Source organism: Massilia phyllosphaerae (assembly GCF_034659755.1).
Taxonomy (GTDB): domain Bacteria; phylum Pseudomonadota; class Gammaproteobacteria; order Burkholderiales; family Burkholderiaceae_D; genus Telluria; species Telluria phyllosphaerae.
Genome location: NZ_JAXSQX010000006.1, coordinates 338466 through 394564, shown reverse-complemented (window position 1 = coordinate 394564; position 56099 = coordinate 338466). Strand labels below are relative to the sequence as shown.

52 protein-coding genes and 1 pseudogene (2 of these 53 cut by a window edge) are annotated in these 56099 nt (G+C 63.3%); 19 read left to right on the top strand and 34 right to left on the bottom strand.

Annotation, left to right across the window (positions count from 1 at the left end; all coding sequences use genetic code 11):
• Nucleotides 1–176 carry the 5' portion of a DUF1653 domain-containing protein gene (locus U1H99_RS23010; protein ID WP_323144031.1) on the bottom strand. The gene continues 28 nt to the left of window position 1, outside the view, so 176 of the gene's 204 nt are visible here — the first part of the coding sequence; its start codon is at nt 174–176; its stop codon lies beyond the left edge, outside the window.
• Nucleotides 177–181: 5 nt separating this feature from the next.
• A complete protein-coding gene (locus U1H99_RS23005) occupies nt 182–529 on the bottom strand; it encodes a phiTE_015 family protein (protein ID WP_141828679.1) in 348 nt (115 codons plus the stop codon).
• A 629-nt stretch (nt 530–1158) separates the two neighbouring features.
• On the opposite strand from U1H99_RS23005, the gene U1H99_RS23000 reads away from it, so the two are divergent.
• The 5 genes from U1H99_RS23000 (at nt 1159) to U1H99_RS22980 (ending at nt 5270) form a co-directional block, all read left to right on the top strand.
• The gene (locus U1H99_RS23000) at nt 1159–2382 is read left to right on the top strand and encodes a tyrosine-type recombinase/integrase (RefSeq protein WP_323144030.1); all 1224 of its coding nucleotides are present in this window, start codon (nt 1159–1161) and stop codon (nt 2380–2382) included.
• Between the two features lie 607 nt (nt 2383–2989).
• Entirely contained in the window at nt 2990–3424 is a 435-nt protein-coding gene (locus U1H99_RS22995) for a thiamine pyrophosphate-dependent enzyme (protein WP_323144029.1), read from the top strand.
• Between the two features lie 178 nt (nt 3425–3602).
• The gene (locus U1H99_RS22990) at nt 3603–3815 is read left to right on the top strand and encodes a hypothetical protein (protein ID WP_323144028.1); all 213 of its coding nucleotides are present in this window, start codon (nt 3603–3605) and stop codon (nt 3813–3815) included.
• A gap of 247 nt (nt 3816–4062) precedes the next feature.
• Nucleotides 4063–5019, top strand: coding sequence for a hypothetical protein (locus U1H99_RS22985; protein WP_323144027.1), 957 nt, complete (start codon nt 4063–4065; stop codon nt 5017–5019).
• Complete coding sequence (locus U1H99_RS22980) at nt 5016–5270, top strand: hypothetical protein (RefSeq protein ID WP_323144026.1); 255 nt, start codon at nt 5016–5018, stop codon at nt 5268–5270. The genes U1H99_RS22985 and U1H99_RS22980 overlap by 4 nt, the downstream gene beginning before the upstream one ends.
• A gap of 12 nt (nt 5271–5282) precedes the next feature.
• On the opposite strand, the gene U1H99_RS22975 is transcribed toward U1H99_RS22980, so the two are convergent.
• Complete coding sequence (locus U1H99_RS22975; RefSeq protein WP_323144025.1) at nt 5283–5537, bottom strand: hypothetical protein; 255 nt, start codon at nt 5535–5537, stop codon at nt 5283–5285.
• Nucleotides 5538–5765: 228 nt separating this feature from the next.
• Here U1H99_RS22975 and U1H99_RS22970 point away from each other — a divergent pair, with 228 nt between their 5' ends.
• Nucleotides 5766–6359, top strand: a complete 594-nt coding sequence (locus U1H99_RS22970; RefSeq protein ID WP_323144024.1) for a recombinase family protein — start codon at nt 5766–5768, stop codon at nt 6357–6359.
• 42 nt (nt 6360–6401) lie between these two features.
• On the opposite strand, the gene U1H99_RS22965 is transcribed toward U1H99_RS22970, so the two are convergent.
• Nucleotides 6402–6572 (bottom strand): hypothetical protein, encoded by a 171-nt coding sequence (locus tag U1H99_RS22965; protein WP_323144023.1) that lies wholly within the window; start codon nt 6570–6572, stop codon nt 6402–6404.
• Nucleotides 6573–7411: 839 nt separating this feature from the next.
• On the opposite strand from U1H99_RS22965, the gene U1H99_RS30170 reads away from it, so the two are divergent.
• Nucleotides 7412–7618: a helix-turn-helix domain-containing protein gene (locus tag U1H99_RS30170; RefSeq protein ID WP_375341639.1), complete on the top strand. Its 207-nt coding sequence runs from the start codon at nt 7412–7414 to the stop codon at nt 7616–7618.
• 53 nt (nt 7619–7671) lie between these two features.
• Complete coding sequence (gene xth / locus U1H99_RS22960; protein ID WP_323144022.1) at nt 7672–8436, top strand: exodeoxyribonuclease III; 765 nt, start codon at nt 7672–7674, stop codon at nt 8434–8436.
• Here the strand turns inward: xth and U1H99_RS22955 are convergent.
• From U1H99_RS22955 to prpB, 5 genes are all read right to left on the bottom strand, one after another.
• Nucleotides 8423–11296, bottom strand: coding sequence for an EAL domain-containing protein (locus U1H99_RS22955; RefSeq protein ID WP_323144021.1), 2874 nt, complete (start codon nt 11294–11296; stop codon nt 8423–8425). The genes xth and U1H99_RS22955 overlap by 14 nt on opposite strands.
• 143 nt (nt 11297–11439) lie before the next feature.
• The gene (prpF, locus tag U1H99_RS22950; RefSeq protein ID WP_323144020.1) at nt 11440–12642 is read right to left on the bottom strand and encodes a 2-methylaconitate cis-trans isomerase PrpF; all 1203 of its coding nucleotides are present in this window, start codon (nt 12640–12642) and stop codon (nt 11440–11442) included.
• Nucleotides 12643–12781: 139 nt separating this feature from the next.
• Nucleotides 12782–15382, bottom strand: a complete 2601-nt coding sequence (gene acnD / locus U1H99_RS22945; RefSeq protein ID WP_323144019.1) for a Fe/S-dependent 2-methylisocitrate dehydratase AcnD — start codon at nt 15380–15382, stop codon at nt 12782–12784.
• A 176-nt stretch (nt 15383–15558) separates the two neighbouring features.
• Nucleotides 15559–16722 (bottom strand): bifunctional 2-methylcitrate synthase/citrate synthase, encoded by a 1164-nt coding sequence (prpC, locus tag U1H99_RS22940; protein ID WP_323144018.1) that lies wholly within the window; start codon nt 16720–16722, stop codon nt 15559–15561.
• A gap of 15 nt (nt 16723–16737) precedes the next feature.
• Nucleotides 16738–17628 carry a methylisocitrate lyase gene (prpB, locus tag U1H99_RS22935; protein WP_323144017.1) on the bottom strand — a complete coding sequence of 297 codons (891 nt, stop codon included), beginning with the start codon at nt 17626–17628 and terminating at the stop codon, nt 16738–16740.
• A 274-nt stretch (nt 17629–17902) separates the two neighbouring features.
• On the opposite strand from prpB, the gene U1H99_RS22930 reads away from it, so the two are divergent.
• On the top strand, nt 17903–19516 hold the full coding sequence (locus tag U1H99_RS22930) for a M20/M25/M40 family metallo-hydrolase (RefSeq protein WP_323144016.1): 1614 nt from the start codon (nt 17903–17905) through the stop codon (nt 19514–19516).
• A gap of 41 nt (nt 19517–19557) precedes the next feature.
• Here the strand turns inward: U1H99_RS22930 and U1H99_RS22925 are convergent, their stop codons facing one another.
• From U1H99_RS22925 to U1H99_RS22915, 3 genes are read right to left on the bottom strand one after another with little or no spacing between them, the layout of a single operon-like run.
• Nucleotides 19558–20427: a phytanoyl-CoA dioxygenase family protein gene (locus U1H99_RS22925; protein ID WP_323144015.1), complete on the bottom strand. Its 870-nt coding sequence runs from the start codon at nt 20425–20427 to the stop codon at nt 19558–19560.
• Nucleotides 20428–20454: 27 nt separating this feature from the next.
• On the bottom strand, nt 20455–21648 hold the full coding sequence (locus U1H99_RS22920; RefSeq protein WP_323144014.1) for a TIGR03088 family PEP-CTERM/XrtA system glycosyltransferase: 1194 nt from the start codon (nt 21646–21648) through the stop codon (nt 20455–20457).
• A gap of 26 nt (nt 21649–21674) precedes the next feature.
• On the bottom strand, nt 21675–22874 hold the full coding sequence (locus U1H99_RS22915) for a glycosyltransferase family 4 protein (RefSeq protein ID WP_323144013.1): 1200 nt from the start codon (nt 22872–22874) through the stop codon (nt 21675–21677).
• Between the two features lie 127 nt (nt 22875–23001).
• On the opposite strand from U1H99_RS22915, the gene U1H99_RS22910 reads away from it, so the two are divergent.
• Nucleotides 23002–24393 carry a glycosyltransferase family 4 protein gene (locus U1H99_RS22910; RefSeq protein ID WP_323144012.1) on the top strand — a complete coding sequence of 464 codons (1392 nt, stop codon included), beginning with the start codon at nt 23002–23004 and terminating at the stop codon, nt 24391–24393.
• A gap of 54 nt (nt 24394–24447) precedes the next feature.
• On the opposite strand, the gene U1H99_RS22905 is transcribed toward U1H99_RS22910, so the two are convergent.
• From U1H99_RS22905 to U1H99_RS22895, 3 genes and pseudogenes are all read right to left on the bottom strand, one after another.
• Nucleotides 24448–25461, bottom strand: a complete 1014-nt coding sequence (locus tag U1H99_RS22905) for a diguanylate cyclase (RefSeq protein WP_323144011.1) — start codon at nt 25459–25461, stop codon at nt 24448–24450.
• 400 nt (nt 25462–25861) lie between these two features.
• Entirely contained in the window at nt 25862–27535 is a 1674-nt protein-coding gene (locus U1H99_RS22900; protein WP_323144010.1) for a cation acetate symporter, read from the bottom strand.
• 62 nt (nt 27536–27597) lie between these two features.
• Nucleotides 27598–27900: pseudogene (locus tag U1H99_RS22895) on the bottom strand (DUF485 domain-containing protein); the annotation flags it as partial.
• Between the two features lie 153 nt (nt 27901–28053).
• On the opposite strand from U1H99_RS22895, the gene prpR reads away from it, so the two are divergent.
• The 3 genes from prpR to U1H99_RS22880 all read left to right on the top strand — a co-directional run bounded on the left by prpR (nt 28054) and on the right by U1H99_RS22880 (nt 32419).
• Nucleotides 28054–29679, top strand: a complete 1626-nt coding sequence (prpR, locus tag U1H99_RS22890) for a propionate catabolism operon regulatory protein PrpR (protein WP_323144008.1) — start codon at nt 28054–28056, stop codon at nt 29677–29679.
• A gap of 168 nt (nt 29680–29847) precedes the next feature.
• Nucleotides 29848–31236 carry a pyridoxal-phosphate dependent enzyme gene (locus U1H99_RS22885; protein ID WP_323144007.1) on the top strand — a complete coding sequence of 463 codons (1389 nt, stop codon included), beginning with the start codon at nt 29848–29850 and terminating at the stop codon, nt 31234–31236.
• Nucleotide 31237: 1 nt separating this feature from the next.
• Complete coding sequence (locus U1H99_RS22880; RefSeq protein WP_323144006.1) at nt 31238–32419, top strand: trans-sulfuration enzyme family protein; 1182 nt, start codon at nt 31238–31240, stop codon at nt 32417–32419.
• A 151-nt stretch (nt 32420–32570) separates the two neighbouring features.
• Here the strand turns inward: U1H99_RS22880 and ilvD are convergent, their stop codons facing one another.
• From ilvD to clpS, 4 genes are all read right to left on the bottom strand, one after another.
• Complete coding sequence (gene ilvD, locus U1H99_RS22875; RefSeq protein ID WP_323144005.1) at nt 32571–34433, bottom strand: dihydroxy-acid dehydratase; 1863 nt, start codon at nt 34431–34433, stop codon at nt 32571–32573.
• Nucleotides 34434–34470: 37 nt separating this feature from the next.
• Entirely contained in the window at nt 34471–36081 is a 1611-nt protein-coding gene (locus U1H99_RS22870; RefSeq protein WP_323144004.1) for a methyl-accepting chemotaxis protein, read from the bottom strand.
• Between the two features lie 139 nt (nt 36082–36220).
• On the bottom strand, nt 36221–38521 hold the full coding sequence (gene clpA, locus U1H99_RS22865) for an ATP-dependent Clp protease ATP-binding subunit ClpA (protein ID WP_323144003.1): 2301 nt from the start codon (nt 38519–38521) through the stop codon (nt 36221–36223).
• A complete protein-coding gene (gene clpS / locus U1H99_RS22860) occupies nt 38518–38820 on the bottom strand; it encodes an ATP-dependent Clp protease adapter ClpS (protein WP_027864722.1) in 303 nt (100 codons plus the stop codon). Before clpS ends, clpA begins: the two co-directional genes overlap by 4 nt.
• A 322-nt stretch (nt 38821–39142) precedes the next feature.
• On the opposite strand from clpS, the gene cspE reads away from it, so the two are divergent.
• Entirely contained in the window at nt 39143–39346 is a 204-nt protein-coding gene (gene cspE, locus U1H99_RS22855) for a transcription antiterminator/RNA stability regulator CspE (protein WP_020653506.1), read from the top strand.
• 96 nt (nt 39347–39442) lie between these two features.
• On the opposite strand, the gene icd is transcribed toward cspE, so the two are convergent.
• Nucleotides 39443–40726, bottom strand: coding sequence for an NADP-dependent isocitrate dehydrogenase (gene icd, locus U1H99_RS22850; RefSeq protein WP_323144002.1), 1284 nt, complete (start codon nt 40724–40726; stop codon nt 39443–39445).
• Between the two features lie 86 nt (nt 40727–40812).
• Between icd and U1H99_RS22845 the strand changes: the two genes are divergently transcribed.
• Both U1H99_RS22845 and U1H99_RS22840 read left to right on the top strand, forming a co-directional pair.
• Entirely contained in the window at nt 40813–41394 is a 582-nt protein-coding gene (locus tag U1H99_RS22845; RefSeq protein ID WP_323144001.1) for a pseudouridine synthase, read from the top strand.
• Nucleotides 41395–41497: 103 nt separating this feature from the next.
• Nucleotides 41498–41719, top strand: a complete 222-nt coding sequence (locus U1H99_RS22840) for a hypothetical protein (protein WP_323144000.1) — start codon at nt 41498–41500, stop codon at nt 41717–41719.
• A 178-nt stretch (nt 41720–41897) separates the two neighbouring features.
• Here U1H99_RS22840 and rpsT read toward each other — a convergent pair whose 3' ends face one another.
• Entirely contained in the window at nt 41898–42164 is a 267-nt protein-coding gene (gene rpsT, locus U1H99_RS22835; RefSeq protein WP_141828659.1) for a 30S ribosomal protein S20, read from the bottom strand.
• 224 nt (nt 42165–42388) lie between these two features.
• Here rpsT and murJ point away from each other — a divergent pair, with 224 nt between their 5' ends.
• Complete coding sequence (murJ, locus tag U1H99_RS22830; protein ID WP_323143999.1) at nt 42389–43933, top strand: murein biosynthesis integral membrane protein MurJ; 1545 nt, start codon at nt 42389–42391, stop codon at nt 43931–43933.
• Between the two features lie 26 nt (nt 43934–43959).
• Here the strand turns inward: murJ and U1H99_RS22825 are convergent, their stop codons facing one another.
• The 11 genes from U1H99_RS22825 to gspG all read right to left on the bottom strand — a co-directional run bounded on the left by U1H99_RS22825 (nt 43960) and on the right by gspG (nt 53689).
• Nucleotides 43960–44763 carry a type II secretion system protein gene (locus tag U1H99_RS22825; RefSeq protein WP_323143998.1) on the bottom strand — a complete coding sequence of 268 codons (804 nt, stop codon included), beginning with the start codon at nt 44761–44763 and terminating at the stop codon, nt 43960–43962.
• Nucleotides 44764–45144: a type II secretion system protein gene (locus U1H99_RS22820; RefSeq protein WP_323143997.1), complete on the bottom strand. Its 381-nt coding sequence runs from the start codon at nt 45142–45144 to the stop codon at nt 44764–44766.
• A gap of 2 nt (nt 45145–45146) precedes the next feature.
• Nucleotides 45147–45623, bottom strand: a complete 477-nt coding sequence (locus U1H99_RS22815; protein WP_323144131.1) for a type II secretion system protein — start codon at nt 45621–45623, stop codon at nt 45147–45149.
• Complete coding sequence (locus tag U1H99_RS22810; RefSeq protein WP_323143996.1) at nt 45623–47737, bottom strand: secretin GspD/PilQ domain-containing protein; 2115 nt, start codon at nt 47735–47737, stop codon at nt 45623–45625. Before U1H99_RS22810 ends, U1H99_RS22815 begins: the two co-directional genes overlap by 1 nt.
• Complete coding sequence (locus tag U1H99_RS22805; RefSeq protein WP_323143995.1) at nt 47734–48342, bottom strand: hypothetical protein; 609 nt, start codon at nt 48340–48342, stop codon at nt 47734–47736. The genes U1H99_RS22810 and U1H99_RS22805 overlap by 4 nt, the downstream gene beginning before the upstream one ends.
• Nucleotides 48339–48938, bottom strand: coding sequence for a hypothetical protein (locus U1H99_RS22800; RefSeq protein ID WP_323143994.1), 600 nt, complete (start codon nt 48936–48938; stop codon nt 48339–48341). Before U1H99_RS22800 ends, U1H99_RS22805 begins: the two co-directional genes overlap by 4 nt.
• Nucleotides 48935–49486 (bottom strand): PilN domain-containing protein, encoded by a 552-nt coding sequence (locus U1H99_RS22795; protein ID WP_323143993.1) that lies wholly within the window; start codon nt 49484–49486, stop codon nt 48935–48937. Before U1H99_RS22795 ends, U1H99_RS22800 begins: the two co-directional genes overlap by 4 nt.
• Entirely contained in the window at nt 49483–50304 is an 822-nt protein-coding gene (locus U1H99_RS22790; RefSeq protein ID WP_323143992.1) for a hypothetical protein, read from the bottom strand. Before U1H99_RS22790 ends, U1H99_RS22795 begins: the two co-directional genes overlap by 4 nt.
• Nucleotides 50297–51991: a GspE/PulE family protein gene (locus U1H99_RS22785; protein ID WP_323143991.1), complete on the bottom strand. Its 1695-nt coding sequence runs from the start codon at nt 51989–51991 to the stop codon at nt 50297–50299. Before U1H99_RS22785 ends, U1H99_RS22790 begins: the two co-directional genes overlap by 8 nt.
• The gene (locus U1H99_RS22780; protein ID WP_323143990.1) at nt 51988–53175 is read right to left on the bottom strand and encodes a type II secretion system F family protein; all 1188 of its coding nucleotides are present in this window, start codon (nt 53173–53175) and stop codon (nt 51988–51990) included. Before U1H99_RS22780 ends, U1H99_RS22785 begins: the two co-directional genes overlap by 4 nt.
• Nucleotides 53176–53245: 70 nt before the next feature.
• Nucleotides 53246–53689: a type II secretion system major pseudopilin GspG gene (gspG, locus tag U1H99_RS22775; protein ID WP_323143989.1), complete on the bottom strand. Its 444-nt coding sequence runs from the start codon at nt 53687–53689 to the stop codon at nt 53246–53248.
• 215 nt (nt 53690–53904) lie between these two features.
• On the opposite strand from gspG, the gene U1H99_RS22770 reads away from it, so the two are divergent.
• Nucleotides 53905–54282: a fibronectin type III-like domain-contianing protein gene (locus U1H99_RS22770; protein WP_323143988.1), complete on the top strand. Its 378-nt coding sequence runs from the start codon at nt 53905–53907 to the stop codon at nt 54280–54282.
• Here the strand turns inward: U1H99_RS22770 and U1H99_RS22765 are convergent.
• Complete coding sequence (locus tag U1H99_RS22765) at nt 54221–54610, bottom strand: hypothetical protein (RefSeq protein WP_323143987.1); 390 nt, start codon at nt 54608–54610, stop codon at nt 54221–54223. The genes U1H99_RS22770 and U1H99_RS22765 overlap by 62 nt on opposite strands.
• Before the next feature lie 135 nt (nt 54611–54745).
• Here U1H99_RS22765 and U1H99_RS22760 point away from each other — a divergent pair, with 135 nt between their 5' ends.
• A complete protein-coding gene (locus U1H99_RS22760; protein ID WP_323143986.1) occupies nt 54746–55360 on the top strand; it encodes a hypothetical protein in 615 nt (204 codons plus the stop codon).
• 18 nt (nt 55361–55378) lie between these two features.
• On the opposite strand, the gene U1H99_RS22755 is transcribed toward U1H99_RS22760, so the two are convergent.
• Nucleotides 55379–56099, bottom strand: the 3' portion of a protein-coding gene (locus U1H99_RS22755; RefSeq protein ID WP_323143985.1) for a bifunctional protein-serine/threonine kinase/phosphatase. The gene runs 1004 nt beyond the window's last position; 721 of the gene's 1725 nt are visible here — the last part of the coding sequence; its start codon lies off the right edge, out of view; it ends in the stop codon at nt 55379–55381.

Below are 56099 nucleotides of genomic sequence, written 5' to 3'. Positions count from 1 at the left end.
ATGCGCACACCGTCCACCTCGACCTGTTCGAAGAAGGCAGCACTTGGACGTACCCAGGTCCTGCCGTCTTCACCGCGGTAGACGATGACGGGTGTGAGGTCCGCCTCGAGCGTGGCCTCGCTGACCAGCTCGTACACGCCACCCTTGTAGTGGCGATAGCGGTTTGGCCCCGTCATCCGCCTCAGACCTTTTCTTCGGCCTGGGCGCGCGCTTTTTTCTTGAGGTTCTGGATAACCTTGACGATGCCTTCGACACCGGCGTTGTCGTCGAGCTCGCTGAAGGCGTCGAGCACCTCGTTGAGCACGCGATTGCGCACGGCGGCTTCGTCGGCCAGCATCTTCTGCGGCTGGGCTTCGGCCTGTGCAGGCTTCTGCGCAGCCTCGGCGGCCTTCTGGCCATGGGCCAGGGCGGCCTGCCAGATCAACCAGCGGCGCTGGGTTTCATACACCAGATACTCTTCCGGCTTATCCTCACGGCGCCGGACGATGTGGCCATCGCGTTGGGCCCATGCTTCAAATGCTTGGCGCATTACTGTCCTTTATTAAAGCTCTGTGCAAATCCATGCCTGCTGGATCCGCGATCGTTACACACTTGCCTCGGCCGGTCGGCACCCGGTCATGGCAGCAATTTCAAAGCAATAAATTGCTTGTTAATACTTGGCTACGAAGAAATATAACAATACCATACTGTTAGTTGATGTACTGCAATTTTTTCTTCCAAGGAGGAGACAGTACGTAAGCACCTCTTCTCTTGCCGCGATTGTTACATCTTGACACATTTCGGCCCAGCCTGCTAGATGGTCTATAATCTTTATTTACCGAACAATGATTTTACGATATTTGTGTTGCACTCAGCGCAAATAAACCCAATTGTGCTGCAACATGTTGAAAGCTAGCAACCATTGCAGGTTTCGATTCAAACATTGATACTGCGCAAACTTACGCTGGACAGTCTGGTGTGAAATAACAGGTTTATCAATATGAAGATCGCAACTTGCTATATCGATTCGTGTGTTTTCGATATTCGGTGACAGTCATCAATGGCTTGGTTTCATAGATAAAAGCCCTGGAAGGTGTGTCATCGTTGTTCATGAATAGTGGCCGAAGCGCAAGAGTTTCGGGTAGCCAAACGGGTAGCTAGCCAATAGAATGGCTACCCATGACCAGACAACTCCATACACTTACGGACCTCCAGCTACGGCGGTGGATTAAGGAAGCCGAGCCAGTAGCGAAGTCTGACGGCAACGGACTGACCTTCACACTTTCAAAAGCTGGTACGGCATCCTGGACGCTGCGCTACTACGTTGGAACCAAACGGCGGGAGCTTACCCTTGGCAACTACCCGGACATATCGCTGTCTGACGCACGCAAACTAGCCGCTCAACATCGGGCAGATGTAGACCAAGGCAAAGACCCAGCCAAAGAAAAGGCTGTACGGAAGAAGGAAGCCGCCACGCCAAAATGGACGGTTGCGATGCTGGCAGAGGATTATCGTGCTAAGCGCCTAGTGCCGGAGGCTTTCGCCCCCGTCACTCTGTACGCCCGCAATCTCGATCTGAAGAACGTGATCATTCGTCGGCTTGGCCGTCATCTTGTCGGTGAAGTTACCGGCAAGGATATTGTGCAGATGCTCAGGGACGCTGGCGAAACCTGGACGATGTCCAAACGGGTGCTTACGACCGCATCCAACATGTTCAAGCACGGCATCGGCCTGCACATTATCGACATCAACCCATGTGCCGGTGTTGATCTGGTATCGCTGTTCGGCCCCCGCCCTTCTATTAAGAAGCGGGTTATGTTATCCGCCGACGATCTGCGTACGCTCTTCAAAGAGATTGGCACGCTTGGTGAACTGAACAGCTTGGCGTTACGAATCCAGTTGGCTACCTGTGTCCGAACGAACGAACTGACGCAAGCACGATGGAAAGATGTAGACCTCACGGCAGGAACGTGGTTTGTCCATGATGAACAGACAAAAACCCGTGCTGGCTTCCATGTTCCTCTTGCTGCCGCTGTTATAGAGTGGTTCAAGGAACTGAAGACACTGGCGGGAGACTCTGAGTATATATTACCGGCAAGGATAGCCAACAAGAAGTCCCGGCCGACCATTGACCCTCGGACGCTTTGGGCTGCACTTGATCGAGCATACGAAACCAAGCGACTGACAGTGACCAAGTTCACGCCCCATGACACTCGATCCACGGCAAAGGGGCACATGCTCAACCTGGGTATTGCCGAGCACGTCACAGAACTAGCTCTGAATCACGCCCAGCGGGGATTGAGCGGTATTTACGATGTAAGAAAGGAAATCCCAGAAAAGCGGGATGCCTTGAACCGATGGGCGAACTTCCTAGTTAGCCTCATGCCTGAATCGACCACTTAAGGACAGTCGTATACAAGCGGCGTCATCTGCGGCCCTCCAGTTCAACGCCCTTCAGGCTGGCCCAGCTTGGTAAGCAAACCTACGCGTTCCTTCTTCATTTTCGTGCTGGAATTCGACATCGAACCACCATGAAAATCCGATTGCTTTCGCCGTAATAGCAATTTCGCCACTTCTACATCGATTAACACCAATTATCCGCTACGTCAAGCGTAAAATGCGCAAAATTTGACAGAAAGCAACACGTCGTGTACAATTACGGACATGAGTGATAGTTACACCCAATCACTCCCTCGCCTTGCCTCTGGTCCAGCTCGGACCATTTCCGACCACGAAAAATTAACCTGAAGAAAGGAACGGCACACCTATGTCCGCTCGATCCGCAATCCCTCGCTTCGGTGCTCCGTACTGCACCCAAGCGTATTACGACGCTGTAGATGGCATTCTCGCTGTCCTGCGTCCGTACAGCACGCTACGCACTATCGCAGCTTACCTGACAGCACAGAACCTAAAAACCCCGGCTGGGTTGGACTGGAATAGACGCCGCGTGGCAAGTTACATCCGTAACCGCAAACTCGACACCAACACTACTAACTAAAGGAATCACATCATGGCAACAAAGCAGACAACACCAGCAGTAGAAACACCAGCAGCGCCAGTAGAAGCACCAGCAATTCCATTCTCGATCCGAGTAGGTGCAACAGTTAATGCTGCTTTTCAGGAGGCTGTAATTCATGCACGTAACGGCTATACGTTTTCGGATGGCCCTATTGAAGTTACACCTACTGGATGGGCATGGTTCACGATGATTCGTGGCGAACCGAAAGAATATTACGTTCAAGCTGCCAAGGAATCGGTGAAACGTAGTGCGGATGAAGAAGCAGCCCGTTACAAACGCGATATCGAAGCAGCCGCTAAGCGCATGCTAGAAGAGCAGCAACGGGCGAAGCTGGAACAGGAAGTAGCCGACGCTACCAAAGCGCTTGAAAAGCAAATCGCAGCATTGAAACAAGCCGCAGCCGCAGAGCTGGCAAAGCTGAACTGAAGTAAATCCCCAGCCTCCCCTGGTGGAGCGCTTCCCGCCAATTAATCACTATCCAGTGATTTATTCTGGCACCGTAACAAACAATCCGCATAACGCAGTTCGATCAATTTTCGCCCGCTAATTGGGGTGCGGGATTAGTTCGTCCTGCGCTTTGCATAAATGAATAAAGGAAAAGAAAATGTTCGTAGAATTGAAACCCCTCCCTGGCACATCCCGTCAACGCGTAATTACTGACGACGGGGAGGAATTGCAACGCCAGTTCATCTATCTTGATGGTGCGAAGTGGGACATGCTCCGAGTGCTGGCCAGCCTGAAGGGCGTCAGTGGATCGAAAATCATCGATAAATTGATTGATCGAGAATTTAAATCGCTTCGCACAAAGCGTCAATAACGGAATGACGTATTAGAACAGTTTTTATCATCGCTTGAATATTGCATAAGTCATTGATTTAAAAGGGTTTAATTAATTCAAAAGAATTGCATTCTCCGGGCTGTCAGGTAAGACTTATAGTAACGCTAACAAATCAATAGTAATACTCCAGAAGAGTCAATGAACAATTCTGGATGTAATGAATAACTCCCCTCCCTCCCTTCCCCCTCTCCGGGAAGGGAAAGGAATAACAATTGAAAGACATTGTATGCCACGTAATAAAATGAACAGTGCCATCCTTGATGCAAATGGAGGATTGGACAGTGCAAGAGCACAAAGCACAGCAAGAAACATAATGCTCAACCACGATTTGAAACAGCCGGTACTTTATCATTTGGTATTCACTGGCTCCCAGTCGATTGCAGACTACCAAGCCGTTATCAAGAGCTTGGTAAGGCGAATCAGAAACCACGGATGCAGGCTGGAATACTTCGGTGCGTACGAAAACGACGAAGAAAAAGGAATGCATGCTCACTGCTTCCTGTTGATCGAAACGAGCAAGAAAACACCATTCAAGCTTCTGAATGTCAACGATGGTGAATACCTGCACAAGCTGGCAGGCAGGCATAGTCTGAACCGAATCCACATTAGCAAGCCGAAGAATCGGATTCATGAAGGGCAATTCTTCGCAAGACCAACAAAAGGCGAGAAGCTGGAGGATTGTCTACAGTGGATCGACTACGTTTATAAAGTGAGGTCCAAGGATGGCATTTGTTCGCGTGAGAAGTATTTCTATTCGGAATTCAATGCAAATACGGTCAAACGAGCCACAAAGAAGGCGATAGCCCCTGATACCCCTGTCGCTGCTCTCCCAGCAGCGCAAGAAGAAGCAATTTCAACAAACGAAGGAGACGAAATGTCCGACCAATTGAAAGCAGCAGCGTTCAAGTACATGAGCGGCCTATACAAGCATTGTGTAGGCGCCGGAATGAACGTAAAGGAGATTCAAACGCACCTAGCTAGCAAGGGCGTCAACCGTTCGTTGTTTCAGGTGAAGCAGGAATTAACCCACGAATTCGGCTTCCCTGGATACATAGAAGCCCATCCAGCGCCACCAAGAATCAATCTGGCTGAAATCGATAAAGAAATTAGCAGGCAGTATGCCCTGCATTTATGCCCATCTCTGGCCCGTCGCAAACAAACCGAAAGGACACACGCAACATGAAAGATTCATTGAAACGCACGCTGAAGCAGAAAGCAGCGCAGCCAGTAGCACCAAAGCAGACCACTCCAGCAGCCCAGCCAGCCACGAAGGTTCAGGATAGCTGGGAGTGGGCGAAGCCGGATGTAAAAGCGTCTGTGACGCCTGTATCGACTCCCAAGCCAGCCGCAGCAATGAAGCCACAGCCTACGGCATCAACGAAGGCCAACCCGGCTACAGTCCTTGCCGAGCTATCCCGCCTCGGCAAGAAGTGATCCTGTCGCGGCTCAGTCCTGGCTGTTGTCAGCTACACGCGGCTTCTTCAGGCTGGAGATTTTGTACTTCTTGAATACGTCATCAATCGTCGTATGTCGGTCTGGCGGGAATAGCTCCCCATCCTCCTTATACTTTTTCGGGTTCGCATGCTCTGCAACACGCCGCACCAGATCGAAGCTTTCTATCTCATCCGATGGATGATCGAAATGCACGGTGCGTAAAGCTGCATCACCCTCGACAGTGTACGAGACTTGAAATTTCGGCATAACAGACTCCGCTAGTTAGCAGGGGTGCTCATCATACCAAGAATTCAATTCCGATTGTAAATACTGGCTAGCGCTGCGGCTTTGCATGGCCCCCCAGTATAACTCAGTAGGGTATACCACAGAGAACCAAGCGAACTGAACCATTTAATTAGCTCAATAGGGTTGACTGTAATTGAGCCACCCATTATTATTGAGCCATCTACCCAAGTGAGGCAGAAAGGAACAAAAATGAAAACGGTCTACTACGGACGTATCTCCACCACTGAAGGCCAGACCAGCGCCAGCCAGATCGAAGACGCAGCGAAACAAGGCGTCGATGCCAAGCACGTACACATTGACGAAGGCGTAAGCGGCTACCACATCGCCCCGATGGATCGCACCGAATGGAAGCGGGTAATGGACAAGCTGTCCGATGGTGGCGTGCTCTACATCCGCTGGACCGACCGTATCAGCCGTCGCTATGACGAACTGAGCCGCGTCATGACGGAGCTGATGGGCATGGGCGTCAAGGTAATCTGCACCCTGAACGGCATGGTGTTCGATGGCACCGCCACTGATGCAACCCAAAAGGCAATCCGGGATTCCCTCCTGGCCTTCATGGCGGCACAGGGGGAAGCTGACTACCTGAACCGGAAAGAGATGCAGAAACGCGGCATCGACATCAAGAAGGCGGCAGGCGGGTACAAGGGACGTGCTAAGACACTGGACCCAGCTACGGTGAAAGCTTGGCGTGCGGAGAATGGTAAGAGCATCGCGGAGACTGCCGAGCACTTTGAAGTTTCAGTTGCCACCGTCAAACGCTACTGTCAGGTTGAGAAATGAAAGCAGGCACGCAGTCACGCCATGCCCGCTTGACGCACTTAATTAGCTGCGTGGGCGCTTAATCCACTCCAAAAGCAAGCGATACACCCGGTCTGCAACAAACAGTCCTGCAACGATAGCTGCCCCATGCCAGTGCTGCTCATACAGCGCCAGCACGGTAGCTACTTTCATCAACTCCGTTGCGAAGGAGTCAGGCTGATTGTCGCGCTTCATGTAGCACTTGACCTAGGTGCATTATTCACATACGATCCCATCCAAGGTATAGCACAATAAAATTGTTGTGGTAAGTACCTGAACCACATCCAAGCCTCACTTGGATTTCCTTCAATCACTTTCATATTGTTCCTTTGTGAAAGTCGTTTGATTACGGAGCGGGAAATGGTTGGCGGACCATTCCCGCATTCCGCCCCACCTCCTATCTGTCTGCGATAGCTGTGTTGCGTAAGACAGATCATAAACGATCTGATCTACGAATTTTCGTGGTGACTTGCAATTTTTCTGCGTGTGCCATATTGACATCTGCTGAACTCATTCACCCTACGGTTAGAAGTGATAGTGAGCGCTTGCTTAATGTTCTAGAGCGTGTCGTAAATGTCTCGCATATCGATACATGTGTGTAACGCAATAGGAGGCCCGTGGCGGCCTTAATTGCTTTAAGGCTACCCAGGCGCTCTGGTGACTTCGGGCATCGTATAAGACACAGACGGTTAGGCAACTACGAAGCGACAGGAGCCGTTTTGAGCCGTCTTCCAGCGCGAATGACCTTTCCCCTCCCGGCTCTCCCCAAGCCGCTTACCGATATTTCTGGCGGTTTGGCGACCCATCGAAAACGAAGTCGGTAGCGGTTAAACCAGCCCCCCGCCCTCCGATGGTTTTTCAAAACTGGTCGAGGTGTCCAGCAGACAGGGAATCGGAAATTTAAAAATTTCAAAAAATTGACAAACGAAAAGATTCCTGGGAGAATCACGAGCATGGTAGCGAACTACTCGGGCATCCTATTGCCTGAAATTCCTGAAAGGAAACAGATCAACAATTTTTGAAGGAGGATTCAAATGTCTACGCTTTCGATGCAACTCCCGTGTTACACCATCCAAGACGCTGGTACGCTGCTCAGCTATTCCCGATCCACGATCAACCGACTTGTACGGGATGGCGTACTGTCCAAGTTCAGTATGGGAGCAAACTCTGTTCGGATTACCGGAGACAGCTTGCGGGCATTTCTCAGCAAACAAATGGCGGGTAGCCAGATGGGTAGCTAGACCTTGATGAAACTCGAAAAGACGATCCACTTTCATAGTATGGCGAAGAAAAAATGAAGATTGCAACTTGGAACGTCAACTCGCTGAAGGTACGCCTGCCGCACCTGCTGCAGTGGCTCTCCACCTCCCCTGTCGATGTGCTGTGCATCCAGGAGACCAAGCTCACCGACGACAAATTCCCGGTCGCCGAGATCAACGCCGCCGGCTACCAGGTCGTGTTCAGCGGCCAGAAGACCTATAACGGCGTCGCCATCCTGTCGCGCCACCCGATCGCCGACGTGGTGCGCAACAACCCGCATTATCCGGACGAGCAGCAGCGCCTGATCGCCGCCACCATCGAGGGCGTGCGCTTCATCTGCGCCTATGTGCCGAACGGCCAGGCGGTCGGCTCCGACAAGTACGAGTACAAGATGGGATGGCTGGCCGCGCTGCGCGAGTGGGTGCGCGAAGAAATGGCGGCGCACCCGCAGTTCGCGATCCTGGGCGACTACAACATCGCGCCCGAAGACCGTGACGTGCACGACCCGGAAGCCTGGGCCGGCCAGATCCACTGCTCGCCCGCCGAACGCGAGGCGCTGCTGGCCCTGAACGGCCTGGGCCTGACGGACGCCTTCCGCCTGTTCGAGCAGCCGGACAAGCAGTACAGCTGGTGGGATTACCGCCAGATGGCGTTCCGCCGCAACCGCGGCCTGCGCATCGACCATATCCTGCTGTCGGCGCCGCTGGCGCAGCGCTGCACGGCATGCGTCATCGACCGCGAGCCGCGCAAGTGGGAGCAGCCGTCCGATCACACGCCGGTGATTGCTACGCTGGCGTAAGCCCCAGCAGCGCGGCCGCCGCGGTCTCCCCCGCCGGCCGCGCAAACAGGTAACCCTGCGCATACTGGCAGCCGCTGCCCTGCAGCAGCGCCAGCTGGCCTTCGGTCTCCACCCCTTCCGCCACCACCGCCATCTGCAGGCTGCCGGCCAGCGCCATGATGGCGGCGACGATCGCCTGGTCTTCGCTGCTGGTCTCGAGTTCGCGCACGAAGGCGCGGTCGATCTTGATCTTGCGGACCGGGAAGCGCTTCAGGTAGGCCAGGCTCGAATAGCCGGTGCCGAAATCGTCGATCGACAGGCGGATGCCCATGCGGAAGATCTGGCCCAGCGTCTCCAGCGTCTGGCCGCTGTGCTGCATGAGCGCGGTTTCCGTGATCTCGAATTCGAGCAGGCCGGGGTCGATGCCGGTCTCCTCGACGATGGTACGGATCGATTCGACCAGGCCGCGGTGCATGAACTGGCGCGCCGACAGGTTAATCGCCAGCGGCAGAGGACGCAGGCCGGCGCGCTGCCAGGCCACCGCCTGTTCGCAGGCGCGCCGGATCACCCACTCGCCGACCGCCACGATGGCGCCGTTTTCCTCGAGGATCGGAATGAACTCGTCGGGCGCCACCAGGCCGCGCTGCGGATGGTGCCAGCGCAGCAGCACTTCCAGCGCCTGCGGCGCACGGTCGGCGACGGTGACGATGGGCTGGAACAGCAGCGCGAACTCGTCGCGCGCAAGGGCGCCGCGCAGCTCCGTCTCGAGTTCGAAATGGCGCTCGGCGGCATCCATGCAGCCCGAATAGAACTGGTAGTTGTTGCGGCCGGCCGCCTTGGCCTGGTACATCGCGGCATCGGCCTTGCGCATCAGGCTGTCGACGTCGGTGCCGTCGTCCGGGTACATGCAGATGCCGATCGAGGTCGAGATGTGCAGGCCGCGGCCCTCGAAGGCCACCGGCTCGGCCAGCGCGTCGATGATCTTGTCCCCGACCAGCGTGCATTCCTCGGCCGCGCGCACGCCCGACACCAGCACCACGAACTCGTCGCCGCCGAGGCGCGCCACGGTATCGCTGGCGCGCACCACGCGGCACAGGCGCTGCGCGACTTCGCACAGCAGGTGGTCGCCGGTGGCGTGGCCGAGCGAATCGTTGATTGTTTTAAAACGGTCGAGGTCGAGGAACATCAGCGCCAGCCGGCGCCCGTCGCGCCGTGCCGCCAGCAGCGCGCGGTCGAGGCGCTCGGCCAGCAGCGCGCGGTTGGGCAGCCCGGTCAGGGCATCGTGGTAGGCCATGTGGTGCACCCGCGCCTCGGCCTGGCGCCGCTCGACGATCTCGGCCTGCAGCTCGGCGGTGCGCTCCTGCACCCGCACCTCGAGTTCGTCGCGCGCCCGGCGCAGCGCCTCCGCCGCTTCGTGCTGGGCGGTGACATCGTCGATCAGCCAGACGCTGCGCCCGTGCGGCTGCGCCAGGTCGAACGGCCGGCCCGACAGCCGCGCCCAGAACAGGCTGCCGTCGCGCCGCACCAGCTGGTGCTCGGAGGTGTGCACGCGCCCGCTGCGGAAGTCGGCGTCGACCCGGACCCGTGCCGCCGCCCAGGCCTGGGAATCGGGATACAGATCGCTCACCCACTGGTCGGCGATGGCGCCGTCAGCGCAGCCGAACAGCTCGCCCATCTTGGGGTTGCAGCGCAGCGTACGGCCGTGCTCGACCACGGCCACGCCCAGCACCGCATTGTCGAGGATGGCCTGGTTTTCCATCAGCGCGTTGCGCAGCGATGCCTCGGCCAGCTTGCGGCTGGTGCGGTCCTCGATCATCCAGATCATCGTGCCCTGCGCCAGCTCGCCCACGTTGGCCGGATAACCGATGATACCGACCCACATCGGCGTGCCGTCCTTGCGCACCATCGTCTGCTCGCAGCCGAACCGGCGGCCTTCCGCCAGCACCTCGTAGGCGTGCTGGCCCAGGGCCAGGAAGGCGTCGTCGTCGGTGAACATCAGGCGCGTCGAGCGGCCCAGCACTTCGGCTTCGCCGTAGCCGAACATCGCCGCGAAGCAGCCGTTGCAGCGGGTGATCACGCGGTCGCGTGTGAAGAAGATGCCGACGGTGGCATTGGTCATGATCGCCTGGACCTCGGTCAAGGCCTGGCGCTCCGCCGTGACGTCTTCCACAATCCAGACGGTGCCGGCCTCGCGCGCGCGCACGTCGACCGCCTTGGCGCGGATACGGCACCACAGCAGCGAGCCGTCGCGGTGGCGCAACTGGAGCTCGCCCTCGTACAAGCCGCCGGCGCTGAGCACCGCCACCGCCGCATCGACGAAAGTCCGGTACTGGTCCGGTGCGGCGAACGCGGTGACGGGATCGACGCCGGTCAGTTCCTCGGCACTGTAGCCGAGCATCGCCGCCATGCGCGGATTGCAGGACTTGACCAGGTGCGGCAGCGTGACGACGATGCCGACCGGCGCATGCTCCAGCACCGTGGCCTGGCGCAGCACCGTGCCGCGCAGGTCGGCATCGGCTTCGCTGCGCGAGGGTGGACCGAAGACGAAGGTGGCACCTTCGCCGCACGCCGCCGGCAGCGGCTTGGCACGCACCTCGAGCGCCCGGCCCGGCAGCGCGGTACCAGCGGCCAGCACGACTTCCCAGCGCCCTTCGCGCGCCAGGGTCCGGCTGGAGGCGATCGCCAGTGCGGCCGGCGCCGTGAGCGCGTCCATGTCCAGCAACTCGGATAGCAAGCGCCCTTCGAGCGGCCCGCCGGCCAGTTCCGCCATGGCTGGGTTGGCCGCCCGGACCACGCCCTGCGCGTCGCACGCGCACGCAGGCGCGGCAATCAGCGCCAATGCCTCGGCCACGAAGGCCGCCTTGCTCGTTACACGATCCATCCCAGGTTTCCATGCTGGAGGCCCAGTGTCGGAACCCCTCTTGTATGGGATGCATCATAACCGACTGTGCGGCAATTATTTACTAAAAAGCAAATAAATGTTGCCACGCGATGTAAAGTGACAACGGTTGATTGCAAACGCTATCAAAATGCATCGCAGGGGACACGCACCCAGCCTTCCATCAACACCCGCGCGCTGCGGCTCATCTCGGCCTTGGTCACCACCCAGTCGCCGTCGACCTGGCGCGCCTCGGCACCCACGCGCAGGGTGCCGGACGGGTGGCCGAAGCGCACAGCTTCATGCGCGCGCCCGCCCGCGGCCAGGCTGACCAGGGTGCCGGGGATCGCCGCCGCGGTAGCGATCGAGACCGCCGCCGTGCCCATCATCGCGTGGTGCAGCTTGCCCATCGAGAGCGCCCGCACCAGCAGGTCGACGTCGTCGGCCTTGACCTGCTTGCCGCTGGAGGCCACGTAGTCGGCCGCGGGCGCGACGAAGGCGATCTTGGGCGTGTGCTGGCGCCGCGCAGCCTGCTCCAGGTGCTCGATCAGGCCCATGCGCATGGCACCGTAGGCGCGGATCAGCTCGAACATCGCCAGCGCCTTGGGATCGCCATTGATAGCGTCCTGCAGTTCGGTGCCGGTGTAGCCGATGTCCGCGGCATTCACGAAGATGGTCGGGATGCCGGCATTGATCATCGTGGCCTTGAGCGTGCCGACGCCGGGCACCTCGAGATCGTCGACCAGGTTCCGGGTCGGGAACATGGCGCCGCCGCCGCCCTCGCCGTTACCTTCCGCCTCGGCCGCCGGGTCCATGAACTCGATGCGCACCTCGGCCGCCGGGAAGGTCACGCCGTCCAGCTCGAAGTCGCCGGTTTCCTGCACCTGCCCATTGCTGACGGGGACGTGGGCGACGATGGTCTTATTGATGTTGGCCTGCCAGATGCGCACCGTGACCATGCCGTCCTGCGGGATGCGCGCCGGGTCGATGAAGCCGTTGCTGATGGCGTAGGGACCGATCGCCGCCGACAGGTTGCCGCAGTTGCCGCTCCAGTCGACGAAAGGCTTGTCGATCGCGACCTGGCCGAACAGGTAATCGACGTCGTGGCCCGGACGCGTACTCTTCGCGACGATCACGGTCTTGCTGGTGCTGGAGGTGGCGCCGCCCATGCCGTCGATCTGCTTGGCATAGGGGTCGGGGCTGCCGATCACGCGCAGCAGGAAGTTGTCGCGTGCCGCGCCGGGGACCTGGGCGGATTCGGGGAGGTCCTGCAGGCGGAAGAAGACGCCTTTGCTGGTGCCGCCGCGCATGTAGACGGCGGGGATCTTGATTTGGGGTGGGTGGCTCATAAGTGTTGTCCTTCGCACGTCGCCCCTGCGAAGGCAGGGCCCCAAGTTGCGCGCATATCGGCGGCTCGTAAAACTTGGGCCCCTGCCTGCGCAGGGGCGACGTTCATATGTTATCGCTTCAAACTGGCGCTACGTAAGATCAAGCCGCCACCTTCGTCGATGCCAAAAAGTCCTGCGCAAACCGCTGCAGCACCCCGCCCGCCTCGTAGATCGACACTTCCTCGGCCGTATCCAGGCGGCAGGTCACCGGCACCTCGACCGTTTGGCCGTTCTTCCGGCGAATGACCAGGCTCAGGATCGCACGCGGGGTGCGCTGCCCCACCACGTCGAAGGTCTCGGTGCCGTCGATTCCCAGGGTCAGGCGCGTGGTGCCCGGCTGGAACTCGAGCGGCAGCACGCCCATGCCGACCAGGTTGGTCCGGTGGATGCGCTCGAAGCCCTCGGCCACGATCGCTTCCACGCCCGCCAGGCGCACGCCCTTGGCCGCCCAGTCGCGCGACGAGCCCTGGCCGTAGTCGGCGCCGGCGATCACGATCAGCGGCTGCTTGCGCGCCATGTAGGTCTCGATCGCCTCCCACATGCGCGTCACGCTGCCTTCCGGCTCGATGCGCGCCAGCGACCCGGCACGCACGTTGCCGAAGTCGTCGCGCACCATCTCGTTCTTCAGGGTCGGATTGGCGAAGGTCGCGCGCTGCGCCGTCAGGTGGTCGCCGCGGTGGGTCGCGTAGGAATTGAAGTCTTCCTCCGGCAAGCCCATCTTGTGCAGGTATTCGCCGGCCGCGCTGTCCATCATGATGGCGTTGGAGGGCGACAAATGGTCGGTGGTGATGTTATCGCCCAGCACCGCCAGCGGCCGCATGCCCTGCAGGGTGCGCACGCCGGCCAGCGCGCCTTCCCAGTACGGCGGCCGGCGGATGTAGGTACTCGTCGGGCGCCAGTCGTACAGCGGCGACACCGCCTCCTCGGTACTTTCCTGGCGCGCGAACATCACGTCGTACACGTTGCGGAACTGCTGCGGCTTGACCGCCTGCGCCACCACGGCGTCGATCTCTTCGTCGCTCGGCCAGATCGAGGCCAGCGTGACCGGCCTACCGTCCGGGTCGACGCCCAGCACGTCCTTCTCGATGTCGAATCGGATAGTGCCGGCGATCGCATACGCCACCACCAGCGCCGGCGAGGCCAGGAAGGCCTGCTTGGCATACGGGTGGATGCGGCCGTCGAAGTTGCGGTTGCCCGACAGGACCGCGGTCGCGTACAAATCGCGCGCGATGATTTCCTGCTGGATGACCGGGTCGAGCGCGCCCGACATGCCGTTGCAGGTGGTGCAGGCAAAGGCGACGATGCCGAAGCCGAGCTGTTCCAGTTCCGGCAGCAGCCCCGCTTCCTCGAGGTACAGCGCCACCGCCTTGGAGCCCGGCGCCAGCGAGGACTTGACCCAGGGCTTGCGCAGCAGCCCGGCCTTGTTGGCGTTACGCGCCAGCAGGCCGGCGGCCACCATGTTGCGCGGGTTATTGGTGTTGGTGCAGCTGGTGATGGCGGCGATGATCACGGCGCCGTCCGGCATGCGGCCCGGCTCGTTTTCCACGACGCCGGCAATGCCGCGCGCCGCCAGTTCCGAAGTCGGCACGCGCTTGTGCGGATTCGACGGCCCGGCGATGTTGCGCACCACGGTCGACAAATCGAATTGCAGCACGCGTTCGTACTCGACGTTCGCCAGCGTGTCGGACCACAGCCCGGTTTCCTTTGCATACAGCTCGACCAGCTTCACCAGCTCGTCGTCGCGGCCGGTGAGCTTGAGGTAGTTGATGGTCTGCTCGTCGATCGAGAACATGGCCGCGGTGGCGCCGTATTCCGGCGCCATGTTGGAGATCGTCGCGCGGTCGCCCAGCGTCAGGCTGGCGGCGCCTGCGCCGTAGAATTCCAGGTAGGCGGAGACGACTTTCGCGGCGCGCAGGAACTCGGTCAGCGCCAGCACGACGTCGGTCGCGCTGATGCCCGGCTGTACCTTGCCGGTCAGCTCGACGCCGACGATGTCCGGCAGGCGCATGTACGAGGCGCGGCCCAGCATCACGCTCTCGGCTTCGAGGCCGCCGACGCCGATCGCGATGACGCCCAGCGCATCGACCATCGGCGTGTGCGAATCGGTGCCGACCAGCGTGTCCGGAAAGGCCACGCCATCGCGCACCTGCACCACGGGGCTCATGCGCTCCAGGTTGATCTGGTGCAGGATGCCGTTCCCGGGCGGGATCACGTCGACGTTCTGGAAAGCCTTCTTGGTCCACTCGATGAAGTCGAAGCGGTCTTCGTTGCGGCGGTCCTCGATGGCGCGGTTCTTGGCAAAGGCACCCGGATCGAAGCCGCCGCACTCCACCGCCAGCGAGTGGTCGACCACCAGCTGGGTCGGCACCACCGGGTTGACCAGGCGCGGATCGCCGCCCTGCAGGGCGATGGCGTCGCGCAGGCCGGCCAGGTCGACCAGCGCCGTCTGGCCGAGGATGTCGTGGCACACCACGCGCGCCGGGAACCAGGGGAAATCGAGGTCGCGCTTGCGCTCGATGAGCTGCTGCAGCGACGGCACCAGGGCTTGCGGCTCGCAGCGGCGCACCAGGTTTTCGGCCAGGACGCGCGAGGTGTAGGGAAGCTTGTCCCAGGCGCCTGGCTGGATCTCGTCGACGGCGCTTCTGGCGTCGAAGTAATGCAGGTTGGTGCCGTGCAAGGGTTTGCGGTAGTTGCTGTTCATGATGATTGATTCTCTTGTTAGCGCCAGACCCGTTGTAAGCGGTGGGCACGTCGCCCCTGCGAAGGCAGGAGTCCAATTTTCATGCGCTGACGTAACGCGCCGAACTTGGGCCCCTGCCTCCGCAGGGGCGACGGCTTCACGGGCGCAGTATTGCTTGGATGCTCCCTTATCTCAGCTTACTTCCGCTCCCCCAGCGGCACAAACGTCAAATCCTCCGGCCCCACATAATTCGCGCTCGGCCGGATGATCTTGTTATCGATGCGCTGCTCGATGACGTGCGCCGACCAGCCCGAGGTCCGCGCAATCACGAACAGCGGCGTGAACATCGCCGTCGGCACGCCCATCATGTGGTACGACACGGCCGAGAACCAGTCCAGGTTCGGGAACATCTTCTTGACTTCCCACATCACCGATTCCAGGCGTTCCGCGATATCGAACATCTTCATCGAACCGCCGCCCTGCGACAAGTTGCGCGCCACTTCCTTGATCACCTTGTTGCGCGGATCGGAAATCGTGTACACCGGGTGGCCGAAGCCGATCACGACTTCCTTGTTGGCGACGCGGTTGCGGATGTCGGCCTCGGCTTCGTCGGCATTCTCGTAGCGCTTCTGGATATCGAACGCGGCTTCGTTGGCGCCGCCGTGCTTCGGGCCGCGCAGCGCGCCGATGGCGCCGGTGATGGCCGAGTGGATGTCGGAGCCCGTGCCGGCGATCACGCGCGCGGTGAAGGTCGAGGCGTTGAACTCGTGCTCGGCGTACAGGATCAGCGAGGTGTGCATCGCCCTGACCCAGTCGGCCGGCGGCTTGAAGCCGTGCAGCAGGTGCAGGAAGTGGCCACCGATCGAATCGTCATCTAGCTCGACCTCGATGCGGCGGCCGGCGTGGCTGAAGTGGTACCAGTACAGCAGCATCGAGCCGAACGAGGCCATCAAGCGGTCGGCGATGTCGCGCGCCCCGGCGATGCTGTGGTCATCCTTTTCGGGCAGCACGCAGCCCAGGGTCGAGACGCCGGTGCGCATCACGTCCATCGGATGGGCGCCGGCCGGCAGCGCTTCCAGCGCCGACTTGACCGCCTGCGGCAGGCCGCGCAGCGACTTCAGCTTGGCCTTGTAGCCGCGCAGCTCGGCCTCGCTGGGCAGCTTGCCGTGCACCAGCAGGTAGGCGATTTCCTCGAATTCGCAGGCATCGGCCACGTCCAGGATGTCGTAGCCGCGGTAATGCAAATCGTTGCCGGAACGGCCCACCGAGCACAGCGCCGTATTGCCGGCGGCGACGCCGGACAGGGCAACCGATTTCTTCGGCTTGAAAGTTGGCGCGTCGGTCTTGGCTTGTTCAGTCATGTCGTATCTCCGTATTTATTTGGCTTTGTTCTGTGCAAACAGTGCATCGAGTTTCTGCTCGAAGCTGTGATAGTCGATGCGGTCGTAGAGTTCAGCGCGCGTCTGCATGGTGTCGAGCACGTTCTGCTGGGTGCCGTCGCGGCGGATCGCCGTATAGACGTTCTCGGCCGCCTTGTTCATGGCGCGGAAGGCCGACAGCGGATACAGCACGATATCGACGTCGGCGCCCTTCAGTTCCTCGACCGTGAACAGCGGCGTGCTGCCGAACTCCGTGATGTTGGCCAGGATCGGCACCTTGACCGCCTGCTTGAACTGCTTGTACATCGCGAGGCTGGTGATCGCTTCCGGGAAGATCATATCGGCGCCGGCTTCGACGCAGGCGACCGCGCGTTCGACCGCCTTATCGATGCCTTCGACGGCCAGCGCATCGGTACGCGCCATGATCACGAAGTTCTCGTCGGTGCGCGCATCGGCGGCGGCCTTGATGCGGTCGACCATCTCGCCCTGGCTGACGATTTCCTTGTTCGGACGGTGGCCGCAGCGCTTGGCGCCGACCTGGTCTTCGATGTGGCAGGCGCCGGCGCCTGCCTTGATCAGCGAGCGCACGGTGCGCGCCACGTTGAAGGCGGACGCGCCGAAACCGGTATCGACGTCGACCAGCAGCGGCAGGTCGCACACGTCGCTGATGCGGCGCACGTCGATCAGCACGTCTTCCAGGCCCGAGATACCGAGGTCCGGCAAGCCCAGCGAACCGGCAGCGACGCCACCGCCCGACAGGTAGATGGCGCGGTAGCCGGCGCGCTTGGCCAGCAGGGCGTGGTTGGCGTTGATCGCCCCGACTACCTGCAGCGGATGTTCTTCCTGGACGGCGCGGCGGAATGCGGCGCCTGCGGAATGTTGGCTCATTACGTGATCCTTTCGGGTTGGCGATCTGGGAGTATGGACGAGCAATATGCAAGGCGCGTGCCAGTCACGATTCGATGGGAGTAGAGCGGATTTTCAAAGACTTGGCAGCATTCAGGCAAGCACAGGGATTTCGCGCGTGTTTCATAATGTTTCAACATGAAACACCGTTTCGAAAGACGCAACACGTGTAGTGGACTATGAACATTGCATAGTCGTTGACATAGTTCAATAAATTCAACAGACTTTCCTGAACAATATGAAATTAACGGAACCCATGTTCGATATCCGCAAGGCCGGCCTGCTGGCTGCCGTTCTCGTCACCTGCGGCGGCGCTCAAGCCGAGCCGGTCGACGCCAACACGATCAACCGCATCGCCGACGAAGGCTACAACCGCGGCCAGGTTGCCCCCCTCGCCGCCTACCTGAGCGACCAGATCGGCGGCCGCATGACCAACTCGCCCGCGATGCGCAAGGCCGAGAAATGGACCCAGCAGACCTTCAGCGGCTGGGGCCTGCAGAACGTCCACCTCGAAGGCTACGAGTTCGGCCGCGGCTGGTGGATCGAATCGGCAAGCGCCCGCATGGTGACGCCGCGCCCCCTGGCCCTCACCGCGATCCCGGTCGCCTGGACGCCGCCGACCCGCGGCACGCTGAGCGCCCCGATCGTCGTCGCCCCGATCCGCCACGTGCGCGACCTGGCCGCATGGAAAGGCAAGGTGCGCGGCAAGATCGTCCTGATCAGCTACCCGGACGACGCCAAGGACGGCACCAGCGCCCCCTTCAGGCGCTACGACGAGGCCGAACTCGGCAAGCTGTCGACCTACGACCAGCCGCACTTCGATCCGGAGCAGTCGTTCGACCTGTACAAGAAATACTTCGAGCTGGCGCGCGAGATCGACCGCTTCATGGCGGCGGAAGGCGCCCAGGCATTGGTGAAAATGTCTTACCGTAACGGCGGCCTGGTGCAAGGCGAAGGCTATTTCCACGGCAAGGGCGACACCGTCGCGCTGCCGGCCGTCGAAATGGCCGCCGAAGACTACCGCCGGCTGGCGCGCCTGGCAAAAGTCGGCGAGGTCAAGCTCGAGCTGAACAACAACGTCCACTTCGACGACCGCGACACCAAGGCCTACAACGTGCTAGCCGAGATCCCGGGCAGCGATCCGCAGGCCGGCTACGTGATGGCCGGCGCCCACCTCGACAGCTGGGTGGCCGGCGACGGCGCCGCCGACAACGGCGCCGGCTCGGTGGTGGTGATGGAAGCGGCGCGCATCCTGTCGCAGCTGGGCGTGAAACCCAAGCGCACCATCCGCTTCGCCCTGTGGACCGGCGAAGAGCAAGGCCTGCTCGGTTCGCTCGCCTACATCAAGCAGCACATCGCGACCCGCCCCCGCCCCACCAACGCGGCCCAGGCCAAGGTGCCGGAATTCATGTGGGAGACCTATCCGATCACGCCGCTGGCCGGCTTCAACGAGATGACGGCCTACTTCAACCTCGACAACGGCTCGGGCAAGATCCGCGGCATCTACGCCGAAGGCAATTTCGCCGCGATGCCGGTGCTGCGCAACTGGCTGGCGCCGTTTGCCAGTCTGGGGGCCGATAAAGTGGTGGCGAAAAAGACCGGCGGGACCGACCACGAAATGATGGCAGGGATGGGCTTGCCGGCATTCCAGTTCATCCAGGATCCGCTGGATTACGGCAGCCAGGTGCATCACTCGAACCTGGATACCTATGACCACCTGCGTACCGAAGACCTGCGCCAGGCCTCGGTGATCATGGCGACCGTGCTGCTGCAGGCGGCGGAGAGCGAGACGCCGATGCCGCGGAATGTGTTGCCGAAGCAGCCTACGGCGACGGATCCTTTCCGTTATCGGGATCCGGCGAAAGACTGAGAGATGTGACTGGGTGCCTGGGAGACAACTGCACGTCTGTCTCAGGCACGCGGGGGCAGCTTTGTCAAAGGCAGCAATCTGTGGGCTATACGCTCTCCTGTGCTCTGCAGTCGTTGCAGCGGCGTTGGCGGGGCCAGGCGATCGAGGCGGCGCGCGAAGTGACTGACACCGGGCAAATCCACACCGAACAGTTGCTGACGCTGCGGCGTGCTGGCGAAACGTGCGAGGTCGCTCGGCACAGCGCTCGGCTTCGACCTCATCCAGAAATGGCCGTAGGTGTAGATGAGCGACGTGCGGACCCGGTTGGTACGGTTGTCCTCGGCCATGTGCAAGACATGCGTGTTGAACAGCACGGCATCGCCTGCCCGAGGTACGACACGTGCGACAGCGGACGAACTGGCAAGCGTGGCCCGGTGGGGATTGACATGCGCGGGCGGGAAATGCTGGCTCCCCGGAATGAAAGCCAGGCATCCCTGCTCCGGGCTCAGGTCTTCGAAAAAAATATGCAGCTTCACCAGGAAATTCGGCGTATGAGCATGATTTACCCCGAGCACGTTTGCGACGTCGGAATGGAACGGACTGGTAAAGGTAGGCCCCGGGTAGAACAGGCGGGCGATCGTTTCGTTCAGGGCCAGGTCCTCACCCACCGTCATGCGTAGCAGCGGAAAAAGATCGGGCAAGTCGACCAGATCGACGAAAACAGGATCCGCATCGAGGATTGCAGGAAGGTCGACGAAAGGGGCGCCGCGCTGCACGCTTTGCGCAGTTTCTGCGGCATGGCGGTCACGCGCGGCAAAGAATGCGCTACGTACACGCTCAGTCAATGCGGGGCTCAGCAAACCTGGCAAGTGCACGAAGCCCTGGGTATCGAATTGCAGTTTCAGGTCCAGGAGGTTATCCGGGCTATACATGGTCATCGTCGTTGAAGTCAGATAAGTTCAAAGAGGTTCGGAAGGACTAGATGAAGTGCGATGAGCGACCGATGCGCCGACACCGAGCCCGCCCGCCGGCGCCTTGTTGCGGCTGCATTCGTCGTAGAGCGCAGCGTAAGCGGACGCCATCGCATCAATACTGTAGCTGTCTTCCACATGGGCTCGCCCGGCGCTCCCGTGTGCACTGCGTCGTACGGTATCGCTTATGTACAAGCTCAACGCCTCCGCCAGCGCTCGCGCATCATCCGGCTGAACCAGGACGCCCGTCTTGCCTTCCTGTACGAGTCGGGGAATGCCGCCGACGCGGCTGGCAACAACCGGCAGCGCCGTCGCCATTGCTTCCAGAATGGTAACGGGCATTGCCTCTGACACGGAGGGCAGGACGAAGATGGAGAAGGTCCGCAGGATATCGGCGACGTCGGTCCGTACGCCTGGCAGCCAGACCCGGTCGCCCCAGCCTTCGATGGCAACCCTATCCTGCAGTGCCTGCAGCAAGGGGCCGTCGCCGACGATCGCCAGGTGCAGGTCGGACGACGGTGCCGGGAAACGTTGGAGCAGCAGCTGGAAGGCGTCCAGCAGGACGGCGTGGTTCTTGATACGGTCGGCGCGGCCCACGGTGCCGATGCAGATGCGCTGCGGTTGTGCCGCATGCACACCCCGAGCCGGCGTATAGCGCCCGGTATCGACGCCATTGGGGATCATGCAGACCTTGCGCGGCGGGATCTTGACAACTAGACGCAACCAATCGACAAGATCTTCGGAGACAGGAACAAAGGCATCGATGAGGGGACTGAGCAGACGTCGCAACAGGTTGTATTTCCGATGCTGGCCGTCGATTTCGACACTGTCCCGGCCATGTTCGGCGTGGATACGCACCGGAACACCGGAAAGCAGCGCTGTGAGGTTGTATTCAATGGTGCCGATATTATAGGTATGGACAACCGCCGGACGCATACGGCGCAGCAGCTTCCACAGCCTAACATGCGTGCCCAAGCCCTGCCCCGGCGGTTTATGCAGCGCATGCAGGGTTACGCCGGCGGCGCGGATGCTGTCGGCGTAGTCCGTATAGTCCGTCAAGCAGACCACCGCATGCCGATAGCGTTCGGGCGGCATATGCTTGATACATTCGGCCAACACCGTCTGCAATCCGCCGCAGTCAAAACGATAGAGAACGTGCACCACAAGCGGGGTATCGCTCATGCCATGGTCCACTCTGTCGATCGCACTTACCACGACAGCGCGATTCCACTCGGCGCCGCTTGCTGCGCTGCCTGCCGGAACACGCTGATCTGGCCATACGTGGTCGCTGCCCAGCTGAAGCGCTCGGCGTAGGCACGTGTCGCTGCCCGGTCGGGGTAATTGGCGCGCAGTTGCCGCACGCCCGCTGCGACGCCCTCCGCTGTCCGGCTCGGCATCAAGACGCCGGCCGCCGGGGTCTGCACCACCTCAGGCGTGCCCCATACATTGCTTGCCACTACAGGAGTCCCGCAGGCCATGGCCTCGAGTAGCACGTTGGCCCATCCTTCGCGGCTCGATGCGAGCACGAGCGCATCTGCGGCAGCATAGTAATTCCGTAACTGGGCCTGCGGCATAGCACCGAGGAACGACACGCGGTCCGCCACCCCGACAATACGTGAAAGCTTTTGCAGTTTCTTCAGGTCCGGTCCGGTCCCGACGATCAGCAGGTGTACGTCAGGTAACGCCGGCAACGCCGAAATCACGAGCTCATGTCCCTTGCGTGGATCGAGATGGCCGACGGATAACAGGACGAACCCGTCGAGGCCCAGTGTCTTGCGCATTGCGTCACGATCGATCGGCTGGAACAATTCGAGATCGACGCCGTTGCGTAGCGTCGTGATGCGCTCGCCATCCATGCCCAGCCCAATCATCTCGGTGCGTAATGCTTCGCATACCGCAATCATGCCAGCCGAATGCGCGCCGGCCCAACGAATCATGCGGCGACTGACAGGGTAGCGTGGAATCAGGTTGATATCGGTACCCAGCGCGGATATCACAACCGGTTTGGAAAAGTACCTGCCGAGCATGATTGCCGCCACGCCGTCCGGATAAAAATAATGGGCGTCGATCACATCGAAATCATAGCCTTCATCCAGCAGACGTCCAATTCTGGCCTTGGCCGCATAGGCAAGGCTGAATGGCGTGATACGCATTCCCATCTTTGGTACGACTGCATAACGCGGATGGAACACCTCCACGCCGATCCGCGTTTCGACCTCGGGTGCCCTGGCCATCGTGCCGTATTGTGAAAACATGCGGTGCGTGAACGGGAACCATGGAACAGGTGCCACTACCTTGGCTTGAATTTCCTTGGTCGCCAACTGGTGCCGCAATGTGGTCTCGGTAAAAATGCCGTGATGCGGTTTAGCTGCGTTCGGGAACAGCGTCGTGAAAGTCAGGATTTTCATCGCATGCGCCCAACCACATCGGGCGTTCAATATAATATTGATTAATATTTTCTCACTGTAATTATCATAATGCAATAAAATAAACGTTGACCAAGAAGTGGCGACGCCGGATAACCCATTTGACCTGATGACCATGAAACCTACAAACGTCCCGTATGAAGAGTTGTCGTCAGTGAGTGAAGACAGCCATCTCGTATTGCCGACCTCCTCCGGCACCACGGGGCGCGAACATGACGTTTACGGCGGAACCGGCGTAGACGTGCGCTGCCTTCTGATTGCCAGCATGTTCCCGCCGATTCACGGCGGTTCGGCTGTGGTCTACGACAACCTGTGCCGATCCATGCCGCTTGGAAGCATGCGTGTACTGACCGCGAAAAGGAATTACATCGACAACACGCCGGTGCCGGGATGGCAGGCGCATGACACGCAGGCCTCTTATCCGATCGATCGGATCGACTTTCTGCGCCCGCGCATTTTGCCACCGCCCGCCAATACCCTGATCTCCGTGTACCGTCTGCTGTTCCAGGATATTCCCGTTTACAGCCGGGCTTTGCTGGCTGCCGCACGCATCGTGAAAATGCACGATATCAATGTCGTATGTGTGGGTGAATTAGGAACCGGCAGTTGGCTTGCCATGACGCTGCGAAAATTGTTCGGCGTTAAAGTGATTATGTATGTGCATGGCGAAGAAATCACCACAGCCAGCGGCGGGCGCTTTTCCGGCAACAAGCGCCAGCAATATCTTCAGTGTGCAGACAAGATCGTGGCTGTCAGCGCTTTCACACGAGAGGCATTGACCGGCCTGATGCACATAAAGCTGGAATCGATTACGCTGATACAGAACGGCGTCGATACCACCCGGTTCGCGCCAGGCCCACGCAGTGAGGAGCTACTTGTCAAACATGGTCTGGCCAGTAAAAAAATCGTTGTTACGGTAGGCCGTCTGGTTGCGCGCAAAGGGATTGACAAAGCGGTGCTGGCATTCAAACGCGTATTGCGCGATTGTCCAAATACACATTATCTGATTATTGGCGATGGTCAATTGCGCCCGGAACTCGAGCGACTTATTGCATCCGAGGGACTATCGCAAGACATTACATTGGCAGGCCAGGTCAGCGATGCCGACCTGATTAGTTACCTACGCCTGTGCGACGTATTCCTGATGCCCAACCGCACGCTGGAAAACGGCGATACCGAAGGTTTCGGGTTGGTGTTTCGGGAAGCAAACGCATGCGGCAAACCAGTCATCGGTGGACGGGCCGGCGGGGTCGTCGAAGCGGTCATTCACAATGAGAGTGGCCTACTAGTCGATGGTAACGATGTGAATGACATTGCTGCGGCAATCAAGAGCATTCTGGAAGACGATGCGCTTGCCGAACGCCTTGGCAAGGGTGGCCTGCAACTGGCGCGCGCCAACAATACCGAATCAGTCGCGCGCCGTTTCTTGGACACTTGTAAAAGCGTACTGGGCAGTGTGGACCGCCGCCTCCAGGGTAAGAAGCCGTCATCAACGGGCTGATGACCCGTTAAAGCTGCAAATTACCTGGCCAAACCATTCTTGCGCAGCCCAGGATCAGGCCGCGAAAAATACCCGGTTACGCCCGCCCTTCTTCGCTTCATACATGGCCTCGTCCGCCATATGAATCCACATCGCGCTTGTACGAATCCCTCGGCTGTACATGGCCGCGCCGATGCTCAAGGTCGGTACCGGTACCTCCTCCCGGGTATCCTTGCCCGGCTGTGCAAGCGCACACATGCTTTCGAAAACCCGTGCGGCGTCTACCTTGCCAATATTGCGGAGAATGACGCAAAACTCGTCTCCGCCGTACCGCGCAACCGTATCCTGTTCCCTGACGCAGGAAGACATGATGCGGGCGATTTTTTGAAGCGCCCGGTCGCCGGCAATATGGCCGAATTTGTCGTTGATGTACTTGAACTGGTCGACGTCGACCAGCGCAACAACGCTGTTCTGGATGTCGTTCCCCGCCCCTCTCACCCACTCGTCGAGTATTTCGTTGAACGCCGCACGGTTGGTCAACCCCGTCAGGGAATCGGTCCGGCTCATCTCGCGCAGCTGATTCTTGTGTTTGATGAGCTGGATCGCCGTAAGGTAGGCGACATATCCCAACGATAAGGGGTACAGCACCAGCAAAGGCAGGCACGCCGCAATTTGCGCGCGGCTCAACACGTCATGGAAGGGTATGCCGAGCGTGAAATAAATCACGCCGGCACCCAGCAGGCTTGCTGCCGCTCCCCGTCCCATGAAACGCGGACCGCCCATGGCCATGTTGTTCATGGTGACCATGCTGAGTATGCACACCGAAGGAATCGGATTGAAGCCCATGACACCTGCAAACAGGCCTGCCATAAAGGCGTCGACGAGCATGCTGCGGCGCTCGGTGTCGATGGGGCGTGCGCTGGACTTGGCGAGCAAATAAGCCAGATGCGGCCACAAAAAGCAGTAGCCGATCAATACGCCAAGCACCAGGCGCCCATGATGTGGCGCGGACAGGCTGCAGAATACCGCCAGAAAACCCATGCTTAGGCCAAGGCACCGCGGCAGATAGAAGCGCCTGGGCAAAGCCATGCTCTGGCTCTGGCTCTGGTGCCGCATGGGGAGGGCGGAGGATGAAAATGCTGGGGTTTGGTGCATTGTTGAGCCGAGGGGTGCATCGAACAAGCCACATAGTACGCATTTTCGTCAAAAGTTCCAAAGAGAAACTATTTGTGTAATTTTATAAACGATGTTATTGATTTTTCCATCGCGCAGCTTGAAGTTGCCGATACGTGGTTTTTATGATCACCATTCTAAAAAATAAAGCTGTTTTTCCGTTATCGAACGGCTCTGTCAACAATATCGCTAATCACGAATCGCAATGACAATGTATCCACAAAGCAACGAAATTGCGCGAATTGCGTAGTGTCCCCAAAAGCAAACAGCCCGGCCGACGCATCGACCGGGCTGCCGGATCAGCTCATGCGGGCGATCAGTGCGCGGTAGCCCCAGCTGCACCGATACCGGTTTCCGAACGCACCTCCTGCGCCTCGAAACCGGCCTTGTCGATTGCCGCGCGCGGGCCGCTGTCGGTCACCGAGAACAGCCACACGCCAACGAAGCCGACGATCATCGAGAACAGGGCCGGCGAGGTGTATGGGAAGATCGCTGCCTTGTTGTGGAACACGTCGACCCACACCGACTTCGACACCACGGTCAGGCCGACCGCCGTGATCAGGCCCAGGAAGCCGCCGACAGTGGCGCCGCGGGTGGTGCAGCCCTTCCACAGCACCGACATGAACAGCACCGGGAAGTTGGCCGATGCCGCGATGGCGAAGGCCAGCGACACCATGAAGGCCACGTTCACGCTCTGGAACACGATGCCCAGCAGCACGGCGACGATGCCCAGGCAGATGGTGGTGATCTTCGAGATGCGCAGCTCGCTGCCCGGGGCCGCCTGGCCCTTCTTGATGACGGTGGCGTACAGGTCGTGCGACACGGCCGAGGCACCCGACAGCGTCAGGCCGGCCACCACCGCCAGGATGGTCGCGAAGGCCACCGCCGAGATGAAGCCGAGGAAGACGTCGCCGCCCACGGCCTTGGCCAGGTGCACCGCCGCCATGTTGTTACCGCCCAGCAGCTTGCCGGCAGCATCCTTGAAGGCCGGGTTGGTACCAACCAGCACGATCGCGCCGAAGCCGATGATGAACACGAGCACGTAGAAGTAGCCGATCCAGGTGGTGGCCCACAGCACCGACTTGCGCGCTTCCTTGGCGCTCGGGACGGTGAAGAAGCGCATCAGGATGTGCGGCAGACCGGCGGTGCCGAACATCAGCGCCATGCCGAAGGAGATGCCGGAAATCGGATCCTTGATGAAGGTGCCCGGGCCCATGATGGCGTCGCCCTTGGCGTGCACTTCGACGGCCTTGGCGAACAGCTGTTCCGGGCTGAAGTTGAACATCGACAGCACCGAGAACGCCATGAAGGTGGTACCGGCCAGCAGCATCACGGCCTTGATGATCTGCACCCAGGTGGTGGCGGTCATGCCGCCGAACAGCACGTAGACCATCATCAGGATGCCGACCAGGACCACGGCGATCCAGTAGTCGAGGCCGAACAGCAGCTTGATCAGCTGGCCGGCGCCGACCATCTGCGCGATCAGGTAGAACAGCACGACGACCAGGGTGCCCGAGGCGGCGAACAGGCGCACCGGCTTCTGGGCGAAGCGGTAGGCGGCGACGTCGGCGAAGGTGAAGCGGCCCAGGTTGCGCAGGCGCTCGGCCATCAGGAAGGTCAGCACCGGCCAGCCGACCAGGAAGCCGATCGCGTAGATCAGGCCGTCGAAGCCGTCCAGGAACACGGCGGCGGAGATGCCGAGGAAGGACGCGGCCGACATGAAGTCGCCGGCGATCGCGAGGCCGTTCTGGAAGCCGGTGATGCCGCCGCCGGCCGTGTAGAAGTCGGACGCCGAGCGGGTGCGCTTGGCGGCCCACTTGGTGATGAACAGGGTCAGCAGCACGAAGACCGCGAACATCGCGATCGCGGTGTAGTTGGTAGCCTGCTTGGTGGCCTGGCCGAGGTCGGGGGCGGCCATGGCGCTGCCGGCGAGGGCCAGCAGGGCGAAGGCGGCCGCCAGGTAGGAGAAGATGCGGGTGGTCTTGGTCATGCGCGTACCTTGGTCGGCTGGGTCACGTGGGCGTTGGTGGCGGCCGGCTGGGCGGTGCCCGCGGCGGCGTTCTGGTGGATGGCGTCGGTGAGCGCGTCGAACTCGCGGTTCGCGCGGCGCACGTAGATGGCGGTGACGGCCACCGTGAACAGGATCACGAACAGGCCCAGGGGCACGCCCCAGGACATGACGCCGTTGCCGATCTTCGATGCCATGAAGGCCTTGTCCCAGGCGTTCAGCGCGGTGAAGCCGTAGTAGACCACCATGACCGACAGGGCCAGCATCCAGCCGTAGCGGGAGCGTGTCCTGACGAGTTTCTGGTAGTTCGGGTCACTCTTGACCCGTTGTACGAGGTCTGCTTCCATTTTTGTCTCCATTCATTTTATTAATGCCAGTACAGCCGGCTGGTTTCGATCCTACGGGCGGCCCCTTACCCGATTCTTACGGCAGAACCTGAAAACCATATTACCCACGTTTCAAGTGAAACACCACACAATGAAATGCACTAAACTTGAAACATGAGCTACCCCGTCCGCACTGCCCCCGACGCCAGCAAGCCCGTCATCTGGACCGTGTCCGTGTCCCGCCTGTCCGACCTGTTCCGCGATATCACCCTCGAATACGATCACCTGGCGCAGATCGAACCGCTGCACCTGGGCTTCGACGAAGCGGCGCGCCATATCCGCGAACGCATGGCGGGCGAGCATTGCGACGTGGTGATCGCGGCCGGCTCCAACGGCGCTTACCTCAAAAGCCGGGTATCGGTGCCGGTGGTGGTGGCCCAGGCCAGCGGCTTCGATTTCATGCAGGCGCTAGCGCGGGCGCGCCGGCTGTCGGCGCGGATCGGCGTGATCCAGTACCAGCGACCGCTGCCGGAACTGGCCGAGTTCGCGGCCACCTTCGGCCTGGTGATCGAGCAGCGCACCTATGTGACCGAGGAAGATGCGCGCGCCGGCATCGACGAATTGAAAGCGGGCGGGATCGAGGTCATCGTCGGCGCCGGCTTGATTACCGACCTGGCCGAGGAAGCCGGCCTGAAGGCGGTGTTCGTGTATTCGGCGGCCTCGATCCGGCGCGCCTTCGACGATGCGCTGGAACTGGCGCGCCTGACCCAGTTGGAAAAAAGCCGCCCGATGCGCCCGGCCGCTGCGGACAGCCGCCGGGCGCGGCGCGGCCTCAATGATCTGCGTGGCGAGTCGCCCGCGATGGAACGCCTGCGCCAGAGCGTGGTGCTGTACGCGCGCTCGCCGGCGACGGTGCTGATCCAGGGCGAAACCGGCAGCGGCAAGGAACTGGTGGCGCAGGCGATCCACCGCGAGAGTCCGCGCCGCGGCGCCAACCGGCCCTTCGTCGCCGTGAATTGCGGGGCCATCGCCGAGTCGCTGCTGGAATCCGAGCTGTTCGGCCACGAGGAAGGCGCGTTCACCGGCGCGCGCCGCGGCGGCCATGCCGGCTTGTTCGAAGCGGCCAACGGCGGCACCCTGTTCCTGGACGAGATCGGCGAAATGCCGCTCGCGCTGCAGACGCGCCTGCTGCGCGTGCTCGAGGAGCGCGAAGTGATGCGGGTGGGCGGCACCCGGCCGGTGCCGATCGACGTGCGCGTGATCAGCGCCACCCATTGCGACCTGGAGGCGCGCGTGCGTGACGGCCGCTTCCGTGCCGACCTGTTCTACCGGCTGGCCGTGCTGCGCCTCGCCCTGCCGCCGCTGCGCGCGCGCGTGGAAGACATCGCGCCGCTGGCCGAGTGGTCGCTCAAGCATGCACTGGCGGCGCTGGATGCGCGGCCGCATCCGAACCTCGCGGCCGAGATCGCGGCCTGCGCGCCGCTGCTGCAGGCGTATGGCTGGCCCGGCAACGTGCGCGAGCTGCGCAACCTGATGGAGCGGCTGGCGCTGTTCCTGGCGGCCGAGCCCTTGCAGGCGCTGACGCCGAGCTTCCTGCTGGCGATCGCGCCCGAGCTGGCCCAGCTTGCGGCGCCCTCCCCGGCCGCTGCGGCCGCGATGCCGGCGCAGGTGCCGCCGCTGCCTGTCCGCGAAAGCGCGGCCGAGGTGCTGGCGCGCTGCGGCGGCCAGCGCGATGCCGCCGCACGCTACCTGGGCATCAGCCGCACGACCTTGTGGCGCCGTTTAAAAGAAGGAAATTAGCCATTGGAAAGTGTGCAGCTATAAACTAATACGAGCTCGAGCGGTTTAATCTTGCCCAAACCACGACGCCGAAATTAGTCGTATGATGCTTTTTTTATACGGCCTGGCGCCCGATCGCGCCAGCTTTCCAGGCGGCGCCCATGAAGTGCCGCGTAGTTCGGAGGCATCATGCAAGACGCGCGTAGCAATCCCTCGTCAGCGGCGATTTTTTCGCTGATCGGCAATACCCCGCTGGTCGAAGTCACCCGTATCGACACCGGTCCCTGCCAGCTCTTCCTCAAGCTCGAATCCCAGAATCCCGGCGGCTCCATCAAGGACCGCATCGGCCGCGCCATGATCGAGGCGGCCGAGCTGGATGGCCGCCTGCAGCCCGGCGGCACCGTGGTCGAAGCCACCGCCGGGAATACCGGCCTCGGGCTGGCGCTAGTAGCGCGCATCAAGGGCTACCGGGTGGTCCTCGTCGTGCCCGACAAGATGGCGGCGGAAAAGGTGCTGCACCTGAAGGCGCTCGGCGCCGAGATCCACCTGACCCGTTCCGACGTCGGCAAGGGCCATCCCGAGTACTACCAGGATTATGCGGCGCGCCTGGCCAGGGAGATTCCCGGCGCCTGGTTCGCCGACCAGTTCAACAATCCGGACAACCCGCGCGCCCACGAAACCACGACCGGCCCCGAGATCTGGGAACAGATGCGCCACGAGATCGACGCCATCGTGGTCGGCGTCGGCTCCTCGGGCACCCTGAGCGGCCTATCGCGCTACTTCGCGCAGGTGCAGCCGGGTCTCGAGTTCGTGCTGGCCGATCCGCAGGGCTCGATCCTGGCCGACTACATCAAGACCGGCAAGCGGTCGGATGTCTCCGGCTCTTGGGCGGTCGAAGGCATCGGCGAAGACTTCATCCCGGCGATCGCCGACCTGTCGCGGGTCAAGACGGCATACTCCATCAGCGACGAGGACAGCTTCAATACCGCGCGCGAACTGCTGCGCCAGGAAGGCATCCTGGCCGGCTCCTCCACCGGCACCCTGCTCGCCGCCGCCCTGCGCTACTGCCGCGCCCAGACCACGCCGAAGCGCGTCGTCACCTTCGTGTGCGACACCGGCACCCGCTATCTCACCAAGGTCTACAGCGACGGCTGGATGGTCGACCAGGGCCTGCTGCACCGGCCGAAACTGGGCGACCTGCGCGACCTGATCGGGCGCCGCTTCGACGACGGCGAAGTGGTGACGGTGGCGCCGTCCGACACCCTGCTGACCGCCTTCAACCGCATGCGCAGCAGCGACCTGGCCCAGCTGCCGGTGGTCGAGCATGGCAAGCTGGTGGGCCTGATCGACGAGTCCGACCTGCTCTTGCACGTCACCAGCGAACGCGAGCGCTTCGGCGCACCGGTCTCGGATACCATGACCACCGAGCTGAAAACGCTGGCGCCGTCAAGCCGCATGCGCGAACTGCGCGAGATCCTCGACCGCGGCCTGACCGCGGTCATCGCCGACGGCGACCATTTCTATGGCCTGATCACGCGTTTCGATCTGTTGAATCACCTGCGCAGGACGCTGACCTGATATGAGCGACGATACCAAGCACAAGCGCCGCCTGGCCACCCGCGTGATCCACGGCGGCCAGTCTCCCGACCCGGCCACCGGCGCCGTGATGCCGCCGATTTATGCCACCTCGACCTTTGCCCAGGAAAGCCCGGGCGTGCACAAGGGGCTGGACTACGGCCGCTCGCACAATCCGACGCGCTGGGCGCTGGAACGCTGCGTGGCCGACATCGAAAGCGGCAGCGCCGCCTTTGCCTTCGCGTCCGGCCTGGCGGCCATCGCCGCCGTGCTGGAACTGCTGCCGGCCGGCTCCCACATCGTCGCCGGCGACGACATGTACGGCGGCACCTTCCGCCTGTTCGAGCGGGTGCGCCGCCTGAGTGCCGGCCACGAATTCAGCTACGTCGACCTGACCGACCCGCTGGCCCTGGCCGGCGCGCTGCGTCCGGACACGAAGATGGTGTGGGTCGAGACCCCGACCAACCCGATGCTGAAGCTGGCCGACCTGCGCGCCGTCGCCGAGGCATGCCGCGGGCGCGGCATTATCACGGTCTGCGACAACACCTTCGCCAGCCCGGTCAACCAGCGGCCGCTGGAACTGGGCATCGACATCGTGGTGCACTCGACCACCAAGTACATGAACGGGCACTCGGACGTGATCGGCGGCGTGGCCGTGGTCGGTACCGAAGCCCGCCACCAACCGCTGCGCGAACGCCTCGGCTTTATCCAGAATGCAGTGGGTGCGATCCAGGGGCCCTTCGACAGCTTCCTGGTACTACGCGGCATCAAGACCCTGGCCCTGCGGGTCGAGCGCAGCAATGCCAATGCGCTGGAACTGGCCGGGTGGCTGGAGGCGCAGCCGAAGGTGAAACACGTGCATTACCCGGGCCTGGCGTCGCACCCCCAGCACGAACTGGCGCGGCGCCAGATGCATGGCTATGGCGGCATCATCTCGGTCGACCTCGACACCGACCTGGCCGGCGCGCGCCGCTTCCTCGAGCATTGCGAAGTGTTCACGCTGGCCGAGAGCCTGGGCGGCGTGGAGAGCCTGATCGAGCATCCGGCGATCATGACGCATGCGACCATACCGCCGGAACAGCGGGCGGTGCTGGGGATCGGGGATGGCTTGATCCGCTTGTCGGTGGGGATCGAGGATGTGGAGGATCAGCGGGCGGATCTGGTGCGGGCGCTGGCTGCGATTTGATTGCAGTCGTGCGCTTTGGCCACCGACTGCAGAACCGTCGCCCCTGCGCAGGCAGGGGCCCAATTTCTGCGCTGTGCCGAAAACTTGGGCCCCTGCCTTCGCAGGGGCGACGACTTCGCTGGCTATAAGTGAGCCGACGAAGCGCCAGGCCTTACCGCTTCAGCTGCGACAAATCGCGCACCGCCCCGCGATCCGCCGACGTGGTCAGCGCCGCATACGCCTGCAAGGCCTGCGACACCACACGTTCACGCCCGACCGGCTGCCATGCATCCGCCCCGCGCGCTTCCATTGCCATGCGGCGGTGCGCCAGCTCCTCGGCCGTGACACGCAAGGCGATCGTGCGCGCCGGGATGTCGATATCGATGAAGTCGCCCTCTTCCACCAGGCCGATCGCGCCGCCTTCGGCCGCTTCAGGCGAGGCATGGCCGATCACCAGGCCCGACGAGCCGCCCGAGAAACGTCCGTCGGTAAACAGCGCGCACGCCTTGCCGAGGCCTTTCGACTTGATGTACGAGGTCGGGTACAGCATCTCCTGCATGCCCGGTCCGCCCTTCGGTCCTTCGTAGCGGATGATGACGACGTCGCCGGCCACCACCTGGTCGCCCAGGATGGCGTCGACCGCCGCGTCCTGGCTCTCAAACACGCGCGCGCGGCCGGAGAATTTCAGGATGCTCTCGTCGACGCCGGCGGTCTTGACGATGCAGCCCTTCTCGGCGATGTTGCCGTACAAGACAGCCAGGCCGCCGTCCTGCGAATAGGCGTGCTCGCGGTCGCGGATGCAGCCGAGGCTGCGGTCGAGGTCGTTGGACGCGTAGCGTTCCGATTGCGAGAATGCCACCTGAGTCGGCACGCCGCCCGGTGCCGCGCGGAACAGCTGGTGCACGGCGCGGTCGTCGCTGCGGCGGATGTCGTATTGTTCGATGGCGTCACCCAGCGTCGGGCTGTGCACGGTCGGCAGCGAGGTGTCGAGCAGGCCGGCGCGTGCCAGCTCGCCCAGGATCGAGATGATGCCGCCGGCGCGGTGCACGTCTTCGATGTGGTATTTGTCCGTCATCGGCGCCACCTTGCACAGGCAAGGCACGAGGCGCGAGATGCGGTCGATGTCGGCCATCGTGAACGCCACCTGCGCTTCGTGCGCGGCGGCCAGCAGGTGCAGCACGGTGTTGGTGGAGCCGCCCATCGACACGTCCAGCGCCATCGCATTTTCAAACGCGGCCTTGCTGGCGATCGAGCGCGGCAGTACCGAGTAGTCGTCTTGTTCGTAGTGGCGCTTGGCGATGTCGACGATCAGGCGGCCCGCTTTCAGGAACAGTTCCTTGCGGTCGCTGTGGGTGGCGACGATGGTCCCGTTGCCCGGCAGCGACAGGCCGAGGGCTTCGGTCAGGCAGTTCATCGAATTCGCGGTGAACATGCCCGAGCACGAGCCGCAGGTCGGACAGGCCGAGCGCTCGGCTTCCAGCACGTCGGCATCGGACACCTTGGCGTCGCCGGCCTTGATCATGGCGTCGATCAGGTCGAGCTTGATGATCTTCTGTTCGTTGTTGACGACCTTGACCACCTTGCCCGCCTCCATCGGTCCGCCGGACACGAACACGGTCGGGATGTTCAGGCGCATCGCGGCCATCAGCATGCCGGGCGTGATCTTGTCGCAGTTCGAGATGCAGACCATGGCGTCGGCGCAGTGGGCGTTGACCATGTACTCGACCGAGTCGGCGATCAGGTCGCGCGACGGCAGCGAATACAGCATGCCGCCATGGCCCATCGCGATGCCGTCGTCGACGGCAATGGTATTGAATTCCTTGGCGACGCCGCCGGCCGCCTCGATCTCGCGCGCCACCAGCTGGCCCAGGTCCTTCAGGTGGACGTGGCCGGGCACGAACTGGGTGAAGGAGTTGACGACGGCGATGATCGGCTTCTCGAAGTCGCCATCCTTCATGCCGGTGGCACGCCACAGGGCGCGAGCGCCTGCCATGTTGCGGCCTTGAGTAGTGGTGCGGGAACGGTAAGTCGGCATGGTGAAGCTCCTGATCGGTCGTAACTGAAACAAAAGCCTAGCTTGCCGTCCCTTCTGTGATTTGTCCAATATATGATTCAAGCCGCTGTGATTCTCCGGAGGTATCACGGATGCGGAAGGTTGCCACCACCCCGGTCAACTGCTCGGCCTGGCCACGCATGCTCTCGGCCGCCGCCGCGGCCCGTCCCACGAGTGCCGCATCCTGCCCGGTCGCGCCGTCGAGCTCGGCAATCACGGCGCGCACCTGGGCAATGCCGGACGCCTGCCCTGCGCTGGCGGCATTGATCGCCTGCAGCAGGCCGGCCACGCGCTCGACCCGTTCGAGGATCTGCTGCATGGTGCCGCCGGCGGCGCCGGCAATGGTGGTACCGGCTTCGATCGTGGCGACGGTCTCCTGCACCAGCGCCTTGATCTCGCGCGCTGCCGAGGCCGAGTGCTGGGCCAGGTTACGCACCTCGGCCGCCACCACGGCAAAGCCACGCCCTTCGGCACCGGCACGGGCCGCTTCCACGGCCGCGTTCAGGGCCAGGATATTGGTCTGGAAGGCGATGCCGTCGATCAGGGCCGTGATGTCGCCGATGCGTGCGGCCGAGGCGCGGATGGTGTCCATGCGTTCGACCACCTGCGCCACCGCACCGGCGCCTTCGCGCGCCACGGTGGACGCCGTTAAGGCGAGGGCGTTGGCGTCGTGCGCATGGGCGTGGTTGCGCTGCACCGCCTCGGTCAAGTCCGCCATCGCGCCGGCGGTGCGGTGCAGGCTGTGGGCCTGCTGCTCGCTGCGGCGCGCCAGGTCGCGGTTGCCGCTGGCCAGTTCGCCGGAGGCATCGTCGATGCTGCGCGCCGAGGCCAGCACTTTCGCCACCGTGCTTGAGACGCCGTCGGTCATGTGGTTCAGGGCATCGAACAAACGGCCGATTTCATCGACGCGGCGGTGGGCGATGACGCCGCTCAGGTCGCCGCCGGCCACGCGCTCGGCCAGGTCGACCGCAGCCTGCAGGGGGCGCACGATGCTGCGCGTCAGCAGTGCGCCGGTGACGCAGCCCAGCGCCAGCGCCAGCAGGCCGAGCCCCAGCAGCAGGCTGCGGCTGAAGGCAAAGGCGGCGGACGAGGCCTCGGCCAGCGCATGCGCCTCGCGCGTCTGGCGCGCCAGCAGCGCGTCGAGGGCGCCGCTCCAGGCGTCGAAGGTGCGCGCCAGCGCGTTGCCGATCAATTGCTCCACTTCCTGGGTCTTGCCGAATTCCTTGGCCTGGAATACTTGCTGGCGTACTTTCAGGTAGGCCAGCTTGTGCTGCCCCACACGCTCCAGCAGGATGTGTTCATCGGCCGAGGCCGGCAACTTGGCGAGGCGCGCTTCGATCTGTGCGGCGCTCTTCTCGCCACTATTCAATTGCGCCTGAAAATAATCGCCGACTTCGAGGCTGTCGCTGCGCGCGATCGACACCGCGCGCACGCCGTTCAGACGCACCACGCCCAGCAGTTCGGAGGTCAGCTGCTGGCGCGCCAGCTTGTTGTCGACCAGGTCGCGGGTGGTGGCGTCGGCCGCCCCCATGCGCCATAGCGCGACGATGGAAATGATGACGATGGCCAGGGAGACCACGGCGAAGGCACCGAGGATCTTGGTGCCGGTCTGGATGCGGGAGAGTGTCATGATGAGCTGCACGGGGTCCGGGTGTACCGTCAGTATAAAAATGCCGTATGACAACATCATGAAACTGTGGAGAAACGCAAGGACGAAAAAAAGCCCGCACGGGGCGGGCTTTCATGGTCTTGCGACTTGGCCGGAGCGATTACTCGATCTCGACCGTCTCGACAGGTTCCGGCGGCGGCGGGACGTCGCCTTCGGAGAACTCGAGGATCACGTCGTCCTTGTCGTTCAGGTCGACGGTGACGCGTCCGCCGTTGACCAGGCGGCCGAACAGCAGCTCGTCGGCCAGCGCCTTGCGGATCATGTCCTGGATCAGGCGCGACATCGGACGGGCACCCATCAGCGGATCGAAGCCTTTCTTGCCGAGGAACTTGCGCAGTTTCTCGGTGAAGATCGCTTCCACCTTCTTCTCGTGCAGCTGCTCTTCCAGCTGCATCAGGAACTTGTCCACGACGCGCAGGATGATATCCTCGTCCAGCGCGCGGAAGCTGATGATCGCATCCAGGCGGTTGCGGAACTCCGGCGTGAACATGCGCTTGATGTCGGCCATCTCGTCGCCTGCCGCCTTCGAATCCACGAAGCCCACCGAACGCTTGGTCAGGCTTTCGGCGCCCGCATTCGTGGTCATGATGATGATCACGTTGCGGAAGTCCGCCTTGCGGCCGTTGTTGTCAGTCAGCGTGCCATGGTCCATCACCTGCAGCAGGATGTTGAAAATGTCCGGGTGGGCTTTTTCAATCTCATCCAGCAGCAGCACGGTGTGCGGCTTCTTGGTGATGGCCTCGGTGAGGAGACCACCCTGGTCGAAGCCGACGTAGCCCGGCGGCGCACCGATCAGGCGCGACACCGCGTGGCGTTCCATGTACTCCGACATGTCGAAGCGCACCAGGTCGATGCCCAGGATGAACGCCAGCTGTTTCGCGACTTCGGTCTTGCCGACGCCGGTCGGACCCGAGAACAGGAAGGAGCCGATCGGCTTGTCCTGCTTGCCCAGGCCTGCACGAGCCATCTTGATCGCGGCCGACAGCGCTTCGATCGCCGGGTCTTGCCCGAACACGACGTTGCGCAGGTCACGGTCGATGGTCTGCAGCTTGCTGCGGTCGTCCTGGTTGACCGTTTGCGGGGGAATCCGCGCGATCTTCGCGATGATGTCCTCGATCTCGGTCTTGCCGATGGTCTTCTTCTGCTTCGACTTCGGCAGGATGCGCTGTGCGGCACCGGCTTCGTCGATCACGTCGATCGCCTTGTCGGGCAGGTGACGGTCGTTGATGAAGCGGGCCGCCAGTTCGGCCGCGGTCGAGAGTGCCGACGACGAGTACTTCACGCCGTGGTGCTCTTCGAAGCGCGACTTCAGGCCACGCAGGATCTGCACGGTCTGCTCGACCGACGGTTCGTTGACGTCGACCTTCTGGAAGCGGCGGCTCAGCGCATGGTCCTTCTCGAACACGCCGCGGAATTCCGTGAACGTGGTCGCGCCGATGCACTTCAGCTGGCCGTTGGCCAGGGCCGGCTTCAGCAGGTTCGATGCGTCGAGCGTGCCGCCCGATGCCGAACCGGCGCCGATGATCGTGTGGATCTCGTCGATGAACAGGATACCGTTCGGCGTGTCCTTCAGCTGCTTGAGCACCGCCTTCAGGCGCTGCTCGAAGTCGCCGCGGTACTTGGTGCCGGCCAGCAGCGCGCCCATGTCGAGCGAGAACACGACGGCGTTCTGCAGGATCTCGGGCACGTCTTCCTGGACGATGCGCCATGCCAGGCCTTCGGCGATCGCGGTTTTACCCACGCCCGCTTCACCGACCAGCAGCGGATTGTTCTTGCGGCGGCGGCACAGGATCTGGATCACGCGGTCGACTTCTTCCTCGCGACCGATCAGCGGATCGATGCGACCGTCCGCAGCAGCCTTGTTCAAGTTCTGGGTGAACTGATCCAATGGGCTTTCCTTGGCCTGGCCTTCGACTTGCGCTTCTTCCACGCCTTCCGACGCCTTCTGGCTGTCGATCTGCTGGTCCTTGCGCACGCCATGCGAAATGAAATTGACCACGTCGAGACGGGTCACGCCCTGCTGGTGCAGGTAGTAAACGGCATGCGAGTCCTTCTCGCCGAAGATCGCCACCAGCACGTTCGCGCCGGTCACTTCCTTCTTGCCGTTCGACGCCGACTGCACGTGCATGATCGCGCGCTGGATCACGCGCTGGAAGCCGAGCGTCGGTTGGGTGTCGACCTCGCCGGTGCCGGGCACCGTCGGGGTGTTGTCGCCGATGAAATTCGTCAAGGTCTTGCGCAGATCTTCGATATTGACCGCGCACGCACGCAGGACTTCAGCGGCCGAAGGATTGTCGAGCAGCGCCAGCAACAGATGTTCGACCGTGATGAATTCGTGTCGAGCCTGCCGCGCTTCGACAAAGGCCATGTGTAAAGAGACTTCTAATTCCTGCGCAATCATACTTCCTCCATCACGCACTGCAGGGGATGCCCTGCCTTGCGCGCATGCGTTAATACAAACTCCACTTTGGTACACGCTATATCTTTGGAAAACACACCGCACACCCCTTTGCCATGCCGGTGTACGGAAAGCATGATCTGCGTCGCCGTTTCGCGATCCTTATTGAAGTACTCCTGGATAATGGCGACTACGAACTCCATCGGGGTGTAGTCATCATTCAGCAGCGCCACCTGGTACAAGGGCGGTGGCTTGACGGTCTGCCGCTCCAGCAGCTGTTCTGTATCGTGCTTAGTTGCCATAAGGGTATTCTAAAGTGCTTTTCGTGTCCGTGCGTACGCTAACAATCAGAGCGTGTCCATTTGCTTTCCATCTTACGCGTTTTCAGTTCTATGCGCAGATGGCGACCCGATTGCAGAAATCAAGAGTTCGTTTTTAGAGCCGTCTGGAAATTTTTACAACAGCTGTTCAAAAGCGCTTGACTTGCCGGATTATTGCACCAACAATGCAGTTATTGACATGTACTTATGTACTTGTTGATAAGAAGTGAGCAGGCTGAGGAGGGGGCAAGAAGCTTCTTGCTTTTATGGCTCGTGTGATTTGTTTTTAATCGAAAGTTATTTTATGGCAACAGGTACTGTTAAGTGGTTCAATGATTCCAAAGGCTTTGGCTTCATCACCCCAGATGACGGCGGCGAGGATTTGTTTGCACACTTCTCCGCAATCAACATGAACGGTTTTAAGACTCTCAAAGAAGGTCAAAAAGTCCAATTCGAAGTCACGCAGGGCCCTAAAGGCAAGCAAGCTTCCAACATCCAGGGCATGTAATCGTTCCCCTCGGAAGCAGAAGCCCCGCCGCGGCGGGGTTTTTTTATGGCAGCGGGGCATCCTCGCCGCCGCGCGCCTCTCCCGCCGCCACCCCCTCTATATAATAAAGGACGGTTCCTTCACACCGTTCATGTCGTCGATCATCGCATCGCCGAAGCCCGAGCACGACACCTGCTTGGCACCCTCCATCAAACGCGCGAAGTCATAGGTCACCCGCTTCGACAGGATCGTCGCTTCCATCGAGCTGATGATCAGGTCGGCCGCTTCGCTCCAGCCCATGTGACGCAGCATCATCTCGGCCGACAGGATCAGCGATCCCGGGTTCACGTAATCCTTGCCCGCGTATTTCGGCGCGGTGCCGTGGGTGGCTTCGAACATCGCCACCGAATCCGACATGTTGGCGCCCGGCGCAATGCCGATGCCGCCGACCTGGGCCGCGACCGCGTCCGAGATGTAGTCGCCGTTCAGGTTGAGGGTGGCGATCACGCTGTACTCGGCGGGACGCATCAGCACCTGTTGCAGGAAAGCGTCGGTGATCGAATCCTTGATCGTGATGTCGCGCCCCGTCTTCGGGTTGCGCACCTTGCACCATGGGCCGCCGTCGACCAGCTCGGCGCCGAATTCCTTTTGCGCCAGCGCATACGCCCAATCGCGGAAGCCACCCTCGGTGTACTTCATGATGTTGCCCTTGTGGACGATGGTGACCGAAGGCTTGTCGAAGTCGATCGCATACTGGATCGCCTTGCGCACCAGGCGCTCGGTACCTTCGCGCGACACTGGCTTGATACCGATCGCCGAAGTCTCCGGGAAACGCAGCTTTTTCACGCCCATCTCATCCGTCAGGAAGGCGATGATCTTGCGCGCGCCGTCCGACTCCGCCGCCCATTCGATGCCGGCGTAGATGTCTTCGGAATTCTCGCGGAACACGACCATGTCGGTCTTTTCCGGCTCACGCAGCGGCGACGGCACGCCGCGGTAGTAGCGCACCGGACGCTCGCAGACGTACAAATCGAGTTGCTGGCGCAGCGTCACGTTGAGCGAGCGGATGCCGCCGCCGACCGGCGTGGTCAGCGGTCCCTTGATCGAGACCACGTAGTCCTTCACCGCGTCCAGGGTTTCCGCCGGCAGCGCGGTCTCTGGACCGTACAGGCGCGTCGCCTTCTCGCCGGCATAGATTTCCATCCAGTGGATCCTGCGTTCGCCGTCATATGCCTTGGCCACCGCGGCATCGACCACCTTGCGCATCACCGGGGTCACGTCGACGCCGACGCCGTCGCCCTCGATGAACGGAATGATGGGCTGGTCGGGCACGTTCAGGGTGCCGTCGGCGTTGACGGTGATTTTCTGGCCGTCGCCAGGGACTTCGATATGTTGGCTCATCGCCTCCTCCGATTACAATAGCGGCTGCCGCCGATATCTTGTCTTAGACACAAGATGCAGTTTTACATTATGCACCAGCACCGAACATGCCGCTCATCTTATTCAATAAACCCTTCCAGGTGCTTTGCCAGTTCTCGCGCGAGCCGGACCGCGCTCAGTCGCACGAAACGCTCGCCGACTATCTGGACATCCCCGGCATCTATCCGGCCGGCCGCCTCGACGCCGACAGCGAAGGCCTGATGCTGCTCACCGACGACGGCCGCCTGCAGCACCAGATCGCCCATCCGGACCACAAGGAAGCCAAGACCTATCTTGTACAGGTGGACGGCGTGCCTGATGCCGCCGCGCTGGCGCGCCTGCAGGCGCCGCTCGACCTGGGCGACTTCGTCACCAAGCCCTGCCGCGCTGTGCAGATCGCCGAGCCGGCATGGCTGTGGCCGCGCAACCCGCCGATCCGGGTGCGCCAGGACAAGCCGACGGGCTGGCTCGCGATCACGCTGGAAGAAGGCAAGAACCGCCAGGTGCGGCGCATGACGGCCGCGGTCGGGTTGCCGACCCTGCGCCTGGTACGCGTGAGCATCGGGCCGTTTGCGCTGGCGACGCATCCCTTGATGCCGGGTGAATGGATGGAAGTGCCGGCCGCAGTCATCGGCGGCCCGAAAAAGTAGTGTTTGAAGTTTTCAGTAAAACACTGTCAACCGGAAAATAAGAGGTGCCGTTAAGGGAGCAGATTCACCGTCGTGAATCACTCTCCACGAAAAGGAACCCGAAATGTCCAAACTCATCGCTGGTCTGGTTGCTTCCCTGTTCGCCGTTTCCGTGTTCGCCGCCCCGCAAGCCGCCGCGCCTGCATCCGGCGCCGCCCCGACCGCTTCGGCCAGCGCCGACCCGGCCGCCGCGCCTGCAAAGAAGACCAAGAAGTCCAAGAAAGCCAAGAAAGCCGCTGCAAGCGATGCCAGCGCGACCACGCCGGCACCGACCACCGGCAAATAAATCAACCCGGGGTCAGAGCCCGTTTTTGGAAACTGCTCCAAGGCGATTGCCAAAAAAAGGGCTCTGACCCCGGTTTGTGTTTTTACGTGACAAAAAACAAAAACCCGCCGGACCAAAGGTCGGGCGGGTTTTCCACTTGCTGCCATAAGGGCGCGGCTGATGCCGCGCGGTGCCGGATTTAAGCCGACAGGCCCTTGATGGCGGCAGCCAGGCGGCTCTTGTGGCGAGCGGCCTTGTTCTTGTGGATGATCTTCTTGTCAGCGATGCTGTCGATGGTCGACACGGATTGCTGGAAGATGGTGGTAGCAGCGGCCTTGTCGCCAGCCTGGATGGCCTTGCGGACTGCCTTGATTGCGGTACGCAGGGTCGAACGCTGCGACGAGTTCTGAGCGTTTTGCTTAACTGCTTGACGAGCGCGTTTGCGCGCTTGTGCGGTATTTGCCATGGAATTTCCTATTCGGGGTCAAGTTGCGTTGCAAACACGTCTCGAACCGGCCCATTCCAGTGCCTGCCAAACGTGTGTCTGCTAACTGAATTCAATACAGCCCTCGATTATAGCGAAGGATTCCTCAGAGGGCAATTCTCATTTCGATAATCGGCGGCCCCGCGTCCGTTCCGTGCACGCAAATTCGATTTCCAGGAGCAATAGCCCAGCTATAATCGCGGGCTATGAACCTACTTCGAACCCTGGCAGCCATCTCGAGCATGACGATGGTGTCCCGCGTCACCGGCCTGTTGCGCGACTCGCTGTTTGCGCGCGCCTTCGGCGCCTCGCCCTACACCGACGCCTTCTACATCGCCTTCCGCCTGCCCAACCTGCTGCGCCGCCTGTTCGGCGAGGGCGCGTTCTCGCAAGCCTTCGTCCCGATCCTGGCCGAATACAAGACCAAGCAGGGCGACGCCGCCACCAAGAAGCTGGTCGACCACGTCGCCAACACCCTGGTCTGGGCGACCCTGGTGATCAGCGTGATCGGCGTCCTCGGCGCGCCCTACATCCTGATGGCGATCGCCGGCGGCCTGAAAGGCGATGCCTTCGATGCCGGCGTGGTGATGACGCGCCTGATGTTCCCCTACATCCTGTGCATGTCCTTCGTGGTGCTGGCCGGCGCCGTGCTGAATACCTGGCGCGAATTCAAGATCCCGGCCTTCACGCCGGTGCTGTGGAACCTGTCCTCGATCTTCTTCTCGCTGTTCCTGGTCCAGTACTTCGACGTGCCGATCTATTCGATGGCGGTGGCGGTGATGGTCGGCGGCGTGCTGCAGGTGGCGATCCAGATCCCGGCGCTGAAGCGCCACGGCATGCTGCCGCGCCTGTCGTTCAACCCGCTGGCCGGTCTCGACGATCCGGGCGTGCGGCGCATCCTCAAGAAGATGGGACCGGCCGTGTTCGCGGTGTCGGCCGCCCAGATCAGCCTGCTCATCAACACCAACATCGCCTCGCGCCTGGGCCACGGCGCCGTCTCGGTGCTGCAGTATGCCGACCGCTTGATGGAATTCCCGACCGGGATGCTGGGCGTGGCGCTGGGCACCGTGCTGCTGCCCAGCCTGTCCAAGGCGAACGCCGACGGCGACACCGCCGAATACTCGGCCCTGCTCGACTGGGGCCTGCGCCTGACCTTCCTGCTGGCCCTGCCGGCGGCGGTGGGCCTGGCGGCGCTGTCCGAACCCTTGATCGCCACCCTGTTCAACTACGGCGCCTTCGACGCCAAAAGCGTGATCGCCGCCACCGCCCCGCTGATGGCCTACGCCGCCGGCCTGCTCGGCATCATCCTGGTCAAGATCCTGGCCCCGGCCTTCTATGCGCGCCAGGACATCCGCACGCCGGTGCGCATCGCGATCGGCGTGCTGGTCGCGACCCAGCTGATGAATGCGATCTTCGTGCCGGTGCTGGGCGTGGCCGGGCTGGCGCTGTCGATCGGCCTCGGTGCGTGCATCAACGCGGTGTTCCTGTACACCGGCCTGCGCCGCCGCGGCATCTACGCGCCGCATGCCGGCTGGCTGGGCTTCTTCCTGAAAGTGGTGCTGGCGGTGGCGGTGATGGGCGCCGTGGCCTGGTTCAGCCAGGCGCAGCTCGACTGGACCGCCCTGCGCGCCCACCCCTTCCTGCGCCTGGGCGCCCTGCTCCTGATCATCGGCGCCAGCGCCGCCGTGTATTTCGCGGTGCTGCTGGGACTCGGGTTCCGGCCGCGCCAGTTCATGCGCCGCGCCAAATAAACGTGCGCTGAGCGGCCGCCGGGCGCTCAGCCGGTGGCGCCCGCCGGCGGCTCGTTCTCGTCGCGCGGCTCGCGCTGGCCGTCGCGCGACTCGTCTTCCTTGTCGCTGCCCGATCCGGACGCTTCGGCCGGCGGCGCGGCAGCCGGCGCCTCGTCGACGACAGGTGCATTCACGGGGGCGTTCACCGGCGTATTCACAGGCACCGGTGCCGGCGGCGCCTCGACCACCGGCTGCGGCGCACCCTTCTGCGGAAACAGCGACACCTGCCCGGGCGCCGGCGCCTGCGCGATCCCCGGCTGCAGCGCCCCTGCCGGATTCTGCCCCGGCTGTCCCGGCTGCCCGGGCTGTCCCACGCCCTGCCCCAGCGCCGCGAACTTCCATTCCGAGATGTGCTGGCGGTTCTCCAGGTTGGCAAACCGCCCATCGAAGTTCGCCACCTTCAGCGGCTTCGCCTTCGACAGGCTGTACACGGCCAGCACCCCGGTATCGCTGCCGGCGTGGACGATGCCCCATTCGGCCTTGCCTGTCATCGGGTCGACGAAGATCTTGCGCAGGTGGCGCCGGATGGCGGGCGAGCGCGGGTCCTTCAGCAGTTCCTGCAGCGACGGCGGATAGGTCGGCTGGCCGCGCGGCGTCGCCTCGGCATAGCTTTTCAGCGCCTGGCTGAAGGCGGCGCCGATCTCGAGCAATTCTTCCTCGGCGGCGGCGCGGCGCAGCAGCGCGTCCACCTTCAGCGTGGCAGCGCCGACCAGGCCGATGACCGCCACCAGCACGATCAGGCCGACGTAGGTGAAGCCGCCCTCACCCTGCGCGAATGCACGCCGGCGCATCTACCACTCCGCGAACGGCTTGCCGTTGCGTCCCTTGCCTTCGGCGCCGCTGCGGATGCTGTACACCGCACCGGCATCGGTGTCCTCGGGCGGCACGATGACCCATTTGCTGTCGCTGTCGGCGATCGGGTCGACCGGCAGCGCCGGCAGGTATTTTTTATCGACCAGCTGCTCCAGCGAGTCCGGATAGCGCCCGGTGTCGGCGTGGTACTGGTCGATCACGGCGCGCGTGTTGCGCAGGTTGTCGGCCAGGATGGTTTCCTTGGCCGCGTCGACGCTCGGGAAGTAGCGCGGCACGGCCAGCGTCAGCAGCAGCGCCACGATACCCAGCACTACCAGCAGCTCGATCAAGGTGAATCCGCGGGAAAAACGCTTGTGCATGCTCACCACCGGCTATAGGGAATGCCGTTCAGGCCGACCTTGCCCGAGGTCGAGACCACGTCATAGACGTCGTCGCCTTCGCGTGGCTCGTTGGCTTCGCTGGCGTAGCTGCGCTTGCCCCAGGTTTGGGAATCGGACAGTTCCGGGTTACCGTTGAACGGATCGCGCGGCAGGCGCCGCATAAAATAGATTTTGGCCTTTTTCGGGCTGCGCAAGTCGACCACGCCGTCCACCAGCAATTCCAGCTTGGCCGGGTAGCCGGTGGCCCCGGCCGCCTTGGCGATGCGGCCTTCGTCGGCGGCGCGCTTGTAGGCATCGATGCTGCTCCGGATCTCGCGCAGCGCCGTGCGCAGCGCAGCCTCGTTGCGGCGCTGGACCACGGTCTGGCCGACCGGCACCACCATGGCGCCGAGCAGCGCCATGATCGCCAGCGTGACCAGCAGCTCGATCAGCGTGAAGCCGCGCGCGCGCCGGGACATCATCTGGCGCCGGCCGCCGCTGGATTCACCGGGGTAGCCGCCGCAGGCGTGCTTGCCGATGCAGCCGGCAGCGGCGAAATGGCCGGCGCCGGCAGCGGATTGACCTGCACGCCCGGCGTCGGCGGCAGCGAGGTCGCCGGCACCGACGGCGCCGCGGGCGGCGGCGGACCGCCGGCGCTGACGCTGGTGGCCGGCACCATCGCGCCCGGCTGCTGGACCGGCTGTTGGACCGCTTGCTGTGCCGGCACCTGGCCGGGCTGGCCGCCCTGCTGGACACCCGGCTGCGGCGCCGGCAAGGCCGCCGGCTGGCCGGCCGCCGGACGCGCGACCGCCCCCGGCAGCACCGCCACCGCCCGCACCGCGGTATCCGGACGGCGCCGGAAGCTGGACTCGGTACCGGCGCTGAACTCGGAGGTCGATGCCGCCGGCCGCTGGATGTTGCGGATCAGGTGCGGCGTGATCGACAGCACCACCTCGGTCTTGTCGCGCGAATCCTGCTTGCTGCCGAACAGGCGGCCCAGCAGCGGCACGTCGCCGACGCCCGGCAGGTGGCTGCCGCTGCTGCGGTCTTCGGCCTTGATCAGGCCCGCCAGCACCTGGTTCTCGCCATCCTTCAGCTGCAGCATGGTCGAGGCCGAACGGGTACCGATGCGGTAGGCCGTGGTGCCGCTGCTGGTCTTGATGGTATCCACCAGGTTGCTGACCTCGAGCGAGATGCGGATCCCGACTTCGCTGTTCAGGTAGACGGTCGGTTCCACGTTCAGGGTCAGGCCGACGTCGACGTAGTTCACCGACTCCGAGGCGAAGCCGCCCACGCCCGACGAGATCGTGGTGGTGATGGTCGGCAGCTTGTCGCCGATGACGACCTTGGCCTTTTCCTTGTTGCGCACGCGGATGCGCGGGTTGGCCAGCGTGTTGGAATCGCTGTCGGTCTTCTTGGCCGTGACCACGCCCGATATGCCGCTGACGCCGATGTTGCTGCCGTTGAGGTTGCGCAGCTGGTCGATCGTCAAGGCGCCGCCGGTGGACGTGGTCAGCGGCGCGAAGGCCAGGCTGGTCGGCCAGTCGACGCCGAGGTCGAGCAGGCGGCTGCGCTGCACTTCGAGCACCTCGACGTCGAGCATCACCTCGGGCTCGGCCACGTCCTGCAGCGCCACCAGCTGGGTCGCCAGCTTGATCGCTTCCGGGCTGTCGCGCAGGATCACCAGGTTCAGCTTTTCGTCGATCACGATGTCGCGCGACTTGAGGATGGTCTTCAGCGTGTTCGAGACCGCCTTGGCGTCGGCATTGGCCAGGTAGAAGGTCTTGACCGTCATCTCCTGGTATTCCTTCTGCTTGGCCGCCACGTTCGGGTAGATCAGGATGGTGTTGCCGTCCATGACCTGGCGCTCGAGCTGGTTGCTCATCAGGAGGTAGTACACCGCCGCTTCCACGGTCGAATTCTTGAGGAAGACCGAGGCGCGCTGGTCGGTGCGGACGTCCTTGTCGAACAGGAAGTTCAGGCCCGAGTGGCGGGCGATGACTTCGAAGATCTGCTTGATCGGGGCATCGCGGAATTCCAGGCTGATCGGGGTGCGGAACGCGGCCGACAGCGCGGCTTCGCCCGGTGCCGGCGACGCCTTTTCATTGACCTCGGCCAGCAGCTGGCGCGCCTCTTCATGGGTCGGGCGCTCGGTCAGGACCGCGCCCAGGCGCTGGCGCGCGGTCTCGTAATCCTTGCGTTCGACCGCGGCCTGGGCCTCCTCGATCAGCGCGGCCTGGCGGCGGTCGGCGTCGACCAGGCGCAGGCCGGCGCGCGCACGGTCGTTGACCGGATCGATCGCCAGCACGCGCTGGAAATCCTGCAGCGCCGCGACCGGCTGGCCGGCCGCCAGTTCGCGCTCGGCCTGGGTCAGCAGGCGGTTGGTGGCGTTGTCGCGCGCGCGCAGCCAGGCCGCCTTGTAGGTGACATTGCCGGGATCGGCCGCCAGCGCTTCCTGGTACTTGACCAGGCCGGCTTCGACCTTGTCCTGCGCCACCAGCTCGTTGCCCTCGCGGTAGGCCTGCTGGGCGGCGCAGCCGGCGAGCAGCACGGCCACGGCCAGCGGGATCAGACGGATCAAAGGACGGATCACTCGAACACTCCAATATTAAGCTGCTGAACCTGGTTCAGCGGCAGGTAAGTCAGTCGCAGGATCGGCGGCGCGATCGCATCCACGCGGTAGGTGCCGTCGATGACCTCGTTGGTGCGCGCGGTGTAGGTGCGGTCGCCGCGCGCCAGGTAGACTTCCCAGACGCCGTCGCCGACCGATTTGCCGATGAAGGTAAACGGCAGCGGTGGCGCCATCGGCGGCGGCGGCGGCGGGGCCGGCTGCACGGCCGCCGGCGGCGGCGGTGGCGGCACCCAGCTCTGGCTGCCGAACACGGCGCCGCTCGGGGCCTGGCCGAAGCCGCTGTCGTTATCGGCGATCAGCACGTCGCGCGGCACCAGCGCCAGGATCGGCTGGCGCTTGCCGGTGTCCGCGCGTTGCGGGTCGGCCGTGGGCACCAGTACCGCCGCCGGCGGCGGTGCAGTGGCGGCCGTGGCAGAAGCCGGCGCGGACTGCGCCGCCGGCCGTACCACCGCCTCGGCCACCTCGTCGTCCGGGGCGCGGTCGCCGAACAGCACCAGCGCCGCCGCGCCCAACAGCGCGGCGCCCAGCGCCATGTGGCGCGGCTTCATCGACTTCAGCGCCGTCATGGTGCGCTCCGGGCGCCGTCGTCGGCCAGGTACAGCGTGAAGCGCAGGCGCGCCTCGACCGTCGGGTCGCCGATGTTGTCGCGGCGGAAGCTGATGTCGTCCAGCGAAGCGTACGGGATCGCGCGCAGCGCGGCCAGCGAAAACTGCCAGATCGCGGCATAGCTGCCCTTCACCGGCAAATTGACCTGGTAGGTATTGACGCGCGCGTTGCGGTCGCGGGTACTCTTGTATTCGCCCTGGTTCAACACCAGCCCGCTCTTCGCGGCCAGCCCGAACAGGGTCTTGAGCTGCTGCTCGGCGTAGCGGCGCTGGCCGAGCGCGCCGTAGAAGGCGTCCAGGTTGTCGAGCGGGACGGCGGCGACCGGCACCACCGCGGGCATAGCCGATACTTGGCGCCGGGCCTGGCGCGCCTGCTCGGTCAGCGTCTCGCTCAGTTGCTCACGTTCGCGCTCCAACTGCGGCAGCATGAACAGGAACCAGGCCGCCGCGCCCAATGCCAGCAGCATGACGGCGATGGCACCCAGGGTGACCGGGCCGGCGCGCAGCGCCAGCAGGCGCAGCCGCAAGACCAGGTTGCCGAAAGCGAGTCGGTTCATGGCGCGGCCTTCCACTGGGCGTCGATCTGGAAGCGGATCGGCCGGTTCGGATCCTGGTCGTTGATCTCGTGGCGCACCAGCGCGACGGTGCCGAACCAGTCGACGTCCTGCAGGCGCGCGACGTAGCCGATCATGTCGTCGCTGCTTTTGGCTTCGGCGGTGATGCGCACGCTATTCTTCTTGGCGTCCGGCTCCAGCGCCAGCAGCGCGACGCTGGCGGGCGTGGCGGCCTGGATCGCATCGTGCAGGCCGCGCCACGGCAGGTTCAGCTGCTGCACGGCGGCATTCACCGCGTTCGCCTGCGCTTCCGGCACGGCGCGCGCCGGTACGGCCTGCCGTTGCTGGCCCTGCGCCTGCGCCGTCCGCACCTGCGCCTGCGCGCGCAGGCGCGCGATGGCATCCAGCTGGTCGCGGTATTTCAGTCCGCCCGACACCACGACAACGACCAGCACCAGCGCCGCCGGGACCAGCGCCCAGGCATTCGGCGGCACCCGGTGCAGGGTGCGGCGCAGGCCGGGCGGGGCGAAATCGATGCGTACCTTCCTCATGGCGCCCTCCCGCTCAGGGCCAGGCGCGCGCTGTCCGGCCACAGCGGATCGGTCTCGTCCTCGAACAGGGTACAGGCGAACTTCAGGCGGCCGGCACTGCTGGCCCAGCCCTTCGGCGCCGGACCGCATACCTGCAGCCGTTCCGGCCGCCCCAGGCCGACGCGCAGCGCCTCGCGCGCCACGTGGCTTTCCAGCCAGTCGCGGTCGGCCCCGGCCGGGATCGGCGAGGTACGCACCGCGGCCAGCTGCCTGCCGTCGAAGGCGGCCACGCTCAGCACGCCGCCATGCACCACGCCGAACCAGGCGCCGGGGCGGTGCAGCTTGCGGAACTGGTTGAGGGCGGCGACGAACTGCGGCACCACCTCCACCAGGTGGAAACGGTGGCTGCGCGCCGCGCCCTGCAATACCTCCAGCAGCGGCAGCGGCACGGCGGCGGCCAGGAAGGGCTGCGACCCGCTCCAGTCGGCACTGATCTTCCAGCCGCCGGCAAAGCTGCCGAACAGCGCCTGGTAGCGCAGCGCGGCCGCGCCTTCGAGGTCGGCCATGCGGCCGGCGCCCGGCGGCGGCGTCACCTGCCACAGGCGCACCAGGTCGTCGGACAGCACCATCGTCACCGGCCAGCCGGCGGTCGCGTGCTCGCCCAGCAGCATGCTGAGCGCAACGCCGATCGATGCCGGATCGGCGCCGCCGGCGCGCACGGTGCCGAGCAGCAGCGCGCGCTCGTGGCGCCAGCGGCTGGTGCGCACCAGCGCCAGGCCATCGGGAGCGACGCCGATGCGCAGGCCGCGCCCCAGCCGTGGTGCGAGTTTGCTAAGCATGCAGCGTCACCCTGCGGATTTCCTCGATCGTGGTGGCGCCGCGCTTGACCAGGTCGAGCGCGGCCAGGCGCAGGCTGCGCGTGCCGTTGGCGGCGGCGGCGGCCTTGATGCGGCGAATCGGCTGCTTGTCGACGATCAGTTCGCGGATCTCGTCGTTCAGGGTCAGGATCTCGGCGATCGAGCGGCGGCCCTTGTAGCCGGTGCCGCGGCAATCGCCGCAACCGACGCCGCGCATGAACAGGTAGTCGATGACCTCATTCCTTTCCAGGTGGGCGCTGGCCAGTTCGGCCGCGTCGGGTTCGTACGGGGTCGCGCAGTGCGGGCAATTCATGCGGATCAGGCGCTGGGCCCAGATGCCGTTCAGGGCCGAGACGAAGGCATACGGGTCGATGCCCATGTGGGTGAAGCGGCCGAACACGTCGAACACGTTGTTGGCGTGGACCGTCGTCAGCACCAGGTGGCCCGTCAGCGCAGACTGCACCGCGATCTCCGCGGTCTCGCGGTCGCGGATCTCGCCGACCATGATCTTGTCCGGGTCGTGGCGCAGGATCGAGCGCAGGCCCTTGGCAAAGGTCAGCCCCTTCTTTTCGTTGACCGGGATCTGCAGGATGCCGGGCAGCTGGTACTCGACCGGGTCTTCGATGGTGATGATCTTTTCGCGCCCGTTGTGGATCTCGGTCAGGGCCGCGTACAGGGTCGTGGTCTTGCCCGAGCCGGTGGGACCGGTCACCAGCAGCATGCCGTAGGCTTCCTGGGCCAGCTGACGCAGGGTCACCAGCGAGGGCGCGTCGAAGCCGAGCGCTTCCAGCGTCAGCGAGCCGTAGGCTTCGATCATTGCGCGCTTGTCGAGGATACGGATGACCGCATCCTCGCCGTGGATACTGGGCATGATCGAGACGCGCAGGTCGATGTCGCGCCCGCCCGCCTCGACGCGGAAGCTGCCGTCCTGCGGCACGCGCCGTTCGGCGATGTCGAGTTCGGCCAGCACCTTCAGGCGCGAGATGATGTGCTCGGCCAGCTCGATGCCGCCGACCGTGGCCGCGTGATCGAGCACGCCGTCGACCCGGTATTTCACGGCCAGGCCGCCGGCGGTGCTTTCCAGGTGGATGTCCGAGGCGCCCGCTTTCAACGCATCATATAAGGTGGAGTTGACCACCTTGACCGCCGGGCTGGCCGCTTCCGACACGCTGGCGAACGACAGCACGGTGGCCGTCTTGCCGTCGCGCCGAGCCTCGCCGGCGCCCTCCCCGCCCAGCGTGTCGACCGCGCGCGCCGATTCCTCCTGCTTGCCCAGGTAGGCCTGGATGTCGCCGGCCAGCGCCAGGCGCAGGTGCAGCGGACTGGCGGCGGTGCTGCCTGCGCGCGCCTGCAGCCAGCTCTGCAGATCGAGGTCGAAGGGATCGGCGATCACGCCGGTCAGCGCGCCTCCCGCATCGCGCAGCAGCGCGCACTGGCGTGCCAGCGCCTGCGCCAGCGGCAGCAGGTCGAAGGCCGGCTGCTGGCCGAACATCTCGACCGTTTCCATCACCGTCAGGCCAAAGGGTTCGGCCAGCTGGCGCACGATCTGGCGCGCTTCCAGGCCGGACAGGGCGTGCAGTTCATCCACCAGCGAACGCTGCGACTGGCGGCTCTGGGCACGGGCGCGCGCCAGCAGCGGCGCGTCGAAGGCAAAACTCGGGGCGTTCACGACATGTCTCCCGCCAGATCGAAGATCGGCATATATAACAGCACCACGATGGCGCCGACCACCAGCCCGATGGCCGCCATCAGCAGCGGCTCGAAAGTACGCGTGAAGCGGTCGATCCAGCGTCCGATCTCGCCGTCGTAGAAGGCGGCCGAGCGGGTCAGCATCGGCCCCATCTCGCCGGTGCGCTCGCCGACGCGCAGCATGCGCAGCGAGATCGGCGTGGTCAGGCCGTTGGCTTCGAAGGCGTCCGACAGCGGCTGCCCGGATTCGATCGCGGTACGGGCGGCGCGCAGGCCGGCCGCGATCGCCGGCGACACCATGCCCTGCACGGTTTCCAGCGCGCCGACGATGGTGATGCCGCCTTCGCTCAGCATGCCCAGCGTCAGGTACAGCCGCGACAGTTCGTAGATGCGGGCACGCTCGCCGATGCCCGGCAGGCGCGCCAGCAGGCGCGCGATGCCGCCGCGCCGCAGGGCGCGCCGGATGCTCCAGACCAGGGTGCCGATGACGACGGCGATCCCGGCCAGCAGGCCGGCCGTGTGGCTGGCCACGAACTGGCCCCAGTCCAGCATCAGGCGCGACATGAACGGCAGGTTGCGGCCGGCGCCCTGGTACACCTCGGCGAAGCGCGGCACCACGTACGACATCAGGAACAGCGAGACGCCGCCGCCGACCAGCAGCAGGATCGCCGGGTAGATCGAGGCGCTGACGATCTTGGCGCGCACCGTGTCGATGCGCTGCTGGTATTCGATGTAGCGCTCCAGCGCGCGCGGCAGGTCGCTGGTGCCTTCGGCGGCGCGCACGATGCCGATGTACAGCGGCGGAAACAGCTCGGGCTGGGCCGCCAGCACGCCGGAAAAGCGCTTGCCCTCGCGCAGGCCGGCCAGCAGCCGTTCCAGCACGCCGCGCGTGGCGGGCGTGCTTTCCTTCTCGAGCAGCGCTTCCAGGCCTTCGACGATGCCGAGACCGGCGGTGAGCAGCGCCAGCAATTCCTGGCTGAACAGGACCAGCGACAGCTTGCCGCCGCGGCCGCGCTGGAAGCCGGCCGCGCGCACCGGGGCGATCGCGCTGACGTAGAGGCCGCGCGCTTCGACCTGGCGCCGCGCGTCCGCCTCATCCTGGGCATCGACCGTCAGGCTGGCGATGCTCATGTCGGGAGCGAGAGTGCGTACCGCGAACTGCATGGCGAAAGGACCAGGTAAAGATCAGTGAGGGAAAGAGGCTGGACGATGCGGGCTGCCGATGGCGCGCCGCTTACTGCGAGCTGATGTCGGCGCCCTCGCCGCTGCCGCCCGGCTGGCCATCCTTGCCGAGCGAAAGAATTTCATATTCGCTCTTGCTGCCGGGCGCGCGGTACTGGTAGGCGTGGCCCCAGGGATCGAGCGGCACGCCCTTCTTCAGGTAAGGGCCGTTCCACTTGGCGGCAGCCGTCGGCGGCGCCGTCATCAGTGCGTTCAGGCCTTCCTCGGTGGTCGGGTAGCGGCCGACGTCGAGGCGGTAGGTATCGAGCGACTTCTCGAAGGCTTCGATCTGGGCCTTGGCGACGGTGACTTCGGACTTGCCGAGCTGGGAGAAATACTTGGGACCGACATAGGCCGCAAGCAGGCCGATGATGACGATCACCACGAGCAGTTCGAGCAGGGTAAAGCCTGCATTACGGCGGCGGCCGGCAAAACCCTGGTTCAACGCTTGATACATCCGACCAACTCCTTTATTTCCTCGACCACGACTTGATCACCCGACAACCGGCAACAGGATTTTTATTGCATTAATGAAAATCTCGCATGCAGGCTACCATGTGTCCGCCTGCCCGACAATGCCTTTATGCGGCCAGTGTCGTACGAACGCATCCAATGTTCAGATTGCCAACTACGGGACGACATAAGACACTTTCCACCGACACGCCGACACCCATGCGCAGCAAAACCGACCAGCGCCGCCTCCACATCCTGCACGCCGGCGAAAGCAAGCAGGTGACGATCCCGATCGATGCCCGCTCGCTGGCCTACTACACCCAGGCCAAAGGCGCGTGGCAGCTGGATGCCGGCAAGTACCGCATCCTGGTCGGCGCCGCCTCGGACGACCTGCCGCTGGATGAAACCTTGACGGTACCGGCCGCGGCCCAGCTCTCCACCACGAGCTCGAACCCGCTGCCGCTGCGCCAGGCGGTACAGGTCGGCACCAGAAACCCTGCCGTGCCCAGCACGGCAGGGTTTTTTATGGTCGCGCTTACGCCGGCACGGCATCCACGATCAGTTCGGGCTGCAACGCGCGGATGCGCAGCTCCGTGAAATAACCGCCGGCCTCGTTATAGCGCAGGTAATGGCGGCCACAATCCAGGCAGCGCACGACGGCGCAGCGGTTGTAGGGGTAGAAACGCGGCGCGATCGGGGCCGTCTCGCTGTCGTAATGGGTGCCGGCCGGGTGGTATTCGGCGAAGGTCGGCTCGTCGTAGGGGTCGTCGAACAGGAACCCGGCCTCTTCCAGGCGGTCCTGCCGCAGCGTCATCGGTATTGCGCGCCAGGCCGCGAGGGATTCCCGGTTGCAGTGGCAGGCTGCGGTCACCGCCGCGGAGGCCCGCGCCAGGCCGGTCAGCTTCTCGACTTCGATTGTTTGCATCGCATGTCCATGGGTTCACTTCGCCCCATTGTAAGCGCAAGGCGGACGGCCCGGGTTCGATGATTTTTTGTTATGATTCGTGGGTTGACATGCCATTCGACCATTATGACCCTCGCTACTCACCCGAACCGACGCTTGGGAGACCGACGTACTGATGGCGTCACCGCAAAAATCCTGCGCACCATGTTCGCAATGCGGCGCGGCTTCGGCAACGCCGCGGCCAAGAATCTGCTCATGCGCAATGGCCTCGACGAAGCGCTGATCGAACGCGTACTGGCCATCCCCGAAGACCGCCGCATGCAGCGGCGCCGCACCGATGAAGCGGCGTCCGCGGCCGTGGATCAGCGCGAAGCGCCGGCAATCGACGACGAGGGGGCCGTCACCCTCGACGCGGCCGGCATGGCCATCCTGCACCGCCTGCGCTTCGAAGCGGACACCGGCATGCACAGGATGACGCTGGCCGAGTGCCCGGCCGAATTGCAGCAGTTTGCCATGATCCAGCTGGACGACGACGGCAAGCCGGTCATCACCTCGAGGGGACGGCAAGCGCTCAAGCATTTCGCCTGCGTGCGCGCGCTCAACAGCATCGAATGCGGCCTGGACGCGATTCCGATGAGCGCGGACATCCGGACCTGGCTGGAATCGAACCTGTTTCTGCAGCGTGTCGGCAACGACTACAAGGTCACCGAGCTGGGCAAGGACTGGCTCGAATTCAACCGGTCGATTTCGCAGAGCCGCGCGCTGGTGTAGACACAAGACGGGCCGCGGTCAATGCCGCAGGGCCAGGTCGAGCACCAGCACGAGCAGCAGCAATAACGCCACGCTTTTCCAGAAGGCGACAGGGCTGCGCTCGATCAGCGGCGCGCGGGTGCGCTGCTGGAAGGCGCGGTTCGGGTGGTGCAGGTCGAACACGAATTCGGCGGCATCCCGGTAGCGCGCGTACGGGTCGATGCGCACCGCCTTGCGCAAGGCTTCGTCGACCCAGGCGGGAATGGCGGGATCGTGGTCACGCGCCGGCGTATATGCCAGCTTGCGCTGCGCCGCCCTGCTCTTTGCTTGCGGGATGCGCACGTCGTAAGGCAGGTGGCCGGTCAGCAGGTGGTAGGTCAGCACGCCCAGCGAAAACACATCCGACTGCACCGTGCCCGGCTCGCCCAGAAAGTATTCGGGCGCCGCATACAGCGCGGCGCCGGCCAGCGTGGCGGCAGGTGCCGCGGTGGCCATCTCGCGCACGCCGGCCACACTGGCCGCGCCGAAGTCGATGAGCTTCACGGTGCCGGTGGCGTCGATCATGATGTTCTCGGGACGGATGTCCTGGTGCAGCATCTCCAGCCGGTGGAAGGCGCGCAAGCCTTTCGCCACCTGGTCGACGATGCGGCGCACCACCTCCAGGCCCGGGCGGCCGCGGTCACGCAGCTGCTGCGCCAGCGTCCTGCCGTCGATGTATTCGGTGACCAGGTACATGCTGCTGCGCGCGCGTCCCGGCAGC

Excerpts from the sequence above, each read along its gene's own strand:
- U1H99_RS22925 (WP_323144015.1), bottom strand. The coding sequence starts at position 20,427 with ATGTATAGCCCGGATAACCTCCTGGACCTGAAACTGCAATTCGATACC.
- prpB (WP_323144017.1), bottom strand. The coding sequence starts at position 17,628 with ATGAGCCAACATTCCGCAGGCGCCGCATTCCGCCGCGCCGTCCAGGAA.
- acnD (WP_323144019.1), bottom strand. The coding sequence starts at position 15,382 with ATGAACAGCAACTACCGCAAACCCTTGCACGGCACCAACCTGCATTAC.
- U1H99_RS30170 (WP_375341639.1), top strand. The coding sequence starts at position 7,412 with ATGTCTACGCTTTCGATGCAACTCCCGTGTTACACCATCCAAGACGCT.
- U1H99_RS22990 (WP_323144028.1), top strand. The coding sequence starts at position 3,603 with ATGTTCGTAGAATTGAAACCCCTCCCTGGCACATCCCGTCAACGCGTA.
- xth (WP_323144022.1), top strand. The coding sequence starts at position 7,672 with ATGAAGATTGCAACTTGGAACGTCAACTCGCTGAAGGTACGCCTGCCG.
- U1H99_RS22970 (WP_323144024.1), top strand. The coding sequence starts at position 5,766 with ATGAAAACGGTCTACTACGGACGTATCTCCACCACTGAAGGCCAGACC.
- U1H99_RS22900 (WP_323144010.1), bottom strand. The coding sequence starts at position 27,535 with ATGACCAAGACCACCCGCATCTTCTCCTACCTGGCGGCCGCCTTCGCC.
- U1H99_RS22995 (WP_323144029.1), top strand. The coding sequence starts at position 2,990 with ATGGCAACAAAGCAGACAACACCAGCAGTAGAAACACCAGCAGCGCCA.
- U1H99_RS22815 (WP_323144131.1), bottom strand. The coding sequence starts at position 45,623 with ATGTCCCGGCGCGCGCGCGGCTTCACGCTGATCGAGCTGCTGGTCACG.
- U1H99_RS22870 (WP_323144004.1), bottom strand. The coding sequence starts at position 36,081 with ATGACACTCTCCCGCATCCAGACCGGCACCAAGATCCTCGGTGCCTTC.
- clpA (WP_323144003.1), bottom strand. The coding sequence starts at position 38,521 with ATGATTGCGCAGGAATTAGAAGTCTCTTTACACATGGCCTTTGTCGAA.
- cspE (WP_020653506.1), top strand. The coding sequence starts at position 39,143 with ATGGCAACAGGTACTGTTAAGTGGTTCAATGATTCCAAAGGCTTTGGC.
- U1H99_RS22885 (WP_323144007.1), top strand. The coding sequence starts at position 29,848 with ATGCAAGACGCGCGTAGCAATCCCTCGTCAGCGGCGATTTTTTCGCTG.
- U1H99_RS22965 (WP_323144023.1), bottom strand. The coding sequence starts at position 6,572 with ATGAAGCGCGACAATCAGCCTGACTCCTTCGCAACGGAGTTGATGAAA.
- U1H99_RS22825 (WP_323143998.1), bottom strand. The coding sequence starts at position 44,763 with ATGCGCCGGCGTGCATTCGCGCAGGGTGAGGGCGGCTTCACCTACGTC.
- gspG (WP_323143989.1), bottom strand. The coding sequence starts at position 53,689 with ATGTATCAAGCGTTGAACCAGGGTTTTGCCGGCCGCCGCCGTAATGCA.
- U1H99_RS22975 (WP_323144025.1), bottom strand. The coding sequence starts at position 5,537 with ATGCCGAAATTTCAAGTCTCGTACACTGTCGAGGGTGATGCAGCTTTA.
- U1H99_RS22915 (WP_323144013.1), bottom strand. The coding sequence starts at position 22,874 with ATGAAAATCCTGACTTTCACGACGCTGTTCCCGAACGCAGCTAAACCG.
- U1H99_RS22980 (WP_323144026.1), top strand. The coding sequence starts at position 5,016 with ATGAAAGATTCATTGAAACGCACGCTGAAGCAGAAAGCAGCGCAGCCA.
- U1H99_RS22880 (WP_323144006.1), top strand. The coding sequence starts at position 31,238 with ATGAGCGACGATACCAAGCACAAGCGCCGCCTGGCCACCCGCGTGATC.
- U1H99_RS23005 (WP_141828679.1), bottom strand. The coding sequence starts at position 529 with ATGCGCCAAGCATTTGAAGCATGGGCCCAACGCGATGGCCACATCGTC.
- U1H99_RS22920 (WP_323144014.1), bottom strand. The coding sequence starts at position 21,648 with ATGAGCGATACCCCGCTTGTGGTGCACGTTCTCTATCGTTTTGACTGC.
- U1H99_RS22910 (WP_323144012.1), top strand. The coding sequence starts at position 23,002 with ATGACCATGAAACCTACAAACGTCCCGTATGAAGAGTTGTCGTCAGTG.
- U1H99_RS22820 (WP_323143997.1), bottom strand. The coding sequence starts at position 45,144 with ATGCACAAGCGTTTTTCCCGCGGATTCACCTTGATCGAGCTGCTGGTA.
- ilvD (WP_323144005.1), bottom strand. The coding sequence starts at position 34,433 with ATGCCGACTTACCGTTCCCGCACCACTACTCAAGGCCGCAACATGGCA.
- U1H99_RS22930 (WP_323144016.1), top strand. The coding sequence starts at position 17,903 with ATGTTCGATATCCGCAAGGCCGGCCTGCTGGCTGCCGTTCTCGTCACC.
- prpF (WP_323144020.1), bottom strand. The coding sequence starts at position 12,642 with ATGAGCCACCCACCCCAAATCAAGATCCCCGCCGTCTACATGCGCGGC.
- U1H99_RS22780 (WP_323143990.1), bottom strand. The coding sequence starts at position 53,175 with ATGCAGTTCGCGGTACGCACTCTCGCTCCCGACATGAGCATCGCCAGC.
- prpC (WP_323144018.1), bottom strand. The coding sequence starts at position 16,722 with ATGACTGAACAAGCCAAGACCGACGCGCCAACTTTCAAGCCGAAGAAA.
- prpR (WP_323144008.1), top strand. The coding sequence starts at position 28,054 with ATGAGCTACCCCGTCCGCACTGCCCCCGACGCCAGCAAGCCCGTCATC.
- U1H99_RS22800 (WP_323143994.1), bottom strand. The coding sequence starts at position 48,938 with ATGAACCGACTCGCTTTCGGCAACCTGGTCTTGCGGCTGCGCCTGCTG.
- U1H99_RS22905 (WP_323144011.1), bottom strand. The coding sequence starts at position 25,461 with ATGGCTTTGCCCAGGCGCTTCTATCTGCCGCGGTGCCTTGGCCTAAGC.
- U1H99_RS22840 (WP_323144000.1), top strand. The coding sequence starts at position 41,498 with ATGTCCAAACTCATCGCTGGTCTGGTTGCTTCCCTGTTCGCCGTTTCC.
- rpsT (WP_141828659.1), bottom strand. The coding sequence starts at position 42,164 with ATGGCAAATACCGCACAAGCGCGCAAACGCGCTCGTCAAGCAGTTAAG.
- U1H99_RS22790 (WP_323143992.1), bottom strand. The coding sequence starts at position 50,304 with ATGCTTAGCAAACTCGCACCACGGCTGGGGCGCGGCCTGCGCATCGGC.
- U1H99_RS22805 (WP_323143995.1), bottom strand. The coding sequence starts at position 48,342 with ATGACGGCGCTGAAGTCGATGAAGCCGCGCCACATGGCGCTGGGCGCC.
- U1H99_RS22770 (WP_323143988.1), top strand. The coding sequence starts at position 53,905 with ATGCGCAGCAAAACCGACCAGCGCCGCCTCCACATCCTGCACGCCGGC.
- clpS (WP_027864722.1), bottom strand. The coding sequence starts at position 38,820 with ATGGCAACTAAGCACGATACAGAACAGCTGCTGGAGCGGCAGACCGTC.
- U1H99_RS22795 (WP_323143993.1), bottom strand. The coding sequence starts at position 49,486 with ATGAGGAAGGTACGCATCGATTTCGCCCCGCCCGGCCTGCGCCGCACC.
- U1H99_RS22985 (WP_323144027.1), top strand. The coding sequence starts at position 4,063 with ATGCCACGTAATAAAATGAACAGTGCCATCCTTGATGCAAATGGAGGA.
- icd (WP_323144002.1), bottom strand. The coding sequence starts at position 40,726 with ATGAGCCAACATATCGAAGTCCCTGGCGACGGCCAGAAAATCACCGTC.
- U1H99_RS22955 (WP_323144021.1), bottom strand. The coding sequence starts at position 11,296 with ATGGATCGTGTAACGAGCAAGGCGGCCTTCGTGGCCGAGGCATTGGCG.
- murJ (WP_323143999.1), top strand. The coding sequence starts at position 42,389 with ATGAACCTACTTCGAACCCTGGCAGCCATCTCGAGCATGACGATGGTG.
- U1H99_RS22845 (WP_323144001.1), top strand. The coding sequence starts at position 40,813 with ATGCCGCTCATCTTATTCAATAAACCCTTCCAGGTGCTTTGCCAGTTC.
- U1H99_RS22765 (WP_323143987.1), bottom strand. The coding sequence starts at position 54,610 with ATGCAAACAATCGAAGTCGAGAAGCTGACCGGCCTGGCGCGGGCCTCC.
- U1H99_RS23000 (WP_323144030.1), top strand. The coding sequence starts at position 1,159 with ATGACCAGACAACTCCATACACTTACGGACCTCCAGCTACGGCGGTGG.